Here is a 57671-nt window from a genome sequence, read left to right as displayed (position 1 = left end):
TTTAATCAAAAATACTTTTGAGCCAGAAGCCGAAGGAACATTAATTTCAAACCAGCCTTCTTCAAACGATACGGTTGTAAAAGGAATCAGCCATATCGACAACATTTCGCTTTTAACTCTTGAAGGGCCAGGAATGATTGGTGTTGCGGGTTCGTCAAGACGTTTGTTTGAAGTATTATCTCAGGAAAAAATCAACGTTATTTTTATTACTCAGGCTTCATCTGAGCATTCTATCTGTATCGGAATCCTGAATTCTGATGCTGAAAATGCTGAAACTGCTATTAATAAAGCTTTTGAAATCGAAATTTCACAAAACAAAATCGACCCTTGTTATGTAGAAAAAGACCTGTGCATTATTGCTTTGGTAGGCGAAAACATGAAAAACCACCAAGGTTTGAGCGGAAGAATGTTCAGTACTTTAGGAAAAAACAACGTAAACATTCGCGCCATTGCACAAGGTGCTTCTGAAAGAAATATTTCGACTGTGATCAATGAAAGAGATGTTAAAAAAGCACTAAACACGCTTCACGAAAACTTCTTTGAAGAAAACACAAAACAGCTGAATCTATTTGTAATGGGAGTTGGAAATGTGGGCGAGAAATTCATCGAACAAATTCACAACCAGAAGAAATTCTTAAAAGAGGTTTTAAAAATCAATGTGCGAGTTATTGCTTTATCAAACTCCAGAAAGATGCTTTTTGATGAAGACGGAATCTCTCTAAAAGATTGGCAGTCGACTTTGGATAAAGGAGAAGAAGCAATTCCGACAGAATTCATTGCCCGTGCGAAAGAACTGAATTTAAGAAACAGCATTTTTGTAGACATTACAGCCAATGCAGGCGTTTCTGATATGTATGAAAAATTCTTAAAAGAAAGTATTGCCGTTGTAACCTGCAACAAAATTGCTTGTTCATCTGCTTACGACAATTATAAAAAACTAAAAAGCCTTTCTCGCCAATACAACGCTCCTTTCTTGTTTGAAACGAATGTTGGTGCGGGATTGCCAATTATTGATACGGTAAAAAACTTAATTGCTTCTGGCGATAAAGTGCATAAAATTCAAGCCGTTTTATCAGGAAGTCTGAACTTTATTTTCAACAATTTTGACGAAAACAATTCTTTCCACGATGTGGTAAAAGAAGCCGGCGTTCAAGGTTTCACAGAACCAGACCCAAAAATCGACTTAAGCGGAATTGACGTTGCTCGTAAAATCTTAATCTTAATTCGCGAAAGCGGTTACGAAATGGATATTGACGCCATTGCAAACGAGTCGTTCTTACCAGCAGAATGTTTAGCGACAACAAACAACGAAGATTTCTTTGCTTCGTTAATCAAACATGCTGCTCATTTTGAAGGCATTTATAAAGAAGCTTTAGCCAAAGATTCAAGATTGAAATACGTTGCGCAATTCGAAAACGGAAAAGCAAGCGTAGGTCTGCAATTTATTCCAAAAGATCATCCTTTCTATAATTTAGAAGGAAAAGACAATATCGTGCTTTTCTACACCGATCGTTACGTAGACCAGCCTTTATTGATCAAAGGAGCCGGTGCCGGAGCTGCGGTAACAGCATCAGGAATTTTTGCTGACGTTATACGCATTGGGAATGTATAGCCGCTAAGGCACTAAGACGCTAAGTTTCTAAGTTTTTTTAAGTCTTAGCAAAACAAAATAAACTTTGCGTCTTAGTGCCTTCGTGGCAAAAACAAAAAACAAAAAGCCTTTGCGTCTTAGCGCCTTCGTGGCAAAAAAACCAAAGCCTAAAAAAATAAAACTTTGTGACTTTGTGCCTTCGTGGCAAAACCAACCAAAAATGAAAGAAATAAAATTATTCTGTCCCGCTACAATTGCCAACCTCTCCTGCGGATTTGACGTATTGGGACTTTGCTTAGACAATGCGGGCGATGAAATGATTGTTCGAAAAGTCGATCAAAAAGGAGTTCGAATCACTAAAATTGTCGGTGCCGATTTGCCTTTGGAAACCGAGAAAAACGTTTCTGGAGTTGCGGCTTTGGCCATGTTGAAAACTTTAGACGAATTGGATTTTGGATTTGAAATCGAAATTTATAAAAACATAAAAGCCGGAAGCGGTATCGGAAGCAGTGCGGCGAGTTCTGCCGGAGCAGTTTTCGGAATTAATGAATTATTAGGAAGACCCTATTCTCGTAAAGATTTGGTTCAGTTTGCGATGCAGGGCGAAAAATTAGCCAGCGGCAACGCGCATGCCGACAACGTTGCTCCTGCCCTTTTAGGCGCTTTTACGTTGGTAAGAAGTTATTCGCCTTTGGACATTATCAGAATTGACAGTCCAGAAGAATTGTACGCAACGGTTGTTCATCCGCAAATCGAATTGAAAACGTCTGATGCGCGTTCGGTTTTAAAACAAAACGTTTCCCTAAAAAGCGCTATCACGCAATGGGGCAACGTAGGCGGATTGGTTGCAGGTCTTTACACTAAAGATTACGATTTAATTGGAAGATCGCTTCACGACGAAATCGTTGAGCCAGTTCGAAGCGTTTTAATTCCAGGTTTCGACCAAATCAAACAAACGGCTTATGAAAACGGCGCTTTAGGTTCTGGAATTTCTGGTTCTGGCCCATCAATATTCGCTTTAAGCAGAGGAAAAGAAACCGCTGAAAAAATCGCAAAAGCCATGAGCGATGTTTACGAAAAAATGAATTTACCGTATGAAATTCACGTTTCGAAGATTAATCCTGATGGAGTAAGAATTCTCTAAAAGCAATATTACTAACCATATAAGTGATATAAGTTCATTTAACAAAAAACGCAAGCAATTAAATGAACTTATATGACTTACATGGTTTAAAAAATAAAAACACAAAATGAAATACTACAGTTTAAACCATAATGCCCCAAAAGTTTCTTTTCAGGAAGCCGTTATACAAGGATTAGCCACTGATAAAGGATTATATTTCCCGGAAAGTATTACACCGCTTGATCCTTCTTTTTTTGATAAAATCGAAAGTTTAAGCCATGAAGAAATCGCTTTTGAAGCGATTAAACAATTCGTTGGAGACGAAATTCCAGCAGACAAACTAAAAGAAATCATTGCAGAGACTTTAGTTTTTGATTTTCCTGTTGTGAAAGTCGAAAACGGAATCTATTCGCTAGAATTATTCCACGGGCCGACAATGGCATTTAAAGACGTTGGAGCGCGTTTTATGTCGCGTTGTCTGGGTTATTTCAATAAAGACAAAAAAGAGGCTAAAAACACCGTTTTAGTAGCAACTTCGGGAGATACAGGCGGAGCGGTTGCGAGCGGATTTTTAGGCGTTGACGGCGTTGATGTTGTCATTTTATATCCGTCTGGAAAAGTGAGCGATATTCAGGAAAAACAATTGACCACTTTAGGGCAAAACATTAAAGCACTTGAAGTTGACGGTGTTTTTGACGATTGTCAGGATATGGTGAAAAAAGCGTTTTTAGACGAAACTCTGGCGCACAAAAACCTGACTTCTGCGAACTCTATTAATATTGCGCGCTGGTTACCACAAATGTTTTATTTCTTCTTTGCTTACAAAGCATTGAAAAGCCAAAACAAACCTTTAGTTTTCTCTTGCCCAAGCGGAAACTTCGGGAATATCTGCGCCGGAATTATGGCAAAAAAATTAGGTTTGCCAATTGAACATTTCGTTGCCTCTACAAACGTAAACGATACCGTGCCAAGATTCTTAGAAAACGGAAAATACGACCCGAAACCTTCTAAAGCGACAATCTCTAACGCCATGGATGTTGGAAACCCAAGCAACTTTATTAGAATTCAGGAATTGTACAACAATGACTTAAAAGCATTCGAAAAAGACTTTTCTTCTTATAGTTATACGGATGAAGAAACGCTTGAAGCGTTAAAGAAAATCTACAACACAGACGGTTATATCGCAGAACCACACGGCGTTGTTGGATATTTAGGTTTGAAAAAAGAACTGGAAAAACACCCTAACGCCATTGGTATTTTCTTAGAAACAGCGCATCCTATTAAATTCTTAGATGTGGTTGAACCGGCGCTAGGAATTACGCTTCCTATTCCTGCTCAAATTGAGAGTGTTATTAATGAGGAGAAAGTTAGTGTGAAGATTGGGACTTATGAGGAGTTGAAGAGCTTCTTGGGGTAAAGAACATATGATAAGTTATTAAAGCGAGTAAAAAAATTTTACTCGCTTTTTTATTGCATAACACTATAAATCATTTTGAATTGAAGTAAGGAAATCCGTAAAAATTGGCAAGAAAAAATACATATATTTGAAAAGCAAAAAAACAAAGCTTCTCTTATCTACCCTAATTTTTTAGATTTTTACACGAAGGTTTGTTTTACTTACAAATGAATTAGTTATAAGATTACCAAAACATTACACCAAATAAAATGAATAAGGAAGAAATATTAAATTTGATAGTTGAAAAGCAAAACCATATAAAAATAATTAAAGAAAAGTTTGAAGCATTAAATTCTGAAGACGACAAATTATATGAATATTACAAAGAAGTAAATTTTACCGAAAACTATTTATTTGAAATCTCTAAAGAATTGGCGGATGAAATAATCCCAAAAATATTTTATAATAAGATATACAATAACATTTCCGCCGTAAATACTAATAATTTATTTCATACATTAAACAATCCACTTTATGTAGTAAATACCGATAGTTTAAAAACTTATTATGAACATAATAAGTTGAATACAACAGGAGCGTTTGTTACTTATAAATTTTATAAAGATTTAGGTTTCTTTACAGAAAATATTGTTGTTGTTGGTGCAAATGGTTCTGGCAAATCAACTTTAGCAAATAATCTTAAAACAGTAATTGACGAGAAAGATGGTATTGTTATTCCTGCCCAAAAATTATTAATTATTCCAACTTTTGACAACACACCTAATTATAATAGCTCAAGCAAAGAATATAATGAATATCAAAAAAATTATAGGGACAGTAAGATAACTTATAATGCATCGAAAACTGACGACATCCCATATGCAGAAACAAAAAAATATGGTTCTGAATATAAGTATGTTTTAAAAACATTAATAGCTGAAAGAGCATATATTAGAAATACTTTCTGTACAAATTTTTCTAAAGATTTAGAAGTTAATAAAGAGGATTTACACAGCAAGTTGGATACTGCAATCGAAATTTGGAACTCATTAATTGAGCATCGAGTAATGTTTTTTAATGAAAGTAATGAACTTATGATTAAAGATCCATCAATTGGAAGCGATTACCCTGCTTATAAAATGAGTGATGGTGAAAAAAATATACTTTACTTAATCGGAAGGGTTTTATTGACAAATACCAACTCATTAATTATAATTGATGAACCAGAAATGTATCTTCACAAAGCAATTGTGAATAAACTTTGGGATAAATTAGAAGTTCTAAAACAAGATTGCATTTTCATATATTTAAGTCACGATTTGGATTTTGCTTCTTCAAGAAAAGCTCAAAAATATTGGATTAAGAATTTTCAGTTTCCAATAAATTGGAACATAGAAAGTATCCCTGAAAACGATATTCCTGAAAATCTACTAATGAAACTTTTAGGTAGTAGAAAGCGAATTTTATTTTGTGAAGGAAAAATTAATAGTTTAGACATAAAGATATTTGAAATATTATTTCCAAATTTCACAATAACGCCTTTATCCAGCTGTAAAGATGTAATTAATTACGTACGCTCCTTTAACAAAATTCCAAATAGAAATGTGGAAGCAATTGGGTTCATTGATAGAGATTTTAGAATCGATGAACAACTTGAAAAATTAGAAACCGAAAATATATATTCATATTCAGTTTCAGAAATTGAAAATCTATTTTTAATAAAGGAATTCGTAGCTAAATATGCAGAATATAAAAAAGAAAACATTGATCTACAAAAATTAGAAGACAAAGTATTAAAATTACTTGATAAGAATAAAGTATTACAAGCTTCTTATTTTGCTTCTTCATACATAAATTATAATTTCTCTGAATCCCACGTTAAAAAAGGAAATGATTTGAAAAATGTACAAACGAATCTTGAAAATTTCATAGCAAACTTAAATATAGAAAATATTTACAATGAAAGAATAAAACTATTAGAACAAATCGTTAAAAATAAGGATTATGAGCAAGCTATAATGCATTATAACAATAAAGGATTATTAAGTATTATTGAAGATCTATTATCCTTAAAATCTAATTCTTATCGTTTAAAAGCTTTGGACTTTTTAAAAATAAATGAAGAAGCTCAAAATATTATAAAACGCGCACTTCCAAGTATTTGAAAATTATCACCCCACTGACGCGAGCGTCCCGCTCGTGAACACAAAGAAATTCAAAAAATTAACTGAAACGTCACTAAGGTGATGCCTACTCTAGCAGAGAATAACATAAAGCAATAGAACAATGAACGACAGAATAAGTAAAATTGAAAACGATGTGCAGGACAGAAATTCTGATGCTTGGAAAAAGCTTTGCGAATATGTGGACAAAGTTGCCGATGAGAACATAGAAGAATTTTCTCCATTAGATGAACTTGGACAAGAACTATTCTCTCAAATTCATACTTTACCGGAGAGCATATCAAAGCTTAAAAAGGTGAAAAAAGTTTGGCTTTATGGAAGTAAAATAAAACGGATTCCGCCTGAAATTGGACAAATGAAATCGCTTGAATACTTTGACCCATATACTTCTTACAACTTACATTGGTTTCCTTATGAAATCAGTAAATGTATAAATCTAAAAGATAGCAGAGTAAGCACAAGAGCATTATTTGGAAACTATAAAAACCGAATGAGATTTCCTTTACTTACACATAATCCTGTTAGATATTTTGGCGAGACCTTGAAATGTAGTATTTGTGAGAAAGAAATCACTTATCAGCAAACAAATCAACTTTGGATAACTCTTCGTGTCGGGACAGATAATTTGCCTTTACTTGCAAATTTGTGCTCAAAGGAATGTGAAGACAAACTTCCAAAACCTGAAATTGGTTATGTAAACTTTGCTCATAAAGGTGGAGCTGACTTAAAACAACCGTCAGATAAAGAGTGGCATGAAATTATACAACAAAAGTACGAACAACAAAAACTAAAAATTCAAAATAAGAGTACACAAAACGAAGAACCAAAACTATTAAAACTAATAAGAAAAATATGGAATTGATCTGTTGTCAATCCCCGCAAGCGCCAGCACCTAAAAACTAAAAAATAAACAAAAATTATTATGAAGCTTTTCACATTATTTTTTTCAATATATCTAGTTTGCACATTTCATGAAATCAGAGAAAAGAAAGAAGAAAACCTTATTCTAGGAAAATGGAAAGTTCTGGATTGTTTTGCTCCGAAAAAGATGAAGTCCCTAAAGGTTTCTCATTTACTTTTTTAGAAAATGGAAAAGGTTATCTAGAGCACGAAAAAGTAATTGAAAAAGAAACTTTTATTTGGGAGACAAATTCAGACACACTAAAACTGAAATTCGAGCGTGAAAGTGAACTAAAAAACGTGCTTTTTAAAAAAGATAAATTTCTTTTTAGAAAGTTGCCTTATAATAAAAAACATATTGAATTACGATATTTAGATTTTAAAGAATGTGGTGTTGAATTAGAATTTATACAATAAAAAAAGAGACTTAATCAAAGATCTCTTCTCAATTTAATATATCTTCAAAAAACATTTACTTCCCATTCAATAACTTCTCCAAATACTCAACCTTATCTTTTTCAGCCTGCACCAAACGTTCGTAAAGTTCAACAACTTTGTCTAAAGGATTAAAAGTACAATTACAATTGTAATCACCTGAAGCAATTGCGCTATGATCTTGAAAAGTATTACCAATAATATTAAAAACCGCTTCTTCCGAAAAGTTTTTAATTGCTTCAACAGAAACGTCAAGAGCTTTTGCAACCTATTTTATCAAATACTATTTTCGTTATTTATATAAATCATTGTTTGTCAAACTACAATTAAACAAACCAATATTTATTTACTAAGCCATTTTCCAGCATAACTTTATTCCCACAGCTAAAGCTGTAGGCAATTCATTTCTTCGTCCCCAACAAATACAAAATCTTCGCAGGTCCGGATTTTACTTTTCCAACTTCCCAATTGAAACTTTCTTTGTTGTCTAATTTAGAAATCAATTCGTTCATTTCTTCAACAGAATAGGTTCTTAAAGTTGAAACCACGCCGTCCCACAAAACCAAAATGGGTACAAGTGGAATTAGATATGTAAAAATGATTCTGCCCATTTTAAACGGTCTGATAAAAGGCGTTGTCAGCAAAACAGAAATTGGCGAGAAAATCATCGCTACGAAGCTTGGTACGCTTCTCTCCTGCCCTTCAAAAATAGCTATCGAACTATTGGTATCAATTGCATTTTGCAGAATCTGTTGCGCGTCTTTCGGTTTAAAATGATGAAAAGACAAAAATTGCGTTCGAAGTCCGTTTAGGTTTTCGGGAACATTTCTGGCATCGACGGAGGTTTTTACAAAATCTAAATTATCAGCTTGTTTTTGTGTATGTTCGAATGCAGGAATATTGGGGAAATAATCCGTCAACAGAATTTTTAAATTGGGATTCTTTTTTCGTAATTCGGCGTTGAGCCAAATCAATCCGCCTCCTCCACCTGAAGCCAAATCTATAATTTGGTTGGTTTGACTTTCTTTTAAACCTTTTTCTATTATTGGAACAATTCCTTTATACATGGCGGTTTTATTCGAAAGAAACTGCAAAAAATCGGTCATATAATTTCTAATAAACTCTGGAAGCCATTGCTGATCTTCAAACTCAAATAAGTGTATCCTGCTCATACTTTATTGATTTTGTGTTCTATACAAATTTGATGATTTTTATTTGGATATTTACTTATTCTTACAAAGTAATCCCAGCAACATGGAAAATTTTTTTCTGACAGTATTGATTATGCAAATGTTGTCTTACATAATAGTTGATCATTACAAAATAAAATTTGGACGTTTTATAGTTCTGTTTCCATTTTTAATTCTTTTTTTAATTGTTTTTCCACTTCATTTTCAAATTGACGAGGAAGAATCTAAAAACTCAATCATTTGTTTCTATAATGCTTTTGCCTATTTCAATATTTATTGGAACATTGGCACATCTTTAGTTTTAACTTCACACTTGATTTATTGCTTTTTGATTAATAGAAAACCTAAAATTGCGAAAAAGTGATTATGCATAGTGCCATTTTACCTCCATTTTTTTTATATCTTTAAAAACTTTAATTAACATTCCCCAAACTCAGAACACTAAAATAATAACATGCCTAATTTTATGAAAAAGACATTACTTTCATTTCTCTTAGTTGGATTTTTAACGGGCTATGCGCAAGAATCAAAACCAGATTCGAAACCGAAAACACCTGCTGCAAAAGAAGAAAATTCACCTTCTAATCTTACTTTTAACCCAGATTATCAAGTTATCACCAATCATACCACTACCATTAAAGGTCAAAAGGTTTCGTACAAAGCAACAACTGGAACTATGCCTGTTTGGGATGAAGACGGAAAAGCTATTGCCGGATTATTTTATACGTATTACGAGCGCTCTGATGTAAAGGATCGCGATTCTCGCCCTTTGGTGATTTCTTTTAATGGCGGGCCTGGTTCTGCTTCGGTTTGGATGGAGATTGCTTATACCGGACCAAGCTTGTTAAATATTGATGATGAAGGGTATCCGTTGCAACCATACGGAATCAAAGAAAATCCTTATTCTATTTTAGATGTTGCCGATATTGTCTTTGTAAATCCTGTTAATACAGCATATTCACGGCCTACAAGCAAAGAAATCCCAACAACAAAATTCTTTGGCGTAAATGCCGACATTAAATATTTAGCCGATTGGATCAATGGTTTTGTAACACGTTCTAATCGTTGGGCTTCGCCTAAATATCTGATCGGAGAAAGTTATGGCACAACTCGTGTTTCGGGTTTAGCGCTTCAGTTGCAAAACAATCAATGGATGTATCTTAACGGAGTGATTTTGGTATCGCCAACTGATTTAGGAATAACTCGTGGCGTGGTTTCTAATGCCGCTCTTAAATTACCTTATTTTGCTGCTACGGCGTGGTATCACAAAGCGCTTAGTCCCGACCTTCAAAACAAGGATTTAACTGCGATGCTGCCAGAAGTTGAAGATTTTACGATAAACGAACTGCTTCCTGCCTTGAGCAAAGGAGGATCATTGGAGGAACAAAAGAGAAAAGAAATTGCTTCTAAAATGGCGCGCTATTCTGGTATTTCAGAGAAAGTGATACTTCAAAACAATCTAGACCTGCCCTATGATTATTTTTGGAAAGAGCTGTTAAGAGATAAAGGTTATACTGTAGGAAGGCTAGATTCGAGGTATAAAGGAATCGACCGTAAAGATTCTGGCGATAGTCCTGATTTTAATGCAGAGCTTACTTCTTGGCTGCATTCGTTTACACCTGCAATCAATATGTATGTACGCAATAATTTGAATTACAAAACCGATTTTAAATACAATATGTTTGGGTCTGTACATCCTTGGGACAGATCTAATGATAAAACGGGCGAAAACCTAAGACAAGCCATGGCACAAAATCCGTATTTGCATGTAATGGTGCAATCTGGATATTATGATGGCGCGTGCGACTACTTTAATGCCAAATACGATTTATGGCAAATGGATCCAAGCGGCAAATTAAATGATAGAATGTCATGGAAAGGCTACAGAAGCGGTCATATGATGTATTTGAGAAAAGCTGACTTAGAAACTGCTAATGAAGACATCAGAACATTCATAAAACAATCATTGCCAAAAGCTGGAGAGGCTGCAAAATATTAAATCTAATTTCTAATTTATTAGAAAACTAAATTACATTTACCATAATACATGATCTCAAAAGCATTACTCGAAGATATTCCGGCATTAGTCGCCTTAATCAATTCTGCTTACAGAGGCGAATCTTCTAAAAAAGGCTGGACAACCGAAGCGCATTTGCTTGAAGGAAAAAGAACCGATGAACAGGAAATGACCGAAATCTTTCTAGATCCAAAAAATACGATTCTGAAATTTACAGCAAACAATACGATTATTGGTTCGGTGTTGTTGGTTCAAAAAGAAAAACAATTGTATCTCGGAATGCTAACGGTTTCACCAGAACTACAAAACGGTGGTCTTGGGAAAAAGCTTTTGGCTGAAGCCGAAAATCATGCTAAATCTTTAGGATTGTCGAGTATCATAATGACGGTTATTTCGGTTCGCGAAGAACTTATCGCATGGTACAAACGCCATGGTTATGCAGATACGGGCGAGCGTGAGGCTTTTCCTGAAAGCGATATTCATGTAACGGTTTCAGAAGAACCTTTGGAATTTATCTACATGGAGAAAAGGCTTTAAGTTTTTTTTGCCGCGAAGGCTCTAAGGTACTAAGTTTTTTTTCTTTTTTAATGATCTCGCTCTTAGTATTTGTCATTTCGCGAAGGAGAAATCTCCGCGAGAAGCACGACAAAGATTGGCGATATACTTTGTGGAGTTACTTACGGAGATTTCTGGTTCCTCGAAATGACATACTAGATGGAACTTTATCTAAAAAGAATGTAAACTTTTTATTTGCTATGAATGTGTTAAGATATTTTGTTTCACGCAGATTTTGCAGATCTAAGCAGATTTATGAAAAATCTGCGTGAAAATACCTTTGTCACTTTGTCTTCTAAACCTTTGAACCTCTAAATAATCAAGAAACCGTTCTCTTAATCTTTGATAAAAATTCGTGTGAAACGCCCAAATACGATGACAGGTTCTTATTGTTTATCGAACTTATCTTCTGCGGATAACGCTCTTTAAAATCAAGATAACGCTGTTTGGAGGTTTTGTTTAAAACGTCTAAAAGGCGTTGTTGTATAGCGACATTGGCACGTTCGATCATCAGAACATGAAATTTAATGAGTTTTGGAATCACAGCAAACAAATAGGCTTTCTGCTTTTTGCTGATGACTACTATTTCACTGTCTTCAATTGCTTTGATGTTGTAAGTTGTGGGTTTCTGGTGATAAAAGCTTTCTAAATCGCAAATCCATTCGTTTTCAAAAGAAAAGAAAATTACCGTTTCGGTTCCGTTCTCGTTTAGAATGTAAGTCTTAAAAGATCCTTTTAAAATAAACCCTTCATAACTGCTGTTGGAATTCTGGATTTGTAGGAATTGATTTTTCTTGAGCTTAATGAGCTCAGCTTTTGAGACAATTATGTCCCATTCCTCATCGGTGAGCGGAATTTTTCGCTCAATGTTTTGTCTAAGTAGGTTGTACATGTCGTGGTTTTTGTAAGGAATAAATTTGTTTTTCAATTCATTATTAATTAGGGGCTTAAATAATGTAATCGATTACGTAAAAATACGCTATTTATGCATTTTTGTAAATTTACGAGTGTTAAAAAAACACATTTCGTAGATTTTTTTACAAAAGTTTGAACTTGTTCAACTTTTTTCCTACTTATAATGCAGAGTTTTGCGTTGTTAAACTTTATAAATAACCAAACAATTATGAACTTAAAATCAAAACTTTCAATGTTCGCAGCAACATTGGTTTTCGGATTTACTGCATGTAATTCTGAAGAAATCGTTTCTGATGCAGCAGCAGGAATCGAAACAGCAAACGAAACTACAGTTGATGCCCCATCAACCAATTTGACGGCAAAAATCGGAAACTGTGCCCAAGTTCCGGGTTGGGCTTCACAAAATGGAGGCACAACTGGAGGAGGTTCTGCCGCAGAAACAACCGTTACCACTTATGCACAGCTGAAATCTGCTATTGAAAACTCTTCTGTAAAAGTGATCAAAGTATCTGGAACTATCACAATTACAACAAGATTGTCGTTTCAGGACCAAACCGGAAAAACAATTTATGGTGCTAATGGCGCTAAATTGGTTTCGACGAATCAAACTAAAGACGGTTCTGGAATCATCAACATCAAAAGATGCAAAAACATTATTATCAGAAATCTGATTTTCGAAGGGCCTGGCGCTTATGATACTGACGGATGGGATAATGCCATCTTAGATGAATGCACAAACGTTTGGGTAGATCACTGCGAATTTAGAGATGGTGTTGACGGAAACTTCGATATCAAAAACAAATCAGATTACATATCAGTTACATATTCTAAATTCCACTACCTAAAACCGCCAAAAGCAGGAGGATCAGGAGGATCGGATGATCATAGATACTCTAACTTAATCGGTTCTAGTGACGGTGCAACTGGCGATCGTGGGAAATTGAGAATCACTTTTGCAAGATGCTGGTGGGCGCCTGGATGCAAGGAAAGAATGCCACGAGTTCGTTTCGGAAAAGTGCATATTGTAAACAGTTTCTTTAACAGTACGGTAAGCAACAAATGTATCGCTGCAGGTTTTGAAGCTGATATTCGTGTAGAAAGCAATGTTTTTGAAGGCGTAAAAAATCCAATCGACTTAATGAGCGGTTACACTGCAGTTACCGCAACTGATAATGTTTTTACAAATACATCTGGAAATCAGGCTGGAAACAAAACAGCTTTTACACCACCGTATTCAATCCTAAAATTAGACAAAACTGCTGTTAAATCTGATATTTCTGCAAATGCTGGAGCAACATTAGGGGGAAATATCTGCGGTTCTTTTTAATTGAAGAGCTTACAGCAAATATGAGTTAGTTTTTAGTTTTAAAACCACGTATTGCAGTGATGTAATTCGTGGTTTTTTATTTAACCGCAAAGAACGCAAGATTTTTGACTAATGAGATTTTTTATAAAACGCAAAAGTTCGCAAAGCTTTGTGTTAAATCTTTGCGAACCTTTGCGTAAATCCTTGCGCCTCTGCGGTTAAAAAAACTTTGTCACTTTGTCACTTTTTCTCTCTGCACCTTTGAGCCTACTAGCCTACTTTTAAAGAACTAATTCTTCAAACAAACGCTGCACGGTTTTCTCCAAATCCTGAGTCAATCCTGGATGAGGTCTTGAAGTTTGGATTGCTGAACTTCTAATTGCTGTTAACCATCGAAAACGCTCTGGAATCTCAAAGACAGCAATTGGTCCGCCGTCTTTGGCTCCGTTGGCTATTTTTACTAATGAAGTTAAATTACATTCTAATTGTTCAATGTCGAAATCGGAAGAAAGGGCTTGAATTCTTTCTTTATTAAGATGAAAAAGTACTTTTATAAACTTCGCTCTTTTGCAGAATAAAATGATTCCGATATTCAGGAATTCTTCGCGTTCTACCCTTGGCACAACACGAATCACAGCATATTCGTATAAGTGATTATCTTGCATTCTGAGCCTGATTTACAAATATTTCTGAATTCTCTAATCTGGTTTTTAGAAACTGCAAATACACATTTCGCAATTCTTCTGGTGTTTCGTCTGCATCTTCCCACTGCAACCAGTCTAGTGGAATAGTACTTACAATTTCTTCTAAAATTTCTGGAGTCAAAATGGCTTTAAATTCGGCATCGACTTCTTTTAAAAGTGAAGCCTGAGGCAATAAAACATGATCTTTTATCAATGCAAACGGACTTTTAGCATGCTGTTCCCAATTGTTCCAAGAATGATGAAAATACAGACATGCTCCGTGATCAATAAGCCATAATTCTTTGTGCCAGATGAGCATATTGGTGTTTTTGAAAGTTCGGTCAACATTGGTAATATAAGCATCCAGCCAAACAATCTGCGACGCTAATTTCGCATCTACGGTGGTTACAGCAGGATCGAAGGTTATAGCACCAGATAAAAAGTGAAGTGCTAAGTTTAATCCTTGACTGCCCTGCAATAAATCCTGAATTTCTTCATCGGCTTCTGTTCTTCCAAAAGCTTCGTCAAGATTGGCGAAAACTAATTCTGGTAATTGCAGTTTTAAAGCTTTGGCGATTTGTCCGCCCACTAATTCGGCTATAAGGGCTTTTACGCCGTGTCCGGCTCCCCTGAATTTTAATACGTATTTAAAGTCGTCATCGGCTTCTGCCAAAGCGGGTAATGATCCGCCTTCACGCAGTGGCGTTATATAACGCATGACGTTTACTGTTCTTAAGTCGAAATTTTTCATATTACAAACTTACTAAGGTTTTTGCCACTAAGGCACTAAGACACGAAGTTTTTTAATCTCATAGAGGCGCGGAGTCGCAAAGCTTAACTGAAAAAACCACATAAGTAATATAAGATTTTTAAGTTCCTATCTCATTGAACTTACATAACTTATATGGTTCAAAAACTTTGTGACTCTGTGGTTAAACTTCTAAACTCAAAAAAGCTTTTCCTAAATACTTAATAATTGTAGAGGCTGTAAAAGATTCGTAACCTGTTTTTGGCAAAGCGAGATCGGCTGTTAATCCGTGGAGATAGACTCCAAATTTTGAGGCATATTTGGGTTCGTAGCCTTGTGCTAAAAGACTTGTAAGGATTCCGGTTAAGGTATCGCCGCTTCCAGCTGTTGCGAGTGCTGCGTTTCCGGTGGTGTTTTCGTAAACTGAAGTTCTGTTGATGATAAAGGTCGGAGCGCCTTTCATGACCACAATGACTTTGTATTTTTCTGAGAAAGCAATTGTTTTCTGGAATTTTTCGGACTCTGAATTCCATTTGCCTATTAAACGTTCTAATTCTTTTGGATGAGGTGTTAGGATGGTGTCTTCTGGGACTAATTCCAGCCAAGACAAATTTTCTGACATAATGTTTAAAGCATCGGCATCGAGAACTAAAGGCACTTTATTGACTCTTAAAAATTCAAATAATGCTTTTTGCGTTCCGAGTTCTTTTCCTAATCCTGGTCCGATTCCGATGGCTTGAGGAATTAATGGCAGATGGATATTGGTAATAAAATTGGTATTTTCATCAGTAACCGTCATTACTTCTGGAATGGAAATCTGAAGAATTTGATAACCGCATTTTGGAATAAAAGTTGTTACCAATCCGCATCCTGATTTTAGGCAGGATTTGGAAGCTAAAATGGCCGCTCCGACTTTTCCGTAACTTCCGGCAATAATCACAGCGTGGCCTTGTGTTCCTTTGTGTGCGTGCGGATTTACGGGTTTGTAAATTTTTAAGATTTCTTCTTTTGTGATTAAATACGGAGACTTCATTTAGCTTCTTTTAGTTGTTGCGATTCATTTTTAAACACATAGAATCATAGTTTTATTTTGCGCATAAAGGCATTACACTTAAATCACTATAGACTTGAAAACTATGGGTTTGATTGACAGACTTAAAGGTTGCAAAGCTTAATTTTAACCACAAATTACACAAATTTTCGCAAATTAATTTGTGTGAATTTGTGAAATTTGCGGTTAAAAAACTTTTCTGAAAGTATAATTTTAGACTAAAATTACATAAAAAATTGAAATCATGAAACTATCTTTTGAACGGTCATTCCTAGCCCAGATTACAGTGGAAAGCCCGGAGTAAAAAAAGCAAAAGTTTCTTGTTCTAAAAAAGCGACCAACGGAAGCTCTTTTTAGAATATTAGAAACTTTGCTTTTTTTTGCGAGGACTTGTAACGGAAAGCTGGAATTGCTCCTAAATATTGCGAAATTTATAATTTAAGGTATTCGAAATCGATATTTTTTGAATAGATTTGCAGAACAATTTTTATAAAACAACACAATGAAAAATACTGCGCTTACGCACATACATGAAGGTTTAGGAGCAAAAATGCTTCCTTTTGCGGGTTATAACATGCCGATTACTTATGAAGGGGTTAATGCTGAACACGAAACGGTTCGTAATGGTGTGGGCGTTTTTGACGTTTCGCATATGGGTGAATTTTTGTTAACAGGTCCAAATGCTTTGGCTTTGATTCAGAAAGTGACTTCAAATGATGCTTCGACTTTGACGATTGGAAGAGCGCAATATTCTTGTCTTCCTAATAATGAAGGCGGCATTGTGGATGATTTGATTATTTATAAAATGAAAGATGAGCAGTATTTACTGGTTGTAAATGCTTCTAATATTGAAAAAGACTGGAACTGGATTTCGTCTCACAATGATTTGGGTGTTGAAATGAGAAACTTGTCTGATGATTATTCTCTTTTGGCAATTCAGGGACCAAAAGCGGTTGAAGCTATGCAGTCTTTGACTTCTGTTGATTTGTCTGCGATTGCTTACTACCATTTTGAAGTGGGTGATTTTGCTGGAATCGAGCATGTAATTATTTCGGCTACTGGTTATACTGGTTCTGGCGGATTTGAAATTTACTGTAAAAATGATGAGGTAGAACAGGTTTGGAACAAAGTTTTTGAGGCTGGAGCTTCTTACGGAATTAAACCAATTGGTCTTGCTGCCCGTGATACTTTACGTCTAGAAATGGGATTCTGTTTGTACGGAAATGATATTAACGATACGACTTCTCCGCTTGAAGCTGGTTTAGGATGGATTACGAAATTCACTAAAGATTTTACTAATTCTGAGGCTCTTAAAAAACAAAAAGAAGCTGGGGTTACTAGAAAACTGGTTGCTTTTGAAATGCAGGAACGTGCAGTGCCAAGACATGATTACGAAATTGTTGACGCTTCTGGCGAAGTAATTGGAATTGTAACTTCTGGAACGATGTCGCCTTCTATGAACAAAGGCATTGGTTTAGGATACGTAACTGTTGCAAACAGTGCTGTGGACAGTGATATCTTTATTAGAATCCGAAAAAATGATGTTCCTGCAAAAGTGGTCAAACTGCCATTTTACAAAAAATAATTATTCAAGAATTAATAGAAAACGCTGTAATTTAATTATAGCGTTTTTTTTTATTTATTACCGTTACATCAACTGTGATTTGTGAGATTTTTAGTTAAATTTCTGTAAGATTTTTTAGGAATAATATAAACGTGTATCGAAAAAATTAGCGTAACTTTAATTTGTGCTTAGTCGATAGTTATATGAAAAAAATTTTGCTGTTATTGTTACTTTCCACATCTCCTCTATTTAGCCAAAATACTGCAGGAACGTGTGCCATTTTGAATAAGATTAACAGTGTAATACAGCAGGAGCATTTAAAACCAAAAATGGTAGACGACAGTTTATCTGTTTTTGTTTTTGACAACCTTATGAACGAGCTGGATCCATCTCGTAACATTTTTTTTAAAAGCGAATACGAGGAAATGTCCTCAAAATACAGGTTGAATCTCGACAATTTGATTTTAAAAAATGATTGTGGATTCTTAAATGATATTACATCAAAATATATCGTTGGGCTAAAAAGAACCAAAGAACTTCTTGAAAAACTACAGTCGGTTCCTTTTGATTATTCAAAAAAAGACACTATTCGTTTTTATAAAAAATCGTTTGCTTTTTATCTTAAAAAAGAAGATTTGGAAAAAGTCTGGCGCAAAAAAATTCGCTACCAAATTTTGGATGATATAGCAGAAAGCAGTGAAAATCTGGATTCTCTCAAAGCTAATTTTACATCTATTGAAGCCAAATCAAAGAAAACAATTTTGTCTAACGAAATCTGCCGTATCAGTACGCTGCTCGAGACCAAAACTAATCAGGAAGAAAATCTATATAATTTTTTCTGCACCTATTTTGACCCTCATACTGCCTATTTCAGCGATGACTCGAAATCGAGTTTTGTAGCTTCACTCTCAAAAGAACATTTGTCTTTGGGAATGACGGTAAATCTTAACGAAAAAAATGAAATCATAGTTCATGAAATCGACCCAAAAGGCCCAGCTTATCAAACCGGACAGATTAAAAAAGGAGACCAGATAATCTCTGTTTCCAATCATAAAGAAACTTTGCAGGTATCCTGCGCTTCTCTCGAATCTATTTCGACCATGATTTTGTCTGAGGCCAACAAAAGCCTTATTCTTACGCTAAAGCGAAATTCTGGTAAAAACTTTGACGTGTATATCGAAAAGCAAGTTATGAAAGACGAAGAAAATTCGGTTTTTAGTTTTATTATCGGAAAAGAAAGTAAAATCGGTTACATCAAAATTCCGAGTTTCTATGCAGATTTAGATGGAAATACTCGCAAAGGCTGTGCTGATGACGTCGCAAGAGAAATCATAAAACTCGAACGCGACGAGATTAAGGGTCTTGTGATCGACCTTATCGATAACGGAGGCGGTTCAATGGAAGAAGCGATAAGACTTGCAGGAATGTTTGTAGATTACGGACCGCTTTCTATCGTGGTAGACGGTAAAAAAAACAAATCGGTTATAAATGATCCTTATCGGGGCATGATTTACAAAGGCCCTATCGTTGTTCTGATAAACAGCAATACAGCATCGGCGAGCGAGTTTTTTGCTTCAATCATGCAGGATTACAATCGTGCTCTTCTGGTTGGAAGCAATACACTCGGAAAAGCAACGATGCAGACCATTCTTTCGCTTGACGAAGAAAAAAATACTGATTTCTTGAAAATCACTATCAATAAATTTTACAGAGTTACGGGTAAAAGTCATCAATATGTCGGCGTCACTCCAGATGTTGTACTGCCAGAATTCTACGAAGATATTTACCAGAAAGAAAGTGATTTTCCGACGGCTGTTAAAAATGACAGCTTACAGCCTTTTTTAAAATACAGACCGTATTTCAAAAGAGCTTTGATTGATAAAATTGCTAAAAATAGTACTGCAAGACTTGCCGATAATTACTTTTTTAACAACATCCGTAAAATAAACCAGAAAATAGATCAGCTGATAAATGTTCCTAAATCTGAGATACCGATGACGCTGGATGCCGTTTTTAACCAAAAAAAAGACATCAGCACACTTTGGACAGAAATTAACACTTTCAACGATGAAAACAATCCGCTCGACGTTTACAATTCAACTGTAAATCAGTATCTGCTTGGTACCTTTCCGACGGATAAAACGATTAATCAAGATCAGATGGATAATCTTAAAACGAATCCATATCTGAACGAAGCTGTAAACATTATTAATGAATTTAATGGCATTAGTAAGTAAAGGATTGGTTTCAGGTTTCAGGTTTCAGGTTTTACCGCAAAAGTTTTTTTTAACCGCAAAGTTTACAAAGGTTACGCAAGGTTCGTAAAGCTTTATTCACATAGCTTTGCGAACTTTTGGATTTTATAAAAAATTCTTTGTGTGCTTTGCGTAAATCTTAGCGCACTTTGCGGTTAAATTCAGCACAAGCCATAAAACTTGAAACATGAGACCTTAAATATGAAACAAAAAAAGAGCAATTTTGTTTTTGGAAAATAAGGAATAACTGTATTTTTGCATCACAAAACTAAAAATTAGAAATGGGAAGAGCATTCGAATTTAGAAAAGGAAGAAAAATGAAACGCTGGTCAGCAATGGCCAAAACTTTTACCAGAATTGGTAAAGATATCGTAATGGCTGTAAAAGAAGGCGGTCCGAACCCTGACGCAAATTCTAGATTACGAGCTGTTATACAAAATGCGAAAGCTGCCAACATGCCAAAAGACAATGTGGAGCGCGCGATTAAAAATGCTAGCAACAAAGATACTGCAAACTATAAAGAGATTCTTTTTGAAGGATACGCTCCTCACGGAATTGCAATTTTGATTGAAACTGCTTCTGACAATAACAATAGAACGGTTGCCAACATCCGCAGTTATTTCAACAAATGCAACGGTACAATGGGAACTCAGGGTTCTGTTGAGTTTATGTTTGACCACACTTGTAACTTCAGAATTGCAAAAGAGGGTATCGATGCTGAAGAATTAGAGTTAGAATTAATTGATTTTGGAGCTGAAGAGGTTTTTGAAGACGAAGACGGAATCTTAATTTACGCTCCTTTTGGAAGTTTTGGTGCTTTACAGAAAGAATTGGAAAACAGAGGTCTTGAAATTTTATCTTCTGGTTTTGAACGTATTCCGCAAATCACTAAAGAATTGACCGAAGCCCAAATCGCAGACGTCGAAAAACTAATCGAGAAAATCGAAGAAGATGATGACGTTATGAACGTTTATCATACTATGAAAGAAGAATAGTATACAGATAATATAATAAAAATATTTAAGCTTCAGATAATTCTGGAGCTTTTTTTATTCAAAATGTGGAAACCCGTAAGGTTTTATTTAATTTAATTTCTATTTTTGGCAAAATTTTAATAGTCTATTACGTTTTAAACTAACACAAATCTTAAATATGATATAAACTTTACTCTTTTAAATAGCTTGATTTTTAACAAATTAGATTCCCATTTTGTATCCAAAAACAAAACTTTCTGTTAAAAATCACATCTATATCTGATCCCCTTTTCTCCAAAAACATAACCAAACCTACTATAAATTGAAAAAAATTACTTCAAAGTATACTTCTTTTGTATTAAGTATCGTTTTATTTCTTGTAAGTTTTACTAGTTTTTCTCATACTTATCTTGATACAATAAGTAATAAGAAGAAACCTCTTCCTTCAAATAATGTTATTTCAAACAGTGCGCTTAATTTAGCTTCTCAACCCTTTCAATACCGTCAAAATACTGAAAGTGAATTTACTGATAGTTATCTTCAAAAAAATTATCCCGTATCTCAGGAGACCAATGACAATTTAAATAAGGCAAAAGCTACTTTTGAAGAAATCGAAAAAAACAGTAATGTCACCGATTTTCTTGAACCGAAAAAATTATCAATGCTTCCTCTTGGTATCAAGAAGACAATTGGAGGTATTCAATATATGCTTGGAATCAGCAGTGCGAAGTTTACACCTAAATATACTGAATTAACTGCTTTTGTTAGAATTATTATACCTCAAGGGGATTCTAGCGGCAAAATGAAGGAATTATTCTTCGGTGCCAACAATATCAAGCTATCTCATAAAGGAGGATTAGTTGGAGACACTAATTTGGTTTTGCTAGGCGATTTTCCGATAAAGATGTTTGGAGAAAGCTCTCTCCTTATCTTAAAAGGAGGAATGGATATGACAACTGGTAACATCCAAAACAAAACATATGTTACAATTGATTGTAATGGTTTCAAAGAACTTGGTATTACGGCTGATTATGAATTTTCAAGAACTGTACTTGAACCTGTAGACGATCAATATAATATAATTCCCAGTCCTAAAAGAGTAACCGCAAGTTTTAAAACTGTAGTTACCAACTGGAATGATATTTTAGTAGAACTTTCTCTTCCTAAATTTAAATTAGCATCCTCTAAAAAAAGTTTATGTTTTGAGCTAAATACTGCTGTATTAGACTTTAGTGATATTAGAAACTCTACCTCAATAGTCTGGCCTAAAGATTATGAAAAAGATTATCTCGTTCCTGGAAACGAAAATTTATGGAGAGGTTTATTCGTTAAATCCCTAAAAGTAGTTCTCCCTGAAGAGTTTAAGAAGAAAGGAAGTGATAAAAGACTGACATTTGAAGCCAGTAACTTATTAATAGACCGAGTAGGAGTTTCTGGTACCTTTACCGCAAGTAATATTTTAAGTCTTGACGAAGGAAATGCGTCTGGATGGCAGATTTCTGTTAATGATATCAGCTTGACGCTAAGAGCTAATTCATTAGTAGCAGCTGGATTTGGCGGTGACATCCTTTTACCTGTTTCCAGCCAAGGATCCAAATGTGCAGGTAATACAAGATCGGAACTCGCTTATAAAGCAATAATAGACCCTTTAAATGATGAATATCTATTAAATGCGTCTGTTTCCAATGGTCTCTGTTTCCAAGCATTTAAAGGAACAGCAGTTATAGAAAAAAACTCCTATGTAGAAATAAAGGTAAAGGAAGGCAAATTTTTACCTAAAGCAGTTCTCTACGGTACACTATCACTAAAAGCAAGTAGTAAACCTATTACGGCTCAAGAAGCAATTGCCTTAGAAAAAACAACCTCTACAGCAACCTCTGCTACTGGCGAAAAGAAAGAAACAGTATCTTTTAAAGGACTGATCTTTCAAAACTTAATGTTGCAGACCGTTTCTCCCTATATTAGCGCAGATTATTTTGGATATAAAAATGTGCAAAATGATGGTTCTACTGTAAGCAACTTCCCTGTAACCATTAATGAAATTGCTTTAGTCTCAACTGATGAAAGTGCCAGCTTAAAAGTTGACATTGCTGTTAATTTGATGGAAAATCAGTTTAACGGCCAGACTAAATTTTATGTCGTTGGGAAATTTGGCAAAGAAGAAGGGATTCAAAAGTGGAAATACGACCACCTCAAATTTGAAACCATCTCACTTGCTGCCGATCTTGGTGGTGTTAAGTTTAAAGGGAGCATTACTATTTTGGACAATGACCCTATTTACGGAAATGGTTTTAAGGGAATGCTTGGTGCCGACTTTACAGGGGGCATAAAAGTAGAAGCTAATGCTATTTTTGGCTCAACCACTTTTAGATACTGGTATGTTGATGCCATGGTTGACAATCTTAATATTCCTGCTGGAGCCATAACTTTCAAAGGTTTTGGTGGTGGTGCATATTATAAAATGAAAAAAGATGGGTTCAGTAATAGATTTGTTGCCTCTGGATCTAATTATGTACCCGACGCCGATTCTGGTCTTGGTGTAAAAGCCATGATCAAATTTGCAGGAACTGCAACTGCCGATGCTTTTTGGGGAGGCTGTGGTTTTGAAATTGCATTTAATACGCACGGTGGTATAAACAGGATCAGTATCTATGGAGAAGGTCACGTAATGCAGCCATTTAAAATACCTATTCCCGAAGAATTAACAAGTGCTTTAAAAGCTGTTACAGAAAGTGAAGCTTTACTTTCAAAAGTCGCTGTTGAAGCTCTAAAAACATCCAATTTATCGAAAGCTGCTCAGGATTTTTATCCTAATGAAGTACAAACTTCTATGGGAATCAATGCCTTTGCTGCGATAGAATATGACTTTAGACTTAAAACTCTTCATGGATCTTTTGATTTATATATAGATACTCCAGGAGGTTTTATTAAAGGACGAGCTTCTGGAAACAGAGCTGGATGGGCAGTTTTACACTTTGCTCCAGACAAATGGTACATTCGTATGGGTACACCTACAGATCGATTAGGAATAAAACTTGCAATTGGCTCGCTCGCTGTAGAAGCTGGAGGCTACTTTATGCTTGGTGATGATATTCCTGCCAGCCCTCCTCCTCCTCCAATTGTTGCCAAATTATTAGGCGTAGATGTTGCTACACTTGACTATATGCGAGACGAAAATAGTATTGGAAATGGTAAAGGTTTTGCGTTTGGATCTGATTTTAGCTTAAGCACAGGAAATATAAGCTTCTTGATGTTTTACGCTAGTTTCGATTGCGGATTTGGTTTTGACATTATGGTAAAAGATTATGGCGAAGCGGCCTGTAAAGGATCGGGACAAATTGGTCTTAACGGATGGTATGCCAATGGTCAATCTTATGCTTACATGCAGGGTGAACTTGGAATCAACGTAAAATTGTTCTTTGTAAAGAAGAAAATATCCATTATAAAAGGAGGAGGTGCCGTCTTACTGCAAGCCAAATTACCAAACCCTCTCTGGATTCGGGGTTATATGGCCGGTTCGTTTGATTTGCTCGGTGGCTTAGTGCGAGGAAGTTTTAGATTTAAAGTCGAATTTGGAAAACAATGTGAATTTATAAATGCTAACCCTTTAGAGGGCTTAAAATCAATTGCTGATATTAAACCTTCAGAAGGAACCAAAGATGTAGATGTATTTACCGTTCCGCAAGTTGGCTTTAATATGCCTGTTGACAAAAACTTTAAGATTGAAGATGATCAGGGCACAAAAACATATCGCTTAAAGCTAGAAGAATATACTATTAAAAAAGATGGTGTTCCAGTAGCAGGAAGTGTAAGCTGGAATGAAAGAGGCGATTTGGCTAGTTTTAACTCTGTTGAAGTTTTGCCACAACATTCAGATTTGGTCTTAACCGTAAAAGTAAGTTTTCAGGAATATACAAATGGCACATGGAAAACCATAACCGATCAAGGGCAAATTGCTATGGAAACAGAAACTAGAAATTTCTCTACCGGAGCAGCTCCAAACAATATTCCTGTGAGTAATATTGCTTATTGCTACCCTGTTTTTGATCAGAAATATGTTTACCAAAATGAAAGCAAGAAGGCTTATGTAGTTTTAAAACAAGGACAAACTTATTTGTTCGAATTAAAACCTGGACAGTCTCAAAAAGCATTTTACAAAACGGGAACTAAAACAGATACTGCAGCATTAACCTATGATAGTTCTCTTAAAAAAGTAAGCATTGATATTCCTGTTTTGCAAACAGCAAAACCGTATAATTTAACTTTAATGACCTTGGAAACAAAAACAGATGCCAATGGTAATTTAACCGAAAGTTATACAAAACAAGATTTAGGAGCAGATGCTGATGTGAGTGTTAAAGACAATAAACTGGCTGAAACAGTTGTTGGTGGCGATGGTGTTGAGTTGTTACAATATAATTTCAACACAAGTCAGTACAATAGTTTCCAAGAAAAAATGGCAGCTAAAAAACCTAAACAAACATTGGTAGAAATTATTTATATGGATGTTCATGCACTTCAATCGCAAAATAATTCGACTGAACCATTTGATGAAATCGAATTGATAGGAAATGCGAAAACATTAAATGTACCATTGGTAAATACAGAAGCCGTATTAGATGATACTTATTATAAAGAAGAAATCTATCCATTAATCTATAAAGGATATCCATTAGAAAATGATTTGAAATTTGACAGAAATACAGCCTTGTTAGGAATTCCTCCAACGAAAGGTGTTGAAACATTAGTATGGTATCAGGATTACATTTTAAACAATCCTAATAGTTTTATGTTGAAAGAGTATTTGCCATATCGCTATAACTTACCTTTTTATTACAAAAATGATTTTCGCGATTTAAGATATAAAATTGTCAATAAATATTACAACACAGGTAATCAGAGTATGATTGCTAAATATGATTATATCATTAATGGAGAATTTCCATACATTAAAAAAGGACTTTATAACATAAAATTGGTTTATACATTACCAGGAGGACAACCGGGAACAAGCTCAGTTTTTACATTCAACAAATCAAATTAATATGAATTTTAAATTTTTACTTATTTTCTTCTTTATTGCAATTGGAATATCTAATGCGCAAGATAAACAGGCAAAAGATACCGTACAAGACAATAAAGAAATAGGTATACAACTTATAGCAAGAGTTCAAAAAGATAAAATTTTATTACGTTGGGCTGTTAATGATCCCATTGCTTGGAAAAAGCTAAACCGATATGGATATTTAATTGAAAGGGTTACAGTTACAAGAGACAAAAAGACCCTTGCAAATCCTGAAAAAGTGGTTTTGGCAAAAGTGCTAAAACCAGAGCCAATTGAGGCATGGGAAAAAATCATAGAAACAAATGACGATGCGGCTATTGTGGCACAAGCCCTTTATGGTGAAGACTTTGCGGTTACTGGAGCGGATAATATGGAGGCAATCGTAAATCTATCAGAAGAAACACAGCAACGATTCACGTTTGCATTGTACAGTGCTGATAAAGATTTTCAAATCGCAAAAAAAGCAGGATTAGGTATTGAAGATAATACAGTTAAACCTAATGAAAAATACATTTACAGAGTCAGCTCTAATGTACCTGAAACGGAAATGAAGATTTTATACAGTGGTGTATTTGTTGGTTTAAAAGATTATGAACCAATGCCTAAACCAATAGATTTTACAGCCAATTTTACAGATAAAAGCGCTATGCTGAGCTGGAATTTCAAAATTTTAGCACATGCTTATGGCAGTTATTATATTGAGCGATCAACAGATAAGCAAAATTTCAAGAGAATTACTGACAAGCCTTATACTAGTTTAAGTCAGGAAAATTCAAATAATAATAGAATATTTTATATCGATTCTATTGCCAATAATACCGCATACAGTTATAGAATTCAAGGTATTTCATCTTTTGGAGAACTTGGGCCTTACTCAGATATTGTTTCGGGAAAAGGTAAAGAGTTACTAAAATATGTACCTCATCTTACAGTAAAAGAATTTAAAGATGATACAACCGTAAACTTAATTTGGGAATTTCCTGAAGAGGGAAATAATGAAATTACTGGATTCGAACTTAATCGTTCTGATGAGGATGGCGGAAAATATACCACCGTCGTAAAAAATATTTCGCCTAAATCTAGAAATGTTGTTTACAATAAATTATTACCTAGCAATTATTTTACGCTTACTGCTGTAGGAAAAAATGGAAACAGCAGAACCTCTTTTCCAATGCTGGTACAGCCTGTAGATTCTATTCCTCCTGCTAAACCTATTGGTTTGAAAGGGACAATAGACAGCTTGGGAGTTGTTAAGCTAACATGGACACCTAACAGAGAAAAAGATATGTTGGGTTACAGAATTTATAAAGCCTACAATGCTGATGAAGAATACAGCCAATTGACTGTAAGTCCAAGTGAGTCAAACACTTTTGAGGATAAAGTTGTTATAAAAACATTGAATAGTAAAGTTTATTACAAGATTATTGCTGTCGATTATCGCTATAATATGTCTGTTTTTTCAGAACCGTTGATATTAAAAAAGCCAGATTTAATTCCTCCTGCTTCACCTGTATTTACAAAATATGAAATAAAAGATGGATCCGTTTTTCTTGAATGGGCCAATAGTTCAAGTGATGACGTCGCTGTACATCAATTATACCGAAGAGAAAATGACCAGCAGGATTGGGCTTTAGTTTTGGAAACTAAAAATAAAGAAGAAAAATATCAGGATAAGAATGCTATAGAAGGTAACTCTTACTCCTATGCTATATATGCAAAAGATGAAAGCAATTTGGTTTCGATTCCTTCGCCATTTCTAAATTTATTTATTCCTAAATACTCCCTGCTTCCCCCTGTTAAAGGATTTTTTGCACAAGTAAACAAAACAATTAATACAATTGATTTGTCTTGGGATTATTCCAATGAGGTAGAAAGCTTTGAAATCTATAAATCTTCAGATAAAGATGCTTTACAGTTAATTCAAATCGTTGCAGGAAAAACAAAACGTCTATCTGACCCTACAATTACTGTAAATACTAATTACAAATACGGTATTAGAGCAGTAGCTAAAGATGGCAGAATGTCTAAAATGGATTTTTACACGGTAAAATTTTAAGATATGAAGAAACTCCTATTTTTATTATTATTCATTTGCAGTACTGGCTCTTTTGCTCAAAAGTACTACACCATAACAATCAAATCTGAATCTTACCTTGGTAATTTTAGGTGGTGGCTTGAAGTAAAAAATAACGGAGAGTATCGTACGGAAATACAGAGTGAATTTACTGGAAGTACTATAGAAGAAACTTTTGAAATACCTGTAGCAAGTGAATATCGATTTTATATTTTGCCTAATTATGGACAAGGAGGTGTTCAATATGCTGAATTTGACAATTACACATTAGAAGATGTTGTATACGCAGGCGGTGAAGCTGGATTTGTAGCAAAAGAAGCTTATAACAATAGTCCTGTGTCGGGATATATTACGATAAAATCAGGAAAACCACATATGCAGATTCAAACCTCTGCTACAAATATATGTTTTGGAGATGAAGTAACGCTAACTGCTTCACCAGCTGGTTATTCTTCATCACCTCAAAATGATTACCCTGCAAATGCGGAGTACTATTGGTATTACAGCTTAGATGGAGGACAAACCTGGAGCAATCCTAATGTAGAATTTAGTGGACTTAATACGCAATTTAAAATTGAAAAACTTATAGAAAGAGATTTGGAAAGAAATCCAGCTTTAAATAAAGGTAATATATTAATAAAAATTGGTGCAAAATATAGTAATACAACTGAGTTTAATGACAATCAACCTATCAGCATAGATTATGAACATTGTTCGCCAGAAGTAACAAACATAGCTTACACTGCTCCTTTATGCAGTGGAGGTGAGATACCAAATGTTGTCTTAACTTTCAACAGGAACTTAACGTCTGGGGAGCAATTACGCTATTTTCAAATAAAAAGAGTAGATGTAGGTATAGATCCTGTAACTGGGCTACCTCAGAACATTTTTGTACCCTATCCTTCTTATGGAGAAGGAAATCCAAACAATGGATTAATAACAAGTTTTCAAGAAAGTACACCAAATACTTTTACTTACACCATATCAAATCTAACTGGTTTAGAAAATAATGCCATTTACAAAGTAGAATATCAAGCGTTCAAAAACGACAAAAACATGGCAATTGTAGATTCGCCGGCTTCTGAGAATTTTACGTTTAAGGATCCTGCTCCCTTAACTTTCGAATTAGAAGCATCTAATCCTCAATGTCATAATGGTTCTGGCATCGTTAAAATAACTGCTCATGGAGGTTCTGGAGAATACTATTATTATTCTTTGGATGGAGGCCAGACAAAAACTCGATTTACCAATACAACAACAGTTACAACATCCATTGTAAATGGAAAAGCAGTTGAAACACGTTCTGGTTTTCAGCAAATTGAATTACCGACAACTGCGACAATCGCTCATACTATTTTAGTTACAGATGGAAACGGCTGTGTCGAAAAAAATATTTAACTATGAAAAAATTGTATTTAGTGTTTTTATTAGTTTTTGTCTCGCATCCATTTGGGTAGACATATGATATTATTTTTAGATTCAGCGACTGAAACTACAATTTCATATACAAGGCGGCACTGGAGATTATGTGTTTTATGTTGATGATGTAAACAGACCAATCCAGAACCAAAAAAAGAACAAGATGAGTATTACCACCTAAGAGGATTAACCCACACAGCAAATAATAATATAAAGTAACTGACAGCAATGACTGTATTGAAAAAAACTAATCCCCAAATATGAAAAAACTTTACTTTCTTTTTATTATACTAACTTCATCTCTAATATTCTCTCAAACTCCCCCTACTTATTCAGTTGATGTAGAATATTATAGATTTTCAAACGGTTGTAATAATTCTAATGTACCTGCACAGACAAGAAAAACTTGTGATGCCAATACTACCAGCTGGAATTTAAAAAACGGCAGTACAACAATTGCCACAGAAAACATTTCTTTATCATCAGTAACAAACACATATTCTATACCTCTTTTATCTTCTTACAGCTTATCGGCTCAGGTTTTTTGTAGTTGCAGTGGCGGCGTGCCATCTGTTCCGTATTATGTTTGTAGTGAATCTGCAACTCAAACCATTTTAGCTAATGGGTATACTTACAATGGCGTCACAACAAATGCTTATGGAATAGAAAGGTCAATAATGTCAGGCGGTTATGCGGGTGGTTTTTCGATTGGTCCAAGCACACAAGTCTGTATTGGTACTGTTGTAGTTAAGAATTTTAGACCAAATGGCATTACAATAAGCAAAGTAAATCCAAGCATTCCAGCAGAATATATTGCGGGTCAGCAAGTAGATTTTTTTGCTGTAACACCAGGCTCTGCTGGCACCAGATTTCCTGATGTAGCTTATCATTGGCAGTATTCGTTAGATAACAAAGTAACATGGATCGATGTTCCGGTTAGTATGAGCAACAGACCTAATCCGAGTTTCTCTATTAAGGATTTATTAGGAGAAATTGATCACGTTAATCACTTTGGCCCAATCGACTTTAGACTTGGTTACAACAATCGTGCTTTTACTGAGCCATATAGAATAGTGTATAAGCCTGGAACTGTATTAGTAAAAGACAGAACATTCGAAAACCCTAATTGTTACGAAGATGATGTAAAGAATTTGGTTGTCTATTTTGATAGAAAATTAGAAACTGGTGAAACTTTATCTATACTGCATATAGTTCCTTACCCTAAACCAGCACAAGTTACACCAATGTTAGTGCAACCAGAAGTTACCGCTTTAACTTATGATGCTGATACAAAATGGTATAAGTATAAATTTAATATACCTTCAGGCACTAATCTTGAAAATAGATACTACGTAATTGAATATCAGTCTTCAGTTAATGGAGTACCAAAAGGAACTCTAACAATGGGAGAACCTTTTCTATATGAAGCTCCTGCACCTGTCAAATTTATCATACAACCATTGACACATCCATCCTGTAACAATGACCTTGTCGAAGTAAAAATGAATGTCATGGGAGGAACAGGTACTTATAGATTTTATGTAGATAATACTCTAATATCACCAACCCCAATTAAAGAGAGTGATGGCTTTTATCATATTAGAAATCTTAATCCCACCGCAGAAAACATAATAAAAGTAACTGACAACAAAGACTGTATTGAAAAAAACATTTAAAAGTTACTGTTTACTAACATACTGTGGTATACTAAAATAGATTGAACTGGATTTTCTAAAATCTCTTATCAATAAATAGACAAAAGCATTTTATGAATTTGCTTGAAAAAATATAAAGCTCCAAATAAAAATATATGAAAAAACATCTACTTAAATTATTTCTTTTTATAAGCGTTGTTGGGTATTCCCAGCAAGCTGAAATAGGTGAATTGAACAGTGGTGCTAGAAAAGTAACGTTTAAGAATCCTTCGGCAATTGAGGTAATAAAAGTTTCTGAAATAAAATCTAATATTTCAGATCCCAATGCTGCTAATCCTGCTGATGGTAAAATCATATTTACTATTTCTGGCGGAACACCTGCTACAAGCGGTAATCCATATAAAGTTACACTTAAAAAGGGAACTGCTGAAATTGCTTTAAGTCCTACTAATTATTCCATTAACTATGAATCAAATAAATACAAAGTTACTGTAACTGGACTAGACGAAGGAACTTACACTGCAATTGTAGAAGACAATAATAATTGTATTTCTCCTTCACAGCCTAATTTCATTATTACCAAGCAAGCTACAATGATCGTAAACAAAATAGATGATTATTATATTTCTTGTTATGGAAATAAAGCAGAATTAACCCAGCAAGGAGTATTAAACGGAATTCCATTTGATAGTGGAGTTTCATACATTTATCAATGGTATAAACGAAATTCTGATGGCAGCTTTACAGAAAATCAAATAGGAGAGAAAGCTACCAATTTAGGTGAAGGAATATATAAATTAGTTGTAACTGATAAATTTAAAAATAAAGGAGAATCTGCTTTAATTACGGTAACTGAAAGAAAAGAAATCATAGTTGTTAAAGAGGAGAAAATTTCAGTTTGCAAAGGCGAAACTGGTAGCATTACCCTTACTATTTCAAATGTTTCTTCTAATTGTACCATTGAATGGCTCAATAAAACTGCTAACGGAGTAGTTTCAAATGGTGGAAGAACATTAACAGATATATCTGGAAATTATAGTTATAAAATCACTGATAATGGATGTACAATAACAGGTAACGCATTAATTGACGAACCGCTAAACGAATTAGTTGCAGACTTTGCGTCTACTCAACCTACCAGTGCAAATAATGATGGTGTTATAAAAATAATTAATTTAAGCGGAGGAAACTATCCTTCAACTACTATAAATTATACTTATAATTGGTCAAAAGAGGGTGACACTGCATTTATTCGTGGAAATGTAAGTCAAATAAATGGTTTATCAACTGGAACATACTACGTAACTATTACTTCATCATCAGGATGTCAAAAAAACCTTGGACCAATTACATTAGAAGCCCTGAACATAAAAAATTATACACAGCAAAACGTTAAATGTTATGGCGCAGAAACAGGTTCATTATCTATAGCTGTAAGCGGTGGAACAACTTTACTAAACGGTTATAAATACAAATGGTATAAAAACGGCACAGAAATTCCAAGCATGACAACCAACGAAATAACAGGAGTTGGTGCAGGATCTTATCGAGTAGAAGTCAGCGATGATAACACCTCTGTTAACAGAACTTTTACTATTGCAAATGAGCCTTCAGAAGCACTTTCGGCAACATCAACTTTTACAGATGTTATTTGTTATGAAGAAAGCAATGGAACTATTACACTTAACATTAAAGGAGGAATTTCACCATATACCGTTGTATGGAAAGATGTTAATGACGCTTCAAAAAATGTAAACGCTACACAATTACCAGCCGGTACATATTCTTATGTAATTACAGATCAAAACGGATGTACATTTTCAAGTCCGCAGAATATTACAATAAGTCAAAAAGATCAAATCTTAATATCAAGTATTGGACAAAAACAGCCAACATTGTTTAGTGCAAATAATGGTGAAATTACTATTAATGCAATTGGAGGAACAGGCAGCTATACTTATATTTTAAAGAAAAACAATATTAGTACACCATATACAACAAGTCCTGTAACTGGATTGGGAGAAGGTGTCTATGAAGTATCTGTTAAAGACGCTAATAACTGTATAACAGCCGTTCAAACAATTACCCTAAAAGCATTGGCAGTTGCTTTTGTTGATAAAACTAATGTAAGCTGTTATGGAGGAAATAATGGAAATATAGAAGTTCTTGCTTCTGGTGGTACTCCAATAAGTCCGACTCAATATACCTATCAATGGTTTTATAAACAAAATGCAACAGATGCATATGCCTTACTTTCTTCTCAAACAACAAGTAAAGCTGTAAATCTATATGCCGGATTTTACAAAGTTATTGTAACTGATAATGCAAACATTTCGAGAGAACTTGAAATTGCAGAATTAACACAAAGGCCTGCCATAGCATGTACAGCGACCAAAACCGATGTTAGTTGTTTTAATGGCAGTAATGGAACAATTTCACTGAACATTACTGGTGGAACAGGAGCATATACAGTTACTTGGGAAGATGTTAATGATACCGCAAGAATTGTAAACCCTTCTCAATTAACAGCCGGAAGTTATACCTATAGTATTAAAGATGCTAATGGCTGTGTTTTTCCCGGAACTACAATTGTAATAACACAACCGCTGAAACCTTTAACTATATCGTCTTTTACCAAAATTGATGCAAATGGTTTCGGCAGAGAAAACGGAAGCATTCAAATTACGGCTTCAGATGGAACACCTTCATATACTTATCAATGGTATAAAGGAACTGCAAAAACAATAATGACAGGAAAAACAGGCCCATTATTGACCGGAATTGGGGCAGACTCTTATACTGTGATCATAACCGATTCAAAACTTTGTATATTGGAGCAAACTTATACTATAACTGAGCCAGATAAATTAGAAGTTGAAAGTTTAACTCAAACTCCAAACACAAATATTTTATGTAATGGAGATGCATCTGCAGAATATAATATAGTCGTAAAAGGTGGTGTAAAAGGATACTCTTTTGAATGGCTGAATAATAGCACAGGAAAAAAACATGCCTCAACAGAAGTAGTAGGAACTACATCAACAAGCTCAAAAGCTTCAAATTTAGAAGCAGGAAATTATACAATTAGTGTAAAAGACCAACACAATAATGATCTCTTTGGTACTAATACGTTTACGATTACAGAGCCTGAGGTATTAGCTTTTAGTTATACACCACAGCATGTTTCTTGTCATGGTGGCAATAATGGTACAATTACATTGAACATCACAGGAGGAACAAAAAATTCTGACAATACAAAACCTTATACTATTGTTTCAAACGGTGGTACCATAAACAATCAAACAGGAGTTATCTCTAGTCTGCAAAAAGGAAGTTATATCGTAAAAGTTATAGATGCAAATGGCTGTCAGACTGGTGAACAGGTTATCCAAATCACAGAGCCTGCTGAGTCTGTACAGATCACAAATTCTGTTATTACTCCAACAACTGGTTTTGGGCTTTCTACAGGAAAAGTTGTGGTTACAGTATTGGGTGGAACTTCAGGATATACTTATCAGTGGAAAAATAGTTTAGGAACAATTGTTGGAACTAATAGCCCAACTTTAAACAATGTTCCTGCTGATACTTATACTCTATTAGTAACAGATTCTAAAGGATGTCCAACTGGAGATACTTACATCATACCTCAGCCAACAAGACCTGCATTGACAGAAACACATTCACAAGCAAAATGTAATGGATTATTCGGATCTCTAAATGCTACTGCTACTGGCGGAGCTTCTTACAATCAAAATCAAGCAGCTAGAAGTTATACGTACAAGTTCAGAAATAAAGCTACTGGAGCTATCACTACAATAACTGGAAACACTGCAAATTTCACCAATATCGCAGACGGAGATTACAGCCTTACAGCGACAGATATTGCAGGAGTAGATTCTAATACTATTGATGTCCTATTTCAACAGCCAACTCCAGTTATCGTTAACTTGGCTTCAAAAATAGATGTAAGCTGTTATGGCGGACAAGACGGCTCTATTGCTGTTACTGTTACTGGCGGAACTCCTTTCATAGTGAATGGAACTCCAGAGTATACCTATATCTGGAAAAAGAAAAATCCTGCAACAAATCTTTATGAAAACTTTACTCCAACATCATTAAATACATTATACGAAGGAGTTTATGCAGTAGAAGTTCGTGATGCAAATTATAATCCAAGTGATGCGACACATTGCGTAGGTTTATTAAGTGATATAATAATTAGCCAGCCAGCAGATTTTGGTTTTGAAATTGATAGAATGACGTATCAAAATCCAACCGCAGCAAATGGAAACGACGGTGCTTTGCATTTTGAAATTAAAGGCGGTAAAACAAATTACGAGTACAAACTTTATAAAAAAGATGCTCTTGGAAATGAAACTGTTCTAGAAACAATCTCAAATACTTCGGCAAAAATGGTAGACTTTACTGGTCTTATCAAAGATCATTATTATGTATCTGTTCAGGATGATACTGGATGTACCAAATATACCGATTTTGATTTTACAGATAATCCTTTAACAATAACCATCAGCCAGACTCAAGTTCTTACTTGTTTTGAGTCTAATAACGGAATTTTAAAAGCTGTTGTAAATGGGGGTTTCGGTACCAAAACAATTTCATGGTACAGAAACAATGTTTTATTACCAAACGAACATAATGCAGAATTGCTAAATGTAAAAATTGGAAATTATTATGCTGTCGTAAAAGATACAAAAGCGATTGAAGTTACTACCGCTCCACTTACTGTTACACAACCAGATCTTGTAACATTCAGTACCATTCAAGAACCTGTAAAATGTTTAGGAGACAGTAACGGAACCATTACCATTACTGCTGCTGGAGGAAATGGAATTTTTAGATACAGGTACTTTAACAACGGAACATTAGTTCAAGATTGGACCAATTTTGCAAACGCAGCTTCAACAATTATTACTGGTTTAGCAGATGGCGAATATACACTTCAGGTACAAGACACACAGCAGTGCGCAAGTACAGATGCAACTGTAAAAATTACATCACCAACTGCTTTAGAGATTATCAATATTGTAGCTGTTCCTGCAACAGGAAAAGGTTTAAGCAACGGGTCAATAAGTACAACTGCTCAAGGTGCAAACGGAAGCTACTCTTACAATTGGTTTAAAGCAGACGGTTCAGCTATAAATCAAACGACTGCTAACGCTGTAAATTTAGCTGCTGGTAAATATTACATCACAGTTATCGATGCCAAAGGCTGTATGCTTAGTTCTCATTTAATCGAAGTGACTGAACCGCCTTTATTAGAAACTTCTATTAGTGTTCAAAATGTTGTTTTATGTAATGGAGATAAAAACGGAAGTTTAAGACCTACAACAACTGGAGGATTATTAAAACCTGGAGAAAATTATACCTATCAATGGTTTGAAAGCGGTAATACTAATGTTCTCTCTACAAGTACTATTTTAACCAACATTGGAAAAGGTTCTTATTATGTTATTGCAAAAGATTCTAATGGAAACTTAGCGACAAGTCAGACTCTAATTGTAACCGAACCCGAAGTTCTTACTAATGTATTGACTGCCGATTATGTACGCTGCGGGGATTTCGAAGACTGGACAATAGATGCCACTCCAACTGGAGGAACACTGCCATACAGTTATTCTTGGAATAATGGTGCAAAAACGGCAAGTATTCAGAATGTAAAACCAGGCAATTATTCTGTTGTTGTGACAGATAATCACGGATGTAGCATTACAAAATCAATCACTTTAACGGCACCTGCTCATTTAGATGCTGCCGAAGTAATCAAAATACCAACTTGTTATGAAGGTTCTGATGCAACTATTACCGTAACTCCAATTGCAGGTACAGCTCCGTATACTTATTTGTGGAATACAGGCGAAAAAACAAACAAACTAAGCAATGCTGCTGCAGGTGATTATTCAGTGGAAATTACTGATGCCAGAGGTTGTATCATCTTAAGAAAATACACCATTGTAAATCCGCCGAAAGATGTTATTAACTTAGGTGAAGACGTGACATTGTGTTACAAACAAAGTCTTACCATAAATGGTGCTATAAATGATGATAAAGCAACTTATGTTTGGACTTCTGACAAGGGTTTCAAAAGTACGAATCCAATCATTACAGTTTCTGAACCGGCCAATTATACACTTGTTGTAACCAATAAATTAGGCTGTCAGGCAACCGATACTATTAATGTATCAAGTCAGGAATCTGATATTAGTGCTGAGTTTGCGATGTCATCTCAAGTATTCGTAAATGAGAAATTTATCATTATCGATATCAGTAATCCAAAAGCTGATAAAGTGGAATGGAAACTGCCTGCTGAAGCTGTTATTACCACTAATAATGGAGATTATGCCGAAATGAGTTTTACTAAAGCTGGTGAATATGATATTACCATAAATACACAAAAAGGTCGATGCACGGCTTATCAGACTAAAACGATTGTGGTAACAGAAGGCGAATACGAAGATCCAGACGATACTGATTTACAGAAAAAATTCGATGTGAAAATATATCCGAATCCATCAAACGGAATATTTACTGTTGATGCCACATTGGATAAAGTAATGTCTGCCAGCGTAAAAATTTACAACCTAAACAATAATGTTGTACTGGATTCTAGAAATGGAAATGGGAAAGATGCCTACTCGTTCAATTTTAGTTTAAGCGGACTTTCATCGGGAATTTATTTTGTATTGTTTGAATCACAGCAAGGAACAAAACTGAGAAAATTAATTATACAATAAGCTCGAAACAACAGATCAAAAAAGTCAATTTTTTAAATAAAACAGTTCGAAATAAAAGGTCAGTCCTTCCCTATTTCATTGCCTTGAATTTATCATAATGAATTTAAAAAGAATATTAGTTTTCAGCTTATTATTGTGTAATACTCTGACTTTCGCACAGAATTTCAATGTTGAAGAATTAGGAAAAGCCAAATTAGTAAACGTTTCTGGAGGTGCTTCAGCCAATGGAGTATTTTATTCCGGAAACGGTGCAAGAGAGCCATTTACCTATTTCTTAAACGGAAACATCAACGTTAATATCGCTAGTTTGTACAATATCCCGTTTTCATTTTCATACACTAATCAAAAGTTTGGCTACAACAGACCAGTACTCATGAACCGTTTGAGTATTCATCCATCTTATAAATGGATTACTGGACACATTGGAGACGTGAGCATGACTTTTTCGCCGTATACTTTGGCAGGACATCAATTTACTGGATTAGGAGTTGATTTGACACCACAGGGAAAATTCAAAATCAGTGCCATGTACGGACGTTTAGTACGCAGCAGTGAATACGATGAAATCAATACAGAACTTGTTCCAACCTATAAAAGAATGGGTTACGGATTTAAAACACAATATGCACTGGAAAAAATAAATTTAGGACTTACCATTTTTAAAGCAAAAGATGAGGTAAACTCTCTATCTATTCCTATTCCATTTGAATTGGGTGTTTCGCCAAAAGAAAATGCGGCAATTAGTTTTGAAACTTCTTTTAAATTATTTCAGAAATTACAAGTACAAACCGAATTTGCAAACAGCAGTATTACAGAAGACACTAGAGAGACTGGAAATACCAAAGCCCAGAATATATCTTCTTTGCTTTTAAAATCAAATCCAACAACTACAAGTTACAAAGCATTAAAGGGACAATTGGTTTATCCTGCCGGGAAAGGAACTTTAGGTTTAGGCTACGAACGTATTGATCCAAACTATAGAACACTTGGTGGTTATTATTTCAATAATGATTTAGAAAATGTTACCGTAAATGCTTCACAGACTTTATACCAAGATAAATTGAGCTTAAACCTGAATTTAGGTTTACAAAAAGACAATTTGGACAAACAAAAACAAAGTCAGATGAAGAGATTGGTTTCCTCTATCAGTGCCGATTTTAGAGCCAATCAAAAATTGAACTTTAATCTTAATTATTCTAATTTTCAATCGTATACCAACAGCCGTAATCAATTCGATTACATTAATCAAACCGATCAATACGAGTTTTTAGACACCTTAAATTTCAGACAGGTCAATCAGAATGCTGCGCTTACTATTAATTATCTTTTGAAAAATGACAAAACTAGAAAGCAGGCTTTCAACGCCAATTTCAGCATGCAGGATGCCGTAAATCAGCAACAAGGAAAAACGGTTGCCGGTGGTGCAAGTACCTATTACAATACAGGACTCTCGTATATTTTAGGTTATCCACAACAAGACTTAAATCTTACAGCTTCTTTTAATAGCACTATCGGAAAGCTGGATGTTGGCGATAACTTAATTTTAGGACCAACAATTGGTGCTACAAAACAATTTTACGACAAGAAACTAAACACATCATTCTCTACCAGCTACAACAGCAGTTTTAGTAATGGAGATAAAGTAAATGATGTTTTTAATATTCGTTTAAACGGAACATACATCTACATGCAGAAACATAATTTCGGATTAAACTGCATTACACTTTTCAGCAGTTCACAAACAGTTCGAAATAATGATTTAACCGCAACTTTATCCTATACGTATTCTTTCGACAAAATAAAACTTCGTCCAAAACGAGTTGAAGAAAAACCAATAACTCAAGAAGAAACTCCAGAAACCAGACTGAAAATTTCTTCAAATGATGTTGTTTTAGAAGGAACAAAAAGCGAGATTATCAACAAACTGGAACAGCTTCAAAACACTTTAAGACCTTTGCCAGAAACTGAATTACAAAAACTGGATAAACGTTTAGACGTCACCAGAATGACTTTGGAAGACAAAGAATTCAAAGAAAAAGTACTGGACTATCTGGATGAATATAATACCAATAAGGAAATGGTTTCTCAATACAACAATGCGCTGTATGACATTATTCAGAAATTAAATCGTGAAATCGCTGCAAAAGACCAGCATATTGAACAAGTTTACACAACTGCAATCGGTCGTGTCAATACAGACAAAATGCATGGCGTAAACAGTGAAGAAGCTAAAGATAAAGTGGCTAAAGAGAGGTATCAAAAATTGGTAGAAAGAAGCAAAATAGCAGAAAAGCAATTAATCAACCACAGATGGATGATGAAGGAATTTGATCTCCTTTCCAAATTACCGCAAAGCGAATTACAGAACAACGAATCAATGGCTGCTTTCAGTAAACAGGAAGTCAACAATTTCTTTGAATTGAACAAGGATAAAAAAGAAGGCAAAGAAATCAGCAGACAATTAGAAGAAAAAATAATTCCGTTTTATCACCAGCTGGCAGTGGAAAAAGCCGTAAACGATTCGATTGAATTAAAATATTAAAGAAGAAAAGATTTTAAAGTATAATAGTTATAAATACACCCAAATGCTAAAAAAACTACAATTTCAACTATTCTTAACCCTTGGGTTTTGGCTTTCGGCAATAGTTTCTGGTATAGCACAGACCTATCCAGTTACCATTAGTACGCAAATTACACAGCCTTCACCGATTTACTTAAGCAATTATGCCGATGCGTCTACGATAAATAGTCCCATTAAAGTGCAGATTGCTTTAAACGATTTAACCATTTCCAATCGTCAGATTCGATTAAAGTGTTATTTCCAAGGGCAGTCTACTTCGTTAATGACCAACGATTTTGTAGTTGGAGCGCACGATCTTTTTCTAGAAGGAGGAGTACCGCTTCAGTTAACCAATGTAGATTTAGCACCTTACTTTCAATATCAAAATCTTCTTGGAATAAATCCAAACCAATATGCACAGGCACTTCCAGAAGGTATTTATACATTCTCTGTTGAGGTTTATGACTTTGCAACGAATAAAAAGCTTTCGAAGAAAACCAGCGTAACAACTATTATTTTCCAGAACGATCCACCGTTTCTGAATCTGCCTTTGAACAATGCTTCGATAATGCAACAGAATATTCAGAACATTATCTTCAGTTGGACGCCGAGACAGATTAATGTAAGTAATGTAGAATACGAGTTTTCATTAGTAGAAATCTGGGACAAATACACGCCTATACAAAATGCATTTGCCTACTCACCTCCTCTATTTACAACTACTACGCGATCAACTACGCTGCAATATGGCGTATCTGAACCGCAATTGATTCCAGGCAAAAGATATGCTTGGAGAGTAAAAGCAAAAGCACTTTTAGGCGCAGAAGAAATTGGTGTATTTAAAAATAATGGATTCAGCGAAATTTATTCTTTCGATTACGAAGTATTCTGTACCGCTCCGCTGGCCATAAACGTAGAAGGAATCAGTGAAAATCAGGCAAAAGTAACTTGGTCAGGGAACCTTGATAATTTTGACTATCAAGTAAACTATCGACAAAAAAATGCCGATTCGGAATGGTACAAAATCGTTACTCCAAGAGAATCAGTTACCATTAGTAATTTAAAGCCAAACACAACTTACGAATATAGCGTTGGTGCTTCTTGTGATGTTGGAAAATATACCCACAGTACAGTTAAAGAATTTCAAACTCTGGTTAGGGACGAAATTGCTTTTCAAGGCTGTGGTATAAAACCAGATCCTGCCGATTTAGCCAATACTAGTCCGTTAGCAGCACTTTTTCCAAATGATGTAATTGCAGCAGGAGATTTCCCTGTAGTCGTACTTCATGCTACAGGAAGCAACGGAACTTTTTCTGGAGACGGTTATGTAACATTCCCTTTCCTTGAAAAATTCAGAAAACTAATTGACGCTGCCGATGCACTTGCCGGAAAAGACGAAAACGGAGAATCGAAAGGAAGTATTGGAGAAAACACCCGTATCCGAATCACATTTAACAATATCGGCTTAAATACCGATTTTAAATTGATTTCTGGGGAGATTATTGCTTCTTATGATGCTGAATGGAAAGGGATGATTGATGGTGATCAAATTCTTACGGACGTATTTGGAAGTGATGGAAAACCTATAGAAGGAACATTAGATTATGTTGTAAAATCGGCAACCTTAAATCCTGATGGAACTGTAACCATAAAAGGAGAAAATGGCGAAGTTACTACACTAGCAAAATCACCTTATGAGCGCGTCTTTACCGATAAAGATGGTAAAACTGTGACAATTCCTGCAAATGGAAAAGGAGAGCCTACTATTTCACAAGGAGCTGATGGCGGAAAAGCAGTTGCTTCAAATACAAATGGTGTGTCGAGCAGCGGTGAAGTCACTCAAGTATCATCGAAAGACGTAGTAATTAAATTCTCCAACAGCCTTACCGAGACTGTTAGTAATAAGTATGCCTATGACAAGATGCCGGCAAATGGAGCTCCAAAGATCTTACAGACTTACGAAACAATCCCTATGGCTGCAGGAGGCAATTATAATGTTGATTATAAAGCCGTATCTGATTTATTCAAGAATCATCAAGAAGTTGTTTATGCTGAAGCTACTTTTAAAAATGGCAAATCACAAAAGGATATCATTTTTAAAACCAGCGCAGGAGAAAAAGTCGATTTTGAATGGAAAAATGAGACACAGGCTGAAATAAAACTGACCAAAAAATTTGAATTCGGTAAATACAGCATTATTGCGACAGTAAAAGGCAAAGAAGAAAAAAATCCGCAGGATTCTACTAAAACAGTCCAAGGTAAATCTGAAATTGCAGGTAAAATAAACGTTTGGGATTTAACTCAAAAACCAGCAATAAATGTAACATTCATCAGTATTAACGGTGCCAATACCCCAGATGCTAGTGTAGCAAAAAAAGAACTTAATGAAATTTATAACAAAGTCGGAATTCAGTTTGAGGTAACGACACAAAAGGTAACTATCGGTACACTGCCAAATGAAATCAAATGTGGAGATAGTGGCGTTTTTGATTTTTACACAGATGATCAAAACAGCATTATTGCACAAATAGAATCTAATACCGATTTTAAATACAATGATAAGACGTATTATGTTTTATACACTGGAAAAGCTGGTCAAAATGCTTACAAAGGTTTTATGCCTCTTGGAGGTCAATATGCTTTTGTGTTTAGTAGTGGAGACTTAAGAACTGCTGCACACGAATTAGGACACGGAATCTTCGGTTTAAAGCACCCTTTCTCAAATTCAGGAGAATCAGGAAAAACAGATCTTTTAATGGATTATGGATCAGGAACTGTATTATCACACAACGATTGGGATGTTATTCATAGTGGCGGATGGAAATTTTATGGGTTTCAGAAGAGTTCTTCTGGAGGACTACTCGGAGGGTTTGCCATTGCACCCGATTGGAGCTTTGTTAGTAGCGGTGACCAAAATGCCGTAAGAGCAAGTGGAGATATTGATAGTAAAGGTTTTTTAAGAGGAATTGTTACAACTGAAGGTACTTTCTTGTGGAAACTTGACAGCGACGGCAAATATAAATATCTTCACGAAACATCAAACAAAATTTATAGCAATCCTACAGCTTTACCCAAAGAAGACTCAAGTATTTATCTGTTTTTTGAAAACCAAAATACTAGAGGAAAATACATGCATACAAAATACAAAGAACTGCTTGCGGTATTAAAATCTAGAAAAGAATCTGATTTAAGTGATTTTATTTCTAAACATAGTGATGATGATTCATTTACAAGAGGGGAAAAAGAAGACAGAACAACTTATTGGGCCTATGTAGGTTGTAAAAACTGTAACAGTAAAGGCCAAACCAATGGAAATGGCAATGATGAAGAAAGACTAAAAGATCTAATAAGTAAACTTGATGCAAAAATTGGGGATGATTCTGTAGCTTCTGAAATGATAATTTTAGATAAAAATGATCCTAAATACCAAGAAAAATTGGCTGAAGCTTTAAAAAAAGTATCTTATATTCTAGCCACGTATGACAGTAGTGGAAAAGAAACTTTAAAATTAGAATACAAACTACAGATTCCTAAAACCATTCAGGATATGTTCCCTAATTTCAAAACTTCAGATAATTGTATGGTAGATTACATAAATAGTAGTCTAACAACACTACATGAAAATTCTATATATAAGAACATGAAACCTGCTGATCAAGCTATGCTAGAAATCGCTACAGTATTTTACCAAGGATTCTTCGGTATGTGGTACTGTGCTACGAACGAAGAAAGTATTGCGAATGCAGGAGGTGTTGAACAATTTTTAGCTGGTGCGACCCATGAAGCTATCGCCATGATCGATGTTGTTTTACTAGTTGATGGTTTAGCAACTTTAGCAAAAGAAGGTTTAAAAACTAATCTTCAAGGCTATATAAAATATTATGAAAATCTTAAATCTGTAGGTTCTACAATTACTAAGGGAGGTCAATTACAACCTGAACAAATTCTAGGTGTAGTGTTAATTCCTCCGTATAATACTCTTTCTGAAACTATAAAAAAAGCAATAAGTATTGGTACTGAGTTTAAAAAAACTTACTTCACTGAATGTAATAAAACTATACTAAAAGGCGGTAAAGAAGCTGATATCTGTTATTATAGATATGGACAATTAACCGTAATGATCATTCCTATTTTATATACAGCTGGTGAATATGCTGTAGCAAAACTTGCTAAATTTTCAAAAATTAGTAGTTCTCTTGCTAAAAATGCTGTAGCACTAAATGATAAACTAATTGCTAAAGGAGTCTCCCTACTTGAAGCCGATGGAAAAACGCTTATTAAAAATGCTACAACCGGAGAAATTATGGCTACCGTTGAAAGTAAAGCATTAAAAGATATTGAAAAGGCTTTAGATGATTTGAGTGATCTTAATAGTGCAATTGGATCTGTTGGTAAAGTAATTTCAATGACTTTTGAGAACGCTCCTATAAAAGGCTCTCCAATCTCAGGTGGAGTAATTATAGATGATATTGGAACGCCAATTAAGGCATTAAATAATAATGGATATGTTATTAAAAATAATGCTTTTACCGGGTATAGATCTTCAGTTAATGGCAATCTTGCACATGAGCTAGAAGAGTTTACACATTTAAAAATAGTAAAAGAAGGGGAAATTTACATGCCTAAATTGGATCCCGTGAAAGAAATTATATCCGAAGCTAAAGATATTCCTGTTATTCAATTAGTTCCTTACAAAACTACTTATTATGCAAGCGAAAAGGGTGTTGTCGAACTTATTATCGCAGAATCAGCATCTGCTAAAGGCGTAGCACAGGTTGTATACACTTCAGCTGTAGTAGCTAAAAAATTAAAAGAAGAGGAAGAGAAAAAAGAGAAATGTACAATTTGTCCAGAAAGATCTGGAAATACAAGAAATTCTCAAATATGTAGAAATCTTGAACAATTACTAAAAAACACAAGTAATTTAACCGCAATTTCTAAACTTTGTGCTATCGCTGATTTAAATAATGTTTTGGTCAAATTATTATCTTATGATATACCTGTACAGAAAGCCTTTTTACAGGATATTGATAGTAAGTGTGATAATAACAAATCTCTTTGTGTGCATATTTCAGGTATTGATGAAGGGATTATTGTAGCATGGAAATCAATTATAGATAATGCATCAATAGGAACTGCCTTTGCTAAAGATTGGGATGTTTTACAAATAGTAAAGGATATTATTAATACTCCATCAAAAATGGCTGCATTTGGACCATTTGAGAAAGGTACAATTCGAAACTTCGATGAATTTTTAAATACATACATGGCCTGTACTCCATGTAATACTTGTGATACACCAGCTCCAGGAAGTTGGCCAAGTAGATTCCCAAAATTAGATGCTGTATTAAAAAACAGTGTTGAAGTCTATGGAACCCACAAAACAACTCCTGATTTTCTAAGCAGTTTTTATTGCGGAGAAGTATTAGCAAAAAATGCAATAAACAAGAAAGATGGTGGTCAGTTTATGTTACGTTATATGGCTGAAAATAATATTACAGATCATTCACAAATGATTGATCGTAAGTTTGAGTACATTAATCCAAATGCAGTACAAAAACAAAAAGAATTTGATATATTTTTAGGCAAAGGTAATATAGATGGAGTTTGGTTTATTGAATGTAAAAGTTATGAAGAAACTACACCTATAGATGTAAATCAATTGAAAGCTTATTTCTCTTCTATAGATAAAGTAGTTAACTTAAATTATGTTTTCAATATCAATAAAATGATTACAGAAGCTGCTGCTAAAGAAGCTGTACAAGCTTTATTATGCAACAAAGCAGAAGGTACTTTAAAAGATAATGGAAATGAACTATTTGAAGTTATTTGGAATAATAACGCTCTATGTAAATCTTTATTTGGTAATGATATTGATAAAAATAATCCACAAGATAAACTCGATTCTAAAAACGAATTCAAAACTTATATTTTAACTTTATCTGATAATTTCTATAAATTTATAAAAGTGTATTAATGAATTATAATGTTTTAAATACAAAAGGAAGTATTCGTGATTTTAGCGTCATGAAGGATAAAGTTTTAATCAATACTTTAAAAGATATAAAACTAGACGATCAAATATTGTATCCGAAATTTGATGAATATAACTTTTCTAGCTTTATAAATGACAAATATTTGTTTTATGGCAATTTAGAAACAATGGTATTATATGATTTCAATAATAATATTAAAAAAGAATTAAATCCTGAATATTCTTATTATTGGGATACCTTAGAGAATAATAAGGTCTTAATAAGTTTCAATCGAAGAAAAAATAATTTAGGAAAAAAAATATCCGATTATCATTGGTTACATTTAGAAAAAAATCAATTAGAAAAGTTATTATTTATTGAAAAAGCGCAAAATAAGATTTTTAATAGAAGTGTAATAATAACAGAATCAGAATTTCTGATTAAGTCTCTTTCTCTCAACACAGGTAAATATGAATGGGAAATAAATTTAGAACAAGAAATTTACAATTATCAAGCAGATGGTATACAAAAAATAATAGGAATTTATGATGGAGTGCTTTGGTTAAGTTGTTCAAAAGCTTTATGGGGAATAGATATCAGTAATGGTAAAATTTTATATACATATACTAAACCTACTGAGATAATGAATCTAAGCGATATTAAATTAGATTTTTTTAGGGGCTATGATGGATACATCGATGGGGAAAATAAAAAAATAGTAGGCTTTGAACACGAAACTTATTACGAGTTAGATTTAACTGATTTAAGTTTAAAATATTGGATATTTACTCAAGAGTGTAACAAAATTGCAGCCTATGCACCTCATATTGGAAATAAATGCTATACTAAAACACACATATACTTTATTGATAATATCAACGGTAAAATAGTAATATTTAATAGAATAACTAAAAATTTTGACTGGATATATACTTTCCCCCCCGAATCCTGCACAGGAATTTTAAATGATATTCAAATATCTAAAAACAAACTATATGTATTGGACACAGGAGGCACATTACATATCTTTGAAAAAGAATAATTAAAAATAAAATAAAAAAATGCAAACCTCAAAAATCACAAGATACGCCATAATAGTACTAGTAGTTCTATTCATAGTAATTAGCGTATTAAACTAAAAAACAAAAAGCCTTCTGAAATTTCAGAAGGCTTTTTGCTTATATAAAAATCAAAAATTATTTTTTTGGAGTTCCGTTAGTCACTTTAATCAAATAAGTTCCTTCTGCCAAATCAGAAATATTCGTTCCATTTGTGTCCATTATTTTTTTACCATCCATAAAAACCTCAATATTCTTGCCTCCTTTAGCGTCAGCGGATGGGACTGGAGATTTTGCAGCAGCAGGAGGTGTCTTTTTAGTCAAATTAGCTGTAGATGTCGCCTGAGCCACAACTGGAGGTTTAGAACTTTTGTAAGCTTCAAAAACTTGCTCGTCTGTCATGGCAACACTATACAATCTCAAATCGTCGATATCTGCATTAATACTTGTTGCGGTATTAAGTTTTCCCAAACTCAAAATATAGCCCTTTGCAGAGCGCTGAATACCTTCAACAGTCTTTAATAATTCACCGTTGCGATAAATTTTCGAAACATTCCCGTCATAAGTAACACTGTACATATACCAGGTTTCTTTTACAAGAGGCACCGAAACTATAATATTATTCGTATCTCCCCAGCCAACAAGACTTAAATCGGAGTTTCCGCCAGACACCGACTGCTGTATCAATGCAAAATATTGTCCATTAGCAGGTGTGCCATAATTAAAGATATAATTGGCTGTATTGACCGCATTAAATTTAATCCATATCGAAATTGTCTTGGGTTTATTACCTTGCGGAAGTTCACCCACAACTGCTTGATAAGCTTTATTAAGTCTTAAGGCACTTTTTGGATTTCCCATTCTGTCATTAACAAAAAGTGGCGTTCCTAAAAATGAAATGGTATTATCTACACTACTTAAGCTTCCGTTGAAAGTAAACTCTTGCACCGGATTTTGTGCATACACATTTAAAAAATTTACAAACATTAAAATGAGTAATAATTTTTTCATATTTAAAAAGTTCTTAAGACAGTAATTTATGGGTTTAGAGTACAAATAAGCAAAGACTACCAAACTGACGCTTGAATCAGTTATATTTTTCTAATATTTGCTGAAATTTTGTTAAAACTATAATTTTAATTCAACACAAACAAGCACTTCTTACAAAAAAACATATTATTCTCACAGAAATAAAAAATAGAAGTATGTCAAAAATATCAGTATCAATGATTTATCAAATTGATCAACTAAATACAGCTTTTGTGATTGATTTTGCGATTACGGCCAGAATAAAACAAGCCAAAACAATAAACAAAAAAACCTTCTGATATCATTATCAAAAGGTTTTCTTCACTATCCAAAAAATTTAATAGTTGTTAAAACAACTTAAAAAACGAACTAATTAAATGAACCAATCATTTATTGCTTGAAATCATCTTTTTGCCCGGAGAATTCGTAATTTTCAAAAGATAAGTTCCTTCAGGCAGAGTGCTGATGTTTGCTGAATTGCCGCCCATTATTTTCTGTCCCTGTGAGTATACTTCTATTTTTTTGGCAACACCTACCTCGCTTGCTGCTATGGCCTTAGTGTATTTTCCGTTTTGAGTCGTTTCATTTTTAACAACTTTTCTACTTGTTTGAGGAACTTCAGCCACTTGTGATTTAGAACTTTCGTAAAGTTCTTTTATCTGCTCAGCATTTAGGGCTGTATCATAAATTTGTAAATCGTCTATATCAGTATTAATTCCGACGGTTGTATTAAGTTCACCTAGCCTAAAAATATTCCCTTTAGTAAAGCGTTTCATTCCTTCTAAAAACTTTAAAAGCTTTCCGTTTATGTAAATCTTAGAAGTCACCCCTTCATAGGTAATAACATAATTATACCAAACCGCTTTCTCAATTGTGACACCAACAGTTACATCATTCGAAGGTCCCCATGAAACTAAACTTAAGTTAGAAGAATCTGCAATAGCTGCTTGCTGTAGTAAACCGCAATACTGGTCATCAAAAGCGCTTCCATAACCCCATATATAATTGATATTTGCAATATCGTTAAACTTAATCCAAATACTGATTGTCCTAGCGTTGCTTTCCTGTGGCAGCTTGTCAATTACGGCCTCAAGAGCTTTATTAGATAACCTTTGAGCCGCTTTTACATTTCCCGCACGGTCTTCGACATAATTGGCTGTACCCATAAACGAAATCGTGTTGCTCGTATTATTCAATGTTCCATTGAAATTAAATTCCTCAATCGGTGTTTGCGCATTAAGGCTTAAATAACTTACAAACAACAATGCAAGCAACGTTTTTTTCATAATGGTAAATTTTAGGACAAAAACAACCTCTGTTATTTTGTGTCGCTAATCTATATGATTATGCCGTTGGTCGAAAATATTTTCGACAACTGACCAAAAAAATCGTTAAAATCACCAAAAGTAATGACTTCCACATCAAATACTATTTCAAAAATATCACAAATAGTATTAAAAAATTAATTTTAATTTACAATAATTGTTAAATTCCTACGTATAAATACGGTATTTTCAAACACATGAGATTGCTGATTTTAGATTTCTTAAAGAGCAATTTAAATTAGAGTCTTGGAATTTATGCTTTAAAAATCATCAGTATAAAAAAACTCCATTCACAATTGCGAATGGAGCTGTATTGTTTTGGCAGTAAATATTAAATTACTTTACAAATTCAATTTTTTGAGCTTCTTCTTCGTTAATACTATCGAAGAATCCCTGCTCGTTCATCCAGTCATCGCTGAATACTTTGCTCATATAGCGAGAACCATGGTCAGGGAAGATTGCAATGATATTACTGTCTTTAGTAAACTCTCCTTCTTCTGCATACTGCTTGATGGCCTGCATTACGGCTCCAGAAGTATAACCTACAAACAAACCTTCTTTTCTGGTGATTTCTCGTGCAGAATGTGCGCTTTCTTCGTCTGTTACCTTCATGAATTTATCGATAATATCAAAATCTGTAGCAGACGGAATCAAGTTTTTCCCCAAACCTTCTATACGATATGGGTAGATTTCTTTGCTGTCGAACTCTTTTGTTTCGTGGTATTTTTTTAATACCGAACCAAAAGCGTCAACTCCGAGAATTCTAATATTTGGATTTTTTTCTTTTAAGAATTTTGCAGTTCCAGAGATAGTTCCTCCTGTTCCGCTACAGGCAATTAGATGTGTGATTTGCCCTTTTGTTTGTTCCCATATTTCGGGTCCGGTGGTGTTGTAGTGAGCATCAATATTCAATTGGTTGAAGTATTGATTAATGTAGACTGATCCTTTTGTTTCTTCGTGCAGACGTTTTGCTACATTGTAATATGATCTTTCATCATCTGCAGATACGTGGGCCGGACAGACATAAACTTTGGCTCCTAAACTTCGCAGCATGTCAATCTTGTCTTTTGACGATTTTGAACTTACTGCTAAAATACAATTGTAACCTTTAATAATGCTTACCATAGCCAAACTAAAACCAGTATTTCCGGAAGTAGTTTCTATAATGGTATCTCCCGGAGAAAGGATTCCTTTTTTCTCAGCTTCTTCAATAATATATAATGCTATTCTATCTTTTGAGGAATGACCTGGATTAAAAGCTTCTACCTTCGCGTAGAAATTTCCTTCTAACTCTTCGGTGATTTTATTTAGCTTAATAAGCGGGGTATTACCTATTAATTCTAAAACATTATTATAAGCGGTTATTTCTTCTTTCATAAAAAAATAGTTAATCAAAGGCCTTTTTAAATTAACCTTGACAAGTTGCAAATTTAACAAAAAATTTCAAACTAGCTTTTAATTTTTTCTAAATCTAATAAAAAACTAAATTCTTTTGCTAAGTCTTTCAAAGCCTCAAAACGTCCTGAAGCCCCGCCATGCCCAGCATCCATATTGGTGTCTAAAAACAAAAGATTTTCATTGGTTTTTATCTCCCTCAGCTTAGCCACCCATTTAGCTGGCTCCCAATATTGCACTTGTGAATCGTGTAATCCTGTTGACACGTACATATTAGGATATTTTTGCGCTTTTACATTATCGTAAGGTGAATACGACAGCATATAATCGTAATATTTTTTATTATTCGGATTTCCCCACTCGTCATACTCTCCCGTAGTAAGCGGAATACTGTCATCCAACATTGTCGTTACCACATCTACGAATGGCACCTGAGCGATAACGCCATTATACAATTCTGGAGCTTCATTTACCACAACTCCCATCAACAAACCTCCTGCAGAACCTCCTTCAGCATATAAATGTTCTGGCGAGGTAAACTTTTGCTCTATCACAAATTTAGAGCAATCAATGAAATCTGTAAAGGTATTTTTCTTTTTTAACAGTTTTCCCTCCTCGTACCATTGTCTTCCTAAATCTTCTCCACCTCTGATATGCGCGATGGCGTAAACAAATCCGCGGTCTAAGAGTGATAATCGTGTCGAAGAAAAATAAGTATCCATCGTTATTCCATAAGAACCGTAAGCATAAAGCAATAATGGGTTTTTGCCATTTTTCTCTAGTCCTTTTTTATAAATCATAGAGATAGGCACTTTTACACCATCTCTTGCAGTTGCCCAAATTCTTTCTTCTACATAATTGTCTTTATCAAACTTTCCGCCCAAAACCTCTTGTTCTTTCAAGATTTCTTTGGTTTTGGTTTTCATATTAAAATCGATTATAGATGAAGGCGTAGCCAACGACTGATAACTGTAACGCAAGATGTCAGTATCAAAATCGACATTTGTGGTAGTGTAGGCATTGTAAGTTTCGCTGCCAAATGGAAGATAGTAATCTGGTTCTCCATTCCAAGGCATAATTCGGATATGATTCAGCCCGTTTGAGCGCTCTTCAACAACTAAATAATTTTTGAATATTTCTATATCTTCCAACAAAACATCTTCTCTGTGCGGAATGAGATCGACCCAGTTTTTCTTTCCTGTTTTGTTTTCAGGAGTTTTCATCAACTTAAAGTTCGTTGCTTTGTCTTTGTTCGTTAAAACATAAAACGAATCTTCATAATGCGAAATACTATACTCAAGTCCACGCACGCGAGGCTGAAAAACAGCAAATTCGCCATCAGGATCATCTGATTTCAAAATTCTGTATTCTGTCGTAAGCGTGCTAGACGAACCTATTACGATATATTTTCTTGATTTTTCCTTACTTACAGAAACATTAAAAGTATCGTCTATTTCGTCATAAACCAAAATATCGTTAGCCGCATCAGTATTCAATTTATGCTTAAAAACTTTATCGGCTCTAAGCGTAACTTCATCTTGTCTGACATAAAAAATGGTTTTGTTATCATTTGCCCAAACAGAAGCTCCTGTAACATTCTGAATTTTGTCTGCTAAGATTTCGCCTGTTTCAAGATTTTTTATCTGAATGGTGTAAATTCTTCTTCCAACAACATCGACACCAAAACTTGCAAATTTATTATCAGGACTGATGCTTAAACCTCCTAATTTAAAATAAGCATGCCCTACCGCCATTTGGTTGCAGTCAAACAGAATTTCTTCATCGGCAGAGAGGCTTCCTTTTTTTCTGGCAAAAATTGGGTAATCCTGCCCTTTCTCAAAACGTGTAATGTAATAGTAGCCGTTGTAAAAGTACGGGACAGAAGAATCGTCTTCTTTTATCCTTGCTTTCATTTCTTCGTACAGATTATCTTTCAGTTCTTTTGTATGAGCGGTCATCTGCTCATAATATTCATTTTCCTGATTAAGATAATCAATTACCTCGGCGTTTTCCCGATCATTAAGCCAAAAGTAATTGTCGATTCGGGTTTCTTTATGTTTTTTTAGTGTTTTTGGTATTATTTTAGCCTTTGGGGCTGTTCTATCATTTTGCATTGATTGAGCATTAATTTTTAAATACGTGGAAGCAAAAATAGTACAAACACAACAGAACAGAATTAATTTTTTCATAAAATATTCTATTGAATTAACACAGCAATATACTAATTTTGTCTGAAATAATTTAAAAAAGAGCAAAAAATGGATTTAATGGGAATGATGGGCAAACTTAAAGAAACCCAACAAAAAATTGAAGATACAAAAAAACGCTTAGATACTGTTTTAATCGATGAACAAAGCGCTGACGGATTATTAAAAGTGACCATTACTGCCAGCAGAAAAATAAAGTCTATTTCTGTTGATGATTCTTTATTGGAAGACAAAGAGCAGCTAGAAGATTATTTGATTGTAACGCTAAACAAAGCAATTGAAAAAGCAACAAATGTTAACGAAAGAGAATTAGACGCTGTTGCAAGAATGGATATGCCTTCTATTCCAGGAATGGATAATTTGTTTAAATAAGATTCTAAGCAGCCAAGATTCTAAGGTTCTGAGTTTTTTATAGAGACTTAGAAGCTTAGAATCTTAGGACCTTAGAACCTTTTCCCTAAAACTTCGAAAGCGTATCAATTACATACGTATGCATTACTTCTTTGTAATCTAAATGCGTTACAATTCTAAGTTTGTTATGTCCTAGTGAACTGATTAGAATGTTTTTTTGTTTTAATTTTTCGATTAACAATTGGTCGCTGTAGCCTTCTGCAAGCGAAAAAATCAAAATATTTGTTTCTACAGGCTCAATTGAGGCAATCCATGGTTTTGTGCTTAAGACTTTGGCAATTTCTTTTGCTCTGCGATGATCTTCTGCCAATCTTTCGATATTATGGGCTAAAGCATACAATCCTGCTGCAGCCAAATAACCTACCTGACGCATTCCTCCGCCTAATATCTTTCTGATTCTCAACGCCCTGTGAATATCAGCTTTGCTTCCAAGAAGTACTGAACCAATCGGAGCTCCCAAGCCTTTGGACAAACAAACTGAAATTGTGTCGAAAATGGCTCCAAATTCTTTCGGATTTTGTCTTTTTGCCACCAAAGCATTCCAGATTCTGGCACCGTCTAAGTGGAATTTCAAGTTATGCGCATCGCATACTTTTTTTATTTCTTTTAAATCTTCTATTTCGTAACAAGCTCCTCCGCCTTTATTTGTTGTATTTTCTACACAAACCAAACTGGTAAGCGGACTATGATAAAATTCAGGATCATTTATCGCAGCCTTAACTTGCGATGCCGTAATCATACCGCGGTTTCCATCTAATAAACAGCACGAAACGCCGCTATTAAACGAAACGCCTCCTCCTTCATAATGATATACATGAGCATATTTGTCTGCAATTAATTGCTCTCCCGGCTGTGTATGAAGTTTTATCGCCGTTTGATTTGCCATAGTTCCAGACGGGAAAAAAAGCCCGGCTTCCATACCAAAAAACTCAGCCGTTCTGTTTTCTAATTCAATCACCGTTGGGTCCTGTTTATACACATCGTCTCCGACATGAGCGTTAAACATATACTGAAGCATTTCGTAAGTAGGCTTGGTAATGGTATCGCTGATTAAATTTATTTCCATATTCTAAAAACTATATCTTATTTTTGTAAAGCAAAATTACGTATTACTCATAGTTATTTTCAGCAAGTTTGACTAAATTTTAACTCGCAGATTTCTATAGACCAAATTAACGTAATAATTATAAAAAACATATAAAAACTTATTATTAATTTATGACAACAGCCGAACAAGTAAAAGGTATTGTGGAGCGCCTTGGTGCGTTGAGGAGGTATCTTTGACGTTGATGCCAAGCTAATTGAAATTGCAAACGAAGAAGAAAAAACGTTTGCTCCAGATTTTTGGAACAATCCAAAAGAAGCCGAACTTATTGTAAAAAACCTTCGTAACAAGAAAAAATGGATTGAAGATTATGATAAAGCCGTTTCTCTTACAGAAGAATTGCAGCTGGCTCATGATTTTTATAAAGAAGGCGAACTTTCTGTTGAGGAATTAGACGAGCAATACAACACTGCTCAATCTCACATAGAAAACATCGAATTCAAAAACATGCTTTCTGATGAAGCCGATAGTTTAAGCGCCGTAGTACAGATAACTGCTGGAGCTGGCGGAACCGAAAGCTGCGATTGGGCAGGAATGCTCATGCGCATGTACATGATGTGGGGTGAAAGTTATGGCTATAAAATCAAAGAACTTAACTTTCAGGAAGGCGATGTTGCTGGAATAAAAACCGTAACTTTAGAATTTGAGGGTGATTATTCGTTCGGATATCTGAAAGGAGAAAATGGAGTTCACCGTCTGGTAAGAATTTCGCCTTTTGACAGTAATGCCAAACGCCATACATCGTTCGTATCTGTTTATGTTTACCCGCTTGTAGATGACAGTATTGAAATTGAAATCAATCCTGCTGATATTGAAATCACAACTTCTCGTTCGAGTGGTGCCGGTGGACAGAACGTAAACAAAGTTGAAACGAAAGTACAGCTGGTTCACAAACCAACCGGAATTCAGATTCAATGTTCTGAAACTCGTTCTCAGCAAGATAACAGACAGCGTGCCATGCAGATGTTGCGTTCTCAATTGTACGAAATAGAATTGAAAAAACAACAAGCGCAACGAGCAGATATCGAAGCCGGAAAAATGAAAATCGAATGGGGTTCGCAGATTCGCAATTACGTTATGCAACCTTATAAGTTGGTGAAAGATGTTCGTACAGGCTATGAAACCAGTGATGTTGACGGTGTAATGAACGGAAATATTGATCCTTTCCTAAAAGCCTATCTCATGATGATGGGACAGAAAGAGGAAGAATAGTATTCAGTGGTCAGCTTTTTTTTAGTGATCAGTCAACTTGAAACCTGAAACAAAAAACTTTAAAACAAAAAAGTTATGATAAAATGGGCAGATGTAATTCATTTTACAAATAAAGGAAATCCGGCTCCTGAAAAGAGAGTGGAAAAAACGGAGGAAGAATGGAAACAGTTACTGACTCCCGAAGAATTTCAGGTTACACGTTTAAAAGGAACTGAAAGATCTTTCAGCTCTGAAATGTGCAGTTTGTTTGATCCTGGGATTTACGAATGCAAATGTTGCGGTACATTATTGTTTGATGCCAGCGAAAAATTCGAATCGGGAACGGGCTGGCCGTCTTTTACGCAGCCAATCAAAGAAAATGCTATCGGGTATCATGCAGACAGATCTTACGGAATGGTTCGTGTAGAAGTGGTATGCAATGTCTGCGATGCACATTTAGGCCATGTTTTCCCAGATGGTCCGCCTCCAAGTGGTTTACGTTATTGCATCAATGCTGTTTCTCTTTCTAAAGTAAAGTAAGCATCAGAAGAAAGATGCTTTCTCAAAAAAAGTGCAACTCTTTTTTTGTAAGCTTCGGAGAAGCGGCATATTTATAGAAAAAAGGTAAATGTTTCCAATATAAAGCTCCAGAGGAGCGACATATAGTATAGATTGCAAATATATGTCGCTCCTCTGGAGCTTTTTTTTTCATTTTCTTAATGAAACCCTATAAATATTACACCCCTCTGGGGTTTATGTTAGTATTTTTTTTTAGCAACTATACTTTTTACTTAAAGAAGCTATTCTTTTAAAACAACCTCTTTTTTATTTTATAAAGGTTCGCATTCAAAACCAATTACTTTCATTAAGAAAATCACCTTTTCGATAATATCATCTTTACACTCAAATCGTAGAATATTATCACAATCTTCTAGATCAAAATTCCACTTTGAGTTTGGGAAGAATCGATTTAATTTGGGTGTTACCTTCTTTACTTTAGAAATGCTGTCAATGTTTGTTTTAAATACAAAAATCATAGTACAACGTTTTGATTATTTAATTTTACTCAGAATCCTGGAATCGATATAAAAAGTTCCAAAAGGGACAATACAGGCTAAAAGCACTTTCCAGGTTGTAGTTGCAAATTTCCAGTTCTGCTCTACTCCAACACTTATGGCATTAAAAATAAAAAGCAGAAATAATGCACCATGAATGGTTCCGACAGGTCTTGTTAGAAACGGCATTTCAAAAATATATTTCATTGGCATCGCTATAAAAAGTAAAATCAAAAGTGAGGTTCCTTCTAAGAATCCAATAATTCGTAATCTTCCGATGTTTGTCTGCAATAAGTTTTTCATAACTATCTAAAATAAGGGCGAATGGCAAGAGGTGAAAATGGCCACGGAATGGCAATAAAAATGATAAACAGCGCGATTAAAAACCAGACAAGCATAGTTTTGAATTTCTCTTCGTCGGTTTTTCTTCTTTTGGCTAAAGCCGAACCAATTGTTATTATGATAATGGCAATTAACATCAAAGCAATATGGATAATTCCAAAAAATGA

Annotated in this window: 36 protein-coding genes and 1 pseudogene (2 of these 37 running past the window's edge); 23 read left to right on the top strand and 14 right to left on the bottom strand. The window is 34.6% G+C overall.

The genetic code is table 11. The features are described 5' to 3' along the window. The 6 genes from thrA to E0W73_RS01200 form a co-directional block, all read left to right on the top strand. Positions 1–1612, top strand: partial view of a bifunctional aspartate kinase/homoserine dehydrogenase I gene (thrA, locus tag E0W73_RS01225; protein WP_135220263.1) — the 3' portion only. The gene continues 836 nt to the left of window position 1, outside the view; the window shows 1612 of its 2448 coding nt (coding positions 837–2448); its start codon lies beyond the left edge, outside the window; it ends in the stop codon at positions 1610–1612. Positions 1613–1811: 199 nt separating this feature from the next. Beyond that, positions 1812–2735: a homoserine kinase gene (locus tag E0W73_RS01220; protein ID WP_135220262.1), complete on the top strand. Its 924-nt coding sequence runs from the start codon at positions 1812–1814 to the stop codon at positions 2733–2735. A 106-nt stretch (positions 2736–2841) separates the two neighbouring features. Continuing rightward, positions 2842–4131 (top strand): threonine synthase, encoded by a 1290-nt coding sequence (gene thrC / locus E0W73_RS01215; protein ID WP_135220261.1) that lies wholly within the window; start codon positions 2842–2844, stop codon positions 4129–4131. A 248-nt stretch (positions 4132–4379) separates the two neighbouring features. Beyond that, on the top strand, positions 4380–6275 hold the full coding sequence (locus tag E0W73_RS01210; RefSeq protein WP_135220260.1) for a DUF4435 domain-containing protein: 1896 nt from the start codon (positions 4380–4382) through the stop codon (positions 6273–6275). Between the two features lie 121 nt (positions 6276–6396). Beyond that, positions 6397–7155, top strand: a complete 759-nt coding sequence (locus E0W73_RS01205; protein ID WP_208730522.1) for a hypothetical protein — start codon at positions 6397–6399, stop codon at positions 7153–7155. A 152-nt stretch (positions 7156–7307) separates the two neighbouring features. Next, on the top strand, positions 7308–7610 hold the full coding sequence (locus E0W73_RS01200; protein ID WP_135220259.1) for a hypothetical protein: 303 nt from the start codon (positions 7308–7310) through the stop codon (positions 7608–7610). A 55-nt stretch (positions 7611–7665) separates the two neighbouring features. On the opposite strand, the pseudogene E0W73_RS21535 reads toward E0W73_RS01200, so the two are convergent. Continuing rightward, positions 7666–7896, bottom strand: a pseudogene (locus tag E0W73_RS21535) (transcriptional regulator); the annotation flags it as partial. 133 nt (positions 7897–8029) lie between these two features. After that, positions 8030–8800: a class I SAM-dependent methyltransferase gene (locus E0W73_RS01190; RefSeq protein ID WP_162847645.1), complete on the bottom strand. Its 771-nt coding sequence runs from the start codon at positions 8798–8800 to the stop codon at positions 8030–8032. Positions 8801–9284: 484 nt separating this feature from the next. Here E0W73_RS01190 and E0W73_RS01185 point away from each other — a divergent pair, with 484 nt between their 5' ends. Next, on the top strand, positions 9285–10817 hold the full coding sequence (locus E0W73_RS01185) for a S10 family peptidase (RefSeq protein ID WP_135220258.1): 1533 nt from the start codon (positions 9285–9287) through the stop codon (positions 10815–10817). 48 nt (positions 10818–10865) lie between these two features. Beyond that, a complete protein-coding gene (locus E0W73_RS01180) occupies positions 10866–11372 on the top strand; it encodes a GNAT family N-acetyltransferase (protein WP_135220257.1) in 507 nt (168 codons plus the stop codon). A gap of 337 nt (positions 11373–11709) precedes the next feature. On the opposite strand, the gene E0W73_RS01175 is transcribed toward E0W73_RS01180, so the two are convergent. Then, entirely contained in the window at positions 11710–12318 is a 609-nt protein-coding gene (locus tag E0W73_RS01175; RefSeq protein WP_244248410.1) for a Crp/Fnr family transcriptional regulator, read from the bottom strand. Positions 12319–12513: 195 nt separating this feature from the next. Between E0W73_RS01175 and E0W73_RS01170 the strand changes: the two genes are divergently transcribed. After that, entirely contained in the window at positions 12514–13632 is a 1119-nt protein-coding gene (locus E0W73_RS01170; protein WP_135220256.1) for a pectate lyase family protein, read from the top strand. A gap of 260 nt (positions 13633–13892) precedes the next feature. Here E0W73_RS01170 and E0W73_RS01165 read toward each other — a convergent pair whose 3' ends face one another. From E0W73_RS01165 to E0W73_RS01155, 3 genes are all read right to left on the bottom strand, one after another. After that, positions 13893–14276 carry a DUF3037 domain-containing protein gene (locus E0W73_RS01165; protein ID WP_135220255.1) on the bottom strand — a complete coding sequence of 128 codons (384 nt, stop codon included), beginning with the start codon at positions 14274–14276 and terminating at the stop codon, positions 13893–13895. Next, a complete protein-coding gene (locus E0W73_RS01160; RefSeq protein WP_135220254.1) occupies positions 14266–15045 on the bottom strand; it encodes a HipA family kinase in 780 nt (259 codons plus the stop codon). Before E0W73_RS01160 ends, E0W73_RS01165 begins: the two co-directional genes overlap by 11 nt. Before the next feature lie 181 nt (positions 15046–15226). After that, positions 15227–16075: an NAD(P)H-hydrate dehydratase gene (locus E0W73_RS01155; RefSeq protein ID WP_135220253.1), complete on the bottom strand. Its 849-nt coding sequence runs from the start codon at positions 16073–16075 to the stop codon at positions 15227–15229. Positions 16076–16595: 520 nt separating this feature from the next. Here E0W73_RS01155 and gcvT point away from each other — a divergent pair. From gcvT to E0W73_RS01100, 11 genes are all read left to right on the top strand, one after another. Beyond that, the gene (gene gcvT / locus E0W73_RS01150) at positions 16596–17678 is read left to right on the top strand and encodes a glycine cleavage system aminomethyltransferase GcvT (RefSeq protein ID WP_135220252.1); all 1083 of its coding nucleotides are present in this window, start codon (positions 16596–16598) and stop codon (positions 17676–17678) included. Between the two features lie 182 nt (positions 17679–17860). Further along, the gene (locus E0W73_RS01145; RefSeq protein ID WP_135220251.1) at positions 17861–19894 is read left to right on the top strand and encodes a S41 family peptidase; all 2034 of its coding nucleotides are present in this window, start codon (positions 17861–17863) and stop codon (positions 19892–19894) included. Positions 19895–20193: 299 nt separating this feature from the next. Further along, positions 20194–20907, top strand: coding sequence for a YebC/PmpR family DNA-binding transcriptional regulator (locus E0W73_RS01140; protein ID WP_135220250.1), 714 nt, complete (start codon positions 20194–20196; stop codon positions 20905–20907). 301 nt (positions 20908–21208) lie between these two features. After that, the gene (locus E0W73_RS01135) at positions 21209–25930 is read left to right on the top strand and encodes a hypothetical protein (protein ID WP_135220249.1); all 4722 of its coding nucleotides are present in this window, start codon (positions 21209–21211) and stop codon (positions 25928–25930) included. Between the two features lies 1 nt (position 25931). Then, positions 25932–28007: a fibronectin type III domain-containing protein gene (locus E0W73_RS01130; protein ID WP_135220248.1), complete on the top strand. Its 2076-nt coding sequence runs from the start codon at positions 25932–25934 to the stop codon at positions 28005–28007. 3 nt (positions 28008–28010) lie between these two features. Continuing rightward, positions 28011–29423, top strand: a complete 1413-nt coding sequence (locus E0W73_RS01125; RefSeq protein WP_135220247.1) for a hypothetical protein — start codon at positions 28011–28013, stop codon at positions 29421–29423. A gap of 281 nt (positions 29424–29704) precedes the next feature. Next, entirely contained in the window at positions 29705–31120 is a 1416-nt protein-coding gene (locus tag E0W73_RS01120) for a hypothetical protein (RefSeq protein WP_135220246.1), read from the top strand. A gap of 134 nt (positions 31121–31254) precedes the next feature. Continuing rightward, a complete protein-coding gene (locus tag E0W73_RS01115) occupies positions 31255–37851 on the top strand; it encodes a T9SS type A sorting domain-containing protein (RefSeq protein WP_135220245.1) in 6597 nt (2198 codons plus the stop codon). Positions 37852–37948: 97 nt separating this feature from the next. Then, positions 37949–40393, top strand: a complete 2445-nt coding sequence (locus E0W73_RS01110; protein ID WP_135220244.1) for a TonB-dependent receptor — start codon at positions 37949–37951, stop codon at positions 40391–40393. A 43-nt stretch (positions 40394–40436) separates the two neighbouring features. Beyond that, entirely contained in the window at positions 40437–46388 is a 5952-nt protein-coding gene (locus tag E0W73_RS01105) for a fibronectin type III domain-containing protein (RefSeq protein WP_135220243.1), read from the top strand. Beyond that, positions 46388–47428: a PQQ-binding-like beta-propeller repeat protein gene (locus E0W73_RS01100; RefSeq protein WP_135220242.1), complete on the top strand. Its 1041-nt coding sequence runs from the start codon at positions 46388–46390 to the stop codon at positions 47426–47428. The genes E0W73_RS01105 and E0W73_RS01100 overlap by 1 nt, the downstream gene beginning before the upstream one ends. A 154-nt stretch (positions 47429–47582) precedes the next feature. On the opposite strand, the gene E0W73_RS01095 is transcribed toward E0W73_RS01100, so the two are convergent. The 4 genes from E0W73_RS01095 to E0W73_RS01080 form a co-directional block, all read right to left on the bottom strand. After that, complete coding sequence (locus tag E0W73_RS01095) at positions 47583–48455, bottom strand: LamG domain-containing protein (RefSeq protein ID WP_162847644.1); 873 nt, start codon at positions 48453–48455, stop codon at positions 47583–47585. A gap of 404 nt (positions 48456–48859) precedes the next feature. After that, positions 48860–49759: a LamG-like jellyroll fold domain-containing protein gene (locus E0W73_RS01090; protein ID WP_135220241.1), complete on the bottom strand. Its 900-nt coding sequence runs from the start codon at positions 49757–49759 to the stop codon at positions 48860–48862. 375 nt (positions 49760–50134) lie between these two features. Then, complete coding sequence (locus E0W73_RS01085; protein WP_135220240.1) at positions 50135–51175, bottom strand: PLP-dependent cysteine synthase family protein; 1041 nt, start codon at positions 51173–51175, stop codon at positions 50135–50137. Positions 51176–51246: 71 nt separating this feature from the next. Continuing rightward, positions 51247–53382, bottom strand: a complete 2136-nt coding sequence (locus tag E0W73_RS01080; RefSeq protein ID WP_135220239.1) for a S9 family peptidase — start codon at positions 53380–53382, stop codon at positions 51247–51249. A gap of 69 nt (positions 53383–53451) precedes the next feature. Between E0W73_RS01080 and E0W73_RS01075 the strand changes: the two genes are divergently transcribed. Continuing rightward, complete coding sequence (locus E0W73_RS01075; protein WP_135220238.1) at positions 53452–53772, top strand: YbaB/EbfC family nucleoid-associated protein; 321 nt, start codon at positions 53452–53454, stop codon at positions 53770–53772. An 85-nt stretch (positions 53773–53857) separates the two neighbouring features. Here E0W73_RS01075 and E0W73_RS01070 read toward each other — a convergent pair whose 3' ends face one another. Then, positions 53858–54877, bottom strand: coding sequence for a threonine aldolase family protein (locus E0W73_RS01070; RefSeq protein ID WP_135220237.1), 1020 nt, complete (start codon positions 54875–54877; stop codon positions 53858–53860). A 152-nt stretch (positions 54878–55029) separates the two neighbouring features. Here E0W73_RS01070 and prfB point away from each other — a divergent pair. Further along, positions 55030–56128 (top strand): peptide chain release factor 2 gene (gene prfB / locus E0W73_RS01065; protein ID WP_135220236.1). Its coding sequence is split into 2 segments (ribosomal slippage): positions 55030–55092 and positions 55094–56128, totalling 1098 coding nucleotides; the frame shifts between segments, so codons are not numbered across the junction. A 75-nt stretch (positions 56129–56203) separates the two neighbouring features. Then, positions 56204–56647, top strand: a complete 444-nt coding sequence (msrB, locus tag E0W73_RS01060; RefSeq protein WP_135220235.1) for a peptide-methionine (R)-S-oxide reductase MsrB — start codon at positions 56204–56206, stop codon at positions 56645–56647. Positions 56648–56937: 290 nt separating this feature from the next. Here the strand turns inward: msrB and E0W73_RS01055 are convergent, their stop codons facing one another. The 3 genes in view from E0W73_RS01055 to E0W73_RS01045 are tightly spaced (at most 15 nt apart) and all read right to left on the bottom strand, a layout consistent with a single transcriptional unit that may run on beyond the window. Then, positions 56938–57144, bottom strand: a complete 207-nt coding sequence (locus E0W73_RS01055; protein ID WP_135220234.1) for a hypothetical protein — start codon at positions 57142–57144, stop codon at positions 56938–56940. 15 nt (positions 57145–57159) lie between these two features. Next, positions 57160–57465 (bottom strand): DUF3817 domain-containing protein, encoded by a 306-nt coding sequence (locus tag E0W73_RS01050; RefSeq protein WP_135220233.1) that lies wholly within the window; start codon positions 57463–57465, stop codon positions 57160–57162. A 2-nt stretch (positions 57466–57467) separates the two neighbouring features. Beyond that, on the bottom strand, positions 57468–57671 hold the end of the coding sequence (locus tag E0W73_RS01045) for a hypothetical protein (RefSeq protein ID WP_135220232.1). The gene runs 255 nt beyond the window's last position; only the last 204 of its 459 coding nucleotides appear in the window; its start codon lies off the right edge, out of view; its stop codon occupies positions 57468–57470.

The organism is Flavobacterium foetidum (assembly GCF_004634245.1).
GTDB lineage: Bacteria > Bacteroidota > Bacteroidia > Flavobacteriales > Flavobacteriaceae > Flavobacterium > Flavobacterium foetidum.
Note: the sequence above shows the minus strand (reverse complement) of the source record. Positions and strands in the feature narration are given on the sequence as shown.

Excerpts from the sequence above, each read along its gene's own strand:
- E0W73_RS01110 (WP_135220244.1), top strand. The coding sequence starts at position 37,949 with ATGAATTTAAAAAGAATATTAGTTTTCAGCTTATTATTGTGTAATACT.
- msrB (WP_135220235.1), top strand. The coding sequence starts at position 56,204 with ATGATAAAATGGGCAGATGTAATTCATTTTACAAATAAAGGAAATCCG.
- thrC (WP_135220261.1), top strand. The coding sequence starts at position 2,842 with ATGAAATACTACAGTTTAAACCATAATGCCCCAAAAGTTTCTTTTCAG.
- E0W73_RS01165 (WP_135220255.1), bottom strand. The coding sequence starts at position 14,276 with ATGCAAGATAATCACTTATACGAATATGCTGTGATTCGTGTTGTGCCA.
- E0W73_RS01075 (WP_135220238.1), top strand. The coding sequence starts at position 53,452 with ATGGATTTAATGGGAATGATGGGCAAACTTAAAGAAACCCAACAAAAA.
- E0W73_RS01210 (WP_135220260.1), top strand. The coding sequence starts at position 4,380 with ATGAATAAGGAAGAAATATTAAATTTGATAGTTGAAAAGCAAAACCAT.
- E0W73_RS01205 (WP_208730522.1), top strand. The coding sequence starts at position 6,397 with ATGAACGACAGAATAAGTAAAATTGAAAACGATGTGCAGGACAGAAAT.
- E0W73_RS01220 (WP_135220262.1), top strand. The coding sequence starts at position 1,812 with ATGAAAGAAATAAAATTATTCTGTCCCGCTACAATTGCCAACCTCTCC.
- E0W73_RS01155 (WP_135220253.1), bottom strand. The coding sequence starts at position 16,075 with ATGAAGTCTCCGTATTTAATCACAAAAGAAGAAATCTTAAAAATTTAC.
- E0W73_RS01200 (WP_135220259.1), top strand. The coding sequence starts at position 7,308 with ATGGAAAGTTCTGGATTGTTTTGCTCCGAAAAAGATGAAGTCCCTAAA.
- E0W73_RS01105 (WP_135220243.1), top strand. The coding sequence starts at position 40,437 with ATGCTAAAAAAACTACAATTTCAACTATTCTTAACCCTTGGGTTTTGG.
- E0W73_RS01095 (WP_162847644.1), bottom strand. The coding sequence starts at position 48,455 with ATGAAAAAATTATTACTCATTTTAATGTTTGTAAATTTTTTAAATGTG.
- E0W73_RS01160 (WP_135220254.1), bottom strand. The coding sequence starts at position 15,045 with ATGAAAAATTTCGACTTAAGAACAGTAAACGTCATGCGTTATATAACG.
- gcvT (WP_135220252.1), top strand. The coding sequence starts at position 16,596 with ATGAAAAATACTGCGCTTACGCACATACATGAAGGTTTAGGAGCAAAA.
- E0W73_RS01170 (WP_135220256.1), top strand. The coding sequence starts at position 12,514 with ATGAACTTAAAATCAAAACTTTCAATGTTCGCAGCAACATTGGTTTTC.
- E0W73_RS01080 (WP_135220239.1), bottom strand. The coding sequence starts at position 53,382 with ATGAAAAAATTAATTCTGTTCTGTTGTGTTTGTACTATTTTTGCTTCC.
- E0W73_RS01070 (WP_135220237.1), bottom strand. The coding sequence starts at position 54,877 with ATGGAAATAAATTTAATCAGCGATACCATTACCAAGCCTACTTACGAA.
- E0W73_RS01130 (WP_135220248.1), top strand. The coding sequence starts at position 25,932 with ATGAATTTTAAATTTTTACTTATTTTCTTCTTTATTGCAATTGGAATA.
- E0W73_RS01180 (WP_135220257.1), top strand. The coding sequence starts at position 10,866 with ATGATCTCAAAAGCATTACTCGAAGATATTCCGGCATTAGTCGCCTTA.
- E0W73_RS01145 (WP_135220251.1), top strand. The coding sequence starts at position 17,861 with ATGAAAAAAATTTTGCTGTTATTGTTACTTTCCACATCTCCTCTATTT.
- E0W73_RS01090 (WP_135220241.1), bottom strand. The coding sequence starts at position 49,759 with ATGAAAAAAACGTTGCTTGCATTGTTGTTTGTAAGTTATTTAAGCCTT.
- E0W73_RS01125 (WP_135220247.1), top strand. The coding sequence starts at position 28,011 with ATGAAGAAACTCCTATTTTTATTATTATTCATTTGCAGTACTGGCTCT.
- E0W73_RS01190 (WP_162847645.1), bottom strand. The coding sequence starts at position 8,800 with ATGAGCAGGATACACTTATTTGAGTTTGAAGATCAGCAATGGCTTCCA.
- E0W73_RS01055 (WP_135220234.1), bottom strand. The coding sequence starts at position 57,144 with ATGATTTTTGTATTTAAAACAAACATTGACAGCATTTCTAAAGTAAAG.
- E0W73_RS01100 (WP_135220242.1), top strand. The coding sequence starts at position 46,388 with ATGAATTATAATGTTTTAAATACAAAAGGAAGTATTCGTGATTTTAGC.
- E0W73_RS01115 (WP_135220245.1), top strand. The coding sequence starts at position 31,255 with ATGAAAAAACATCTACTTAAATTATTTCTTTTTATAAGCGTTGTTGGG.
- E0W73_RS01140 (WP_135220250.1), top strand. The coding sequence starts at position 20,194 with ATGGGAAGAGCATTCGAATTTAGAAAAGGAAGAAAAATGAAACGCTGG.
- E0W73_RS01050 (WP_135220233.1), bottom strand. The coding sequence starts at position 57,465 with ATGAAAAACTTATTGCAGACAAACATCGGAAGATTACGAATTATTGGA.
- E0W73_RS01120 (WP_135220246.1), top strand. The coding sequence starts at position 29,705 with ATGAAAAAACTTTACTTTCTTTTTATTATACTAACTTCATCTCTAATA.
- E0W73_RS01185 (WP_135220258.1), top strand. The coding sequence starts at position 9,285 with ATGAAAAAGACATTACTTTCATTTCTCTTAGTTGGATTTTTAACGGGC.
- E0W73_RS01085 (WP_135220240.1), bottom strand. The coding sequence starts at position 51,175 with ATGAAAGAAGAAATAACCGCTTATAATAATGTTTTAGAATTAATAGGT.